Annotated in this window: 61 protein-coding genes and 2 pseudogenes; 23 read left to right on the forward strand and 40 right to left on the reverse strand. The window is 71.2% G+C overall.

Going from position 1 to position 56,748, the window contains the following annotated elements; genetic code table 11:
• Positions 1-54: 54 nt before the first annotated feature.
• From AB0K51_RS20770 to AB0K51_RS20895, 26 genes and pseudogenes are all read right to left on the reverse strand, one after another.
• Positions 55-420 (reverse strand): hypothetical protein, encoded by a 366-nt coding sequence (locus AB0K51_RS20770; protein ID WP_363457427.1) that lies wholly within the window; start codon positions 418-420, stop codon positions 55-57.
• Positions 421-425: 5 nt separating this feature from the next.
• Positions 426-953, reverse strand: a complete 528-nt coding sequence (locus AB0K51_RS20775) for a hypothetical protein (protein ID WP_363457430.1) — start codon at positions 951-953, stop codon at positions 426-428.
• Entirely contained in the window at positions 916-1,095 is a 180-nt protein-coding gene (locus tag AB0K51_RS20780) for a hypothetical protein (RefSeq protein WP_363457433.1), read from the reverse strand. The genes AB0K51_RS20775 and AB0K51_RS20780 overlap by 38 nt, the downstream gene beginning before the upstream one ends.
• A gap of 118 nt (positions 1,096-1,213) precedes the next feature.
• The gene (locus AB0K51_RS20785; RefSeq protein WP_363457436.1) at positions 1,214-1,570 is read right to left on the reverse strand and encodes a DUF317 domain-containing protein; all 357 of its coding nucleotides are present in this window, start codon (positions 1,568-1,570) and stop codon (positions 1,214-1,216) included.
• Between the two features lie 239 nt (positions 1,571-1,809).
• Positions 1,810-3,609, reverse strand: coding sequence for a hypothetical protein (locus tag AB0K51_RS20790; protein ID WP_363457439.1), 1,800 nt, complete (start codon positions 3,607-3,609; stop codon positions 1,810-1,812).
• Entirely contained in the window at positions 3,606-4,754 is a 1,149-nt protein-coding gene (locus AB0K51_RS20795; protein WP_363457629.1) for an AAA family ATPase, read from the reverse strand. The genes AB0K51_RS20790 and AB0K51_RS20795 overlap by 4 nt, the downstream gene beginning before the upstream one ends.
• A 169-nt stretch (positions 4,755-4,923) precedes the next feature.
• Positions 4,924-5,145: a hypothetical protein gene (locus tag AB0K51_RS20800; RefSeq protein ID WP_363457631.1), complete on the reverse strand. Its 222-nt coding sequence runs from the start codon at positions 5,143-5,145 to the stop codon at positions 4,924-4,926.
• Positions 5,146-5,336: 191 nt separating this feature from the next.
• The gene (locus AB0K51_RS20805; protein WP_363457442.1) at positions 5,337-6,119 is read right to left on the reverse strand and encodes a hypothetical protein; all 783 of its coding nucleotides are present in this window, start codon (positions 6,117-6,119) and stop codon (positions 5,337-5,339) included.
• A gap of 16 nt (positions 6,120-6,135) precedes the next feature.
• On the reverse strand, positions 6,136-6,753 hold the full coding sequence (locus AB0K51_RS20810; RefSeq protein WP_363457445.1) for a hypothetical protein: 618 nt from the start codon (positions 6,751-6,753) through the stop codon (positions 6,136-6,138).
• A 26-nt stretch (positions 6,754-6,779) separates the two neighbouring features.
• Positions 6,780-7,640 carry a hypothetical protein gene (locus AB0K51_RS20815; RefSeq protein ID WP_363457448.1) on the reverse strand — a complete coding sequence of 287 codons (861 nt, stop codon included), beginning with the start codon at positions 7,638-7,640 and terminating at the stop codon, positions 6,780-6,782.
• Positions 7,637-8,014 (reverse strand): hypothetical protein, encoded by a 378-nt coding sequence (locus AB0K51_RS20820; RefSeq protein ID WP_363457451.1) that lies wholly within the window; start codon positions 8,012-8,014, stop codon positions 7,637-7,639. Before AB0K51_RS20820 ends, AB0K51_RS20815 begins: the two co-directional genes overlap by 4 nt.
• Positions 8,015-8,031: 17 nt before the next feature.
• Complete coding sequence (locus tag AB0K51_RS20825; RefSeq protein WP_363457454.1) at positions 8,032-8,763, reverse strand: hypothetical protein; 732 nt, start codon at positions 8,761-8,763, stop codon at positions 8,032-8,034.
• Positions 8,764-8,860: 97 nt separating this feature from the next.
• Positions 8,861-9,316 (reverse strand): hypothetical protein, encoded by a 456-nt coding sequence (locus tag AB0K51_RS20830; protein ID WP_363457457.1) that lies wholly within the window; start codon positions 9,314-9,316, stop codon positions 8,861-8,863.
• Between the two features lie 103 nt (positions 9,317-9,419).
• Positions 9,420-9,965 carry a hypothetical protein gene (locus tag AB0K51_RS20835; protein WP_363457459.1) on the reverse strand — a complete coding sequence of 182 codons (546 nt, stop codon included), beginning with the start codon at positions 9,963-9,965 and terminating at the stop codon, positions 9,420-9,422.
• A complete protein-coding gene (locus AB0K51_RS20840) occupies positions 9,962-10,744 on the reverse strand; it encodes an HAD family hydrolase (protein ID WP_363457462.1) in 783 nt (260 codons plus the stop codon). The genes AB0K51_RS20835 and AB0K51_RS20840 overlap by 4 nt, the downstream gene beginning before the upstream one ends.
• Position 10,745: 1 nt before the next feature.
• On the reverse strand, positions 10,746-11,855 hold the full coding sequence (locus AB0K51_RS20845) for an MFS transporter (protein ID WP_363457465.1): 1,110 nt from the start codon (positions 11,853-11,855) through the stop codon (positions 10,746-10,748).
• A 113-nt stretch (positions 11,856-11,968) separates the two neighbouring features.
• Positions 11,969-12,799: a winged helix-turn-helix transcriptional regulator gene (locus AB0K51_RS20850; protein WP_363457468.1), complete on the reverse strand. Its 831-nt coding sequence runs from the start codon at positions 12,797-12,799 to the stop codon at positions 11,969-11,971.
• Between the two features lie 37 nt (positions 12,800-12,836).
• Positions 12,837-13,340, reverse strand: a complete 504-nt coding sequence (locus AB0K51_RS20855; RefSeq protein WP_363457471.1) for a hypothetical protein — start codon at positions 13,338-13,340, stop codon at positions 12,837-12,839.
• 26 nt (positions 13,341-13,366) lie between these two features.
• Positions 13,367-14,107 (reverse strand): hypothetical protein, encoded by a 741-nt coding sequence (locus AB0K51_RS20860; RefSeq protein ID WP_363457473.1) that lies wholly within the window; start codon positions 14,105-14,107, stop codon positions 13,367-13,369.
• A 12-nt stretch (positions 14,108-14,119) separates the two neighbouring features.
• A complete protein-coding gene (locus tag AB0K51_RS20865; RefSeq protein WP_363457475.1) occupies positions 14,120-14,455 on the reverse strand; it encodes a DUF4913 domain-containing protein in 336 nt (111 codons plus the stop codon).
• The gene (locus tag AB0K51_RS20870; RefSeq protein WP_363457477.1) at positions 14,370-14,687 is read right to left on the reverse strand and encodes a hypothetical protein; all 318 of its coding nucleotides are present in this window, start codon (positions 14,685-14,687) and stop codon (positions 14,370-14,372) included. Before AB0K51_RS20870 ends, AB0K51_RS20865 begins: the two co-directional genes overlap by 86 nt.
• A gap of 103 nt (positions 14,688-14,790) precedes the next feature.
• Positions 14,791-15,072: a hypothetical protein gene (locus AB0K51_RS20875; RefSeq protein ID WP_363457480.1), complete on the reverse strand. Its 282-nt coding sequence runs from the start codon at positions 15,070-15,072 to the stop codon at positions 14,791-14,793.
• A complete protein-coding gene (locus tag AB0K51_RS20880; protein WP_363457483.1) occupies positions 15,069-15,401 on the reverse strand; it encodes a hypothetical protein in 333 nt (110 codons plus the stop codon). Before AB0K51_RS20880 ends, AB0K51_RS20875 begins: the two co-directional genes overlap by 4 nt.
• A 142-nt stretch (positions 15,402-15,543) precedes the next feature.
• Positions 15,544-15,888, reverse strand: a pseudogene (locus AB0K51_RS20885) (DNA cytosine methyltransferase); the annotation flags it as partial.
• A gap of 174 nt (positions 15,889-16,062) precedes the next feature.
• Positions 16,063-16,701 carry a hypothetical protein gene (locus AB0K51_RS20890; protein ID WP_363457486.1) on the reverse strand — a complete coding sequence of 213 codons (639 nt, stop codon included), beginning with the start codon at positions 16,699-16,701 and terminating at the stop codon, positions 16,063-16,065.
• Positions 16,702-16,717: 16 nt separating this feature from the next.
• On the reverse strand, positions 16,718-16,972 hold the full coding sequence (locus AB0K51_RS20895; protein ID WP_363457489.1) for a hypothetical protein: 255 nt from the start codon (positions 16,970-16,972) through the stop codon (positions 16,718-16,720).
• 24 nt (positions 16,973-16,996) lie between these two features.
• Here AB0K51_RS20895 and AB0K51_RS20900 point away from each other — a divergent pair, with 24 nt between their 5' ends.
• Positions 16,997-17,338, forward strand: coding sequence for a hypothetical protein (locus AB0K51_RS20900; protein ID WP_363457492.1), 342 nt, complete (start codon positions 16,997-16,999; stop codon positions 17,336-17,338).
• 28 nt (positions 17,339-17,366) lie between these two features.
• Here AB0K51_RS20900 and AB0K51_RS20905 read toward each other — a convergent pair whose 3' ends face one another.
• From AB0K51_RS20905 to AB0K51_RS20955, 11 genes and pseudogenes are all read right to left on the reverse strand, one after another.
• On the reverse strand, positions 17,367-18,023 hold the full coding sequence (locus tag AB0K51_RS20905) for a hypothetical protein (protein WP_363457495.1): 657 nt from the start codon (positions 18,021-18,023) through the stop codon (positions 17,367-17,369).
• Entirely contained in the window at positions 18,020-18,493 is a 474-nt protein-coding gene (locus AB0K51_RS20910) for a hypothetical protein (protein ID WP_363457498.1), read from the reverse strand. Before AB0K51_RS20910 ends, AB0K51_RS20905 begins: the two co-directional genes overlap by 4 nt.
• 64 nt (positions 18,494-18,557) lie before the next feature.
• Positions 18,558-19,145, reverse strand: a complete 588-nt coding sequence (locus AB0K51_RS20915; protein WP_363457501.1) for a hypothetical protein — start codon at positions 19,143-19,145, stop codon at positions 18,558-18,560.
• A gap of 15 nt (positions 19,146-19,160) precedes the next feature.
• Positions 19,161-20,294, reverse strand: coding sequence for a DnaB-like helicase N-terminal domain-containing protein (locus AB0K51_RS20920; protein WP_363457503.1), 1,134 nt, complete (start codon positions 20,292-20,294; stop codon positions 19,161-19,163).
• Entirely contained in the window at positions 20,291-20,512 is a 222-nt protein-coding gene (locus AB0K51_RS20925) for a hypothetical protein (RefSeq protein WP_363457506.1), read from the reverse strand. Before AB0K51_RS20925 ends, AB0K51_RS20920 begins: the two co-directional genes overlap by 4 nt.
• A 338-nt stretch (positions 20,513-20,850) precedes the next feature.
• Positions 20,851-22,209, reverse strand: a complete 1,359-nt coding sequence (locus AB0K51_RS20930) for a DNA cytosine methyltransferase (RefSeq protein ID WP_363457508.1) — start codon at positions 22,207-22,209, stop codon at positions 20,851-20,853.
• A gap of 89 nt (positions 22,210-22,298) precedes the next feature.
• Entirely contained in the window at positions 22,299-23,198 is a 900-nt protein-coding gene (locus AB0K51_RS20935) for a hypothetical protein (protein WP_363457511.1), read from the reverse strand.
• A 36-nt stretch (positions 23,199-23,234) separates the two neighbouring features.
• Positions 23,235-23,600 (reverse strand): hypothetical protein, encoded by a 366-nt coding sequence (locus AB0K51_RS20940; protein WP_363457513.1) that lies wholly within the window; start codon positions 23,598-23,600, stop codon positions 23,235-23,237.
• Positions 23,597-24,502 (reverse strand): hypothetical protein, encoded by a 906-nt coding sequence (locus AB0K51_RS20945; RefSeq protein ID WP_363457516.1) that lies wholly within the window; start codon positions 24,500-24,502, stop codon positions 23,597-23,599. Before AB0K51_RS20945 ends, AB0K51_RS20940 begins: the two co-directional genes overlap by 4 nt.
• Positions 24,499-26,218: pseudogene (locus AB0K51_RS20950) on the reverse strand (TraM recognition domain-containing protein). Before AB0K51_RS20950 ends, AB0K51_RS20945 begins: the two are co-directional and overlap by 4 nt.
• A 195-nt stretch (positions 26,219-26,413) precedes the next feature.
• Positions 26,414-27,172, reverse strand: a complete 759-nt coding sequence (locus AB0K51_RS20955) for a site-specific DNA-methyltransferase (RefSeq protein ID WP_363457634.1) — start codon at positions 27,170-27,172, stop codon at positions 26,414-26,416.
• 755 nt (positions 27,173-27,927) lie between these two features.
• Here AB0K51_RS20955 and AB0K51_RS20960 point away from each other — a divergent pair.
• From AB0K51_RS20960 to AB0K51_RS21040, 17 genes are all read left to right on the forward strand, one after another.
• Positions 27,928-28,983, forward strand: coding sequence for a C40 family peptidase (locus AB0K51_RS20960; protein WP_363457637.1), 1,056 nt, complete (start codon positions 27,928-27,930; stop codon positions 28,981-28,983).
• A gap of 102 nt (positions 28,984-29,085) precedes the next feature.
• On the forward strand, positions 29,086-29,409 hold the full coding sequence (locus AB0K51_RS20965; RefSeq protein ID WP_363457518.1) for a DUF6112 family protein: 324 nt from the start codon (positions 29,086-29,088) through the stop codon (positions 29,407-29,409).
• Complete coding sequence (locus AB0K51_RS20970) at positions 29,409-30,122, forward strand: hypothetical protein (protein WP_363457521.1); 714 nt, start codon at positions 29,409-29,411, stop codon at positions 30,120-30,122. The genes AB0K51_RS20965 and AB0K51_RS20970 overlap by 1 nt, the downstream gene beginning before the upstream one ends.
• A gap of 182 nt (positions 30,123-30,304) precedes the next feature.
• Positions 30,305-31,588 carry an ATP-binding protein gene (locus tag AB0K51_RS20975; protein WP_363457524.1) on the forward strand — a complete coding sequence of 428 codons (1,284 nt, stop codon included), beginning with the start codon at positions 30,305-30,307 and terminating at the stop codon, positions 31,586-31,588.
• A 60-nt stretch (positions 31,589-31,648) separates the two neighbouring features.
• On the forward strand, positions 31,649-33,103 hold the full coding sequence (locus AB0K51_RS20980) for an SCO6880 family protein (RefSeq protein ID WP_363457640.1): 1,455 nt from the start codon (positions 31,649-31,651) through the stop codon (positions 33,101-33,103).
• Between the two features lie 11 nt (positions 33,104-33,114).
• Positions 33,115-33,558, forward strand: coding sequence for a DUF6238 family protein (locus AB0K51_RS20985; protein ID WP_363457526.1), 444 nt, complete (start codon positions 33,115-33,117; stop codon positions 33,556-33,558).
• Positions 33,555-35,081, forward strand: a complete 1,527-nt coding sequence (locus tag AB0K51_RS20990) for an ATP-binding protein (protein ID WP_363457643.1) — start codon at positions 33,555-33,557, stop codon at positions 35,079-35,081. Before AB0K51_RS20985 ends, AB0K51_RS20990 begins: the two co-directional genes overlap by 4 nt.
• On the forward strand, positions 35,078-35,764 hold the full coding sequence (locus AB0K51_RS20995) for a hypothetical protein (RefSeq protein WP_363457529.1): 687 nt from the start codon (positions 35,078-35,080) through the stop codon (positions 35,762-35,764). Before AB0K51_RS20990 ends, AB0K51_RS20995 begins: the two co-directional genes overlap by 4 nt.
• Before the next feature lie 40 nt (positions 35,765-35,804).
• Positions 35,805-36,215: a hypothetical protein gene (locus tag AB0K51_RS21000; RefSeq protein ID WP_363457531.1), complete on the forward strand. Its 411-nt coding sequence runs from the start codon at positions 35,805-35,807 to the stop codon at positions 36,213-36,215.
• Positions 36,212-36,970: a hypothetical protein gene (locus AB0K51_RS21005; RefSeq protein WP_363457533.1), complete on the forward strand. Its 759-nt coding sequence runs from the start codon at positions 36,212-36,214 to the stop codon at positions 36,968-36,970. The genes AB0K51_RS21000 and AB0K51_RS21005 overlap by 4 nt, the downstream gene beginning before the upstream one ends.
• A gap of 24 nt (positions 36,971-36,994) precedes the next feature.
• The gene (locus tag AB0K51_RS21010; RefSeq protein WP_363457536.1) at positions 36,995-37,372 is read left to right on the forward strand and encodes a hypothetical protein; all 378 of its coding nucleotides are present in this window, start codon (positions 36,995-36,997) and stop codon (positions 37,370-37,372) included.
• A gap of 476 nt (positions 37,373-37,848) precedes the next feature.
• Positions 37,849-38,583 carry a hypothetical protein gene (locus AB0K51_RS21015; protein ID WP_363457539.1) on the forward strand — a complete coding sequence of 245 codons (735 nt, stop codon included), beginning with the start codon at positions 37,849-37,851 and terminating at the stop codon, positions 38,581-38,583.
• 11 nt (positions 38,584-38,594) lie between these two features.
• Positions 38,595-39,086 (forward strand): hypothetical protein, encoded by a 492-nt coding sequence (locus AB0K51_RS21020; RefSeq protein ID WP_363457542.1) that lies wholly within the window; start codon positions 38,595-38,597, stop codon positions 39,084-39,086.
• A gap of 8 nt (positions 39,087-39,094) precedes the next feature.
• Positions 39,095-39,694, forward strand: coding sequence for a hypothetical protein (locus AB0K51_RS21025; RefSeq protein ID WP_363457545.1), 600 nt, complete (start codon positions 39,095-39,097; stop codon positions 39,692-39,694).
• Between the two features lie 7 nt (positions 39,695-39,701).
• Positions 39,702-40,133, forward strand: coding sequence for a hypothetical protein (locus tag AB0K51_RS21030; RefSeq protein WP_363457548.1), 432 nt, complete (start codon positions 39,702-39,704; stop codon positions 40,131-40,133).
• Between the two features lie 71 nt (positions 40,134-40,204).
• Positions 40,205-40,987, forward strand: a complete 783-nt coding sequence (locus AB0K51_RS21035) for a DUF317 domain-containing protein (protein WP_363457551.1) — start codon at positions 40,205-40,207, stop codon at positions 40,985-40,987.
• Entirely contained in the window at positions 40,971-41,726 is a 756-nt protein-coding gene (locus AB0K51_RS21040) for a hypothetical protein (protein ID WP_363457553.1), read from the forward strand. The genes AB0K51_RS21035 and AB0K51_RS21040 overlap by 17 nt, the downstream gene beginning before the upstream one ends.
• 178 nt (positions 41,727-41,904) lie before the next feature.
• Here the strand turns inward: AB0K51_RS21040 and AB0K51_RS21045 are convergent, their stop codons facing one another.
• Positions 41,905-42,801 (reverse strand): DUF5655 domain-containing protein, encoded by an 897-nt coding sequence (locus AB0K51_RS21045; RefSeq protein ID WP_363457646.1) that lies wholly within the window; start codon positions 42,799-42,801, stop codon positions 41,905-41,907.
• A gap of 812 nt (positions 42,802-43,613) precedes the next feature.
• Positions 43,614-45,305, reverse strand: coding sequence for a DUF6119 family protein (locus AB0K51_RS21050; RefSeq protein ID WP_363457556.1), 1,692 nt, complete (start codon positions 45,303-45,305; stop codon positions 43,614-43,616).
• Positions 45,306-45,521: 216 nt separating this feature from the next.
• Here AB0K51_RS21050 and AB0K51_RS21055 point away from each other — a divergent pair, with 216 nt between their 5' ends.
• The 5 genes from AB0K51_RS21055 (at position 45,522) to AB0K51_RS21075 (ending at position 55,453) form a co-directional block, all read left to right on the forward strand.
• Entirely contained in the window at positions 45,522-47,252 is a 1,731-nt protein-coding gene (locus tag AB0K51_RS21055) for an N-6 DNA methylase (protein WP_363457559.1), read from the forward strand.
• On the forward strand, positions 47,249-49,279 hold the full coding sequence (locus tag AB0K51_RS21060; RefSeq protein ID WP_363457561.1) for a class I SAM-dependent DNA methyltransferase: 2,031 nt from the start codon (positions 47,249-47,251) through the stop codon (positions 49,277-49,279). The genes AB0K51_RS21055 and AB0K51_RS21060 overlap by 4 nt, the downstream gene beginning before the upstream one ends.
• Positions 49,276-50,496, forward strand: a complete 1,221-nt coding sequence (locus AB0K51_RS21065; protein WP_363457564.1) for a restriction endonuclease subunit S — start codon at positions 49,276-49,278, stop codon at positions 50,494-50,496. The genes AB0K51_RS21060 and AB0K51_RS21065 overlap by 4 nt, the downstream gene beginning before the upstream one ends.
• A 26-nt stretch (positions 50,497-50,522) precedes the next feature.
• Complete coding sequence (locus AB0K51_RS21070) at positions 50,523-53,729, forward strand: DEAD/DEAH box helicase family protein (protein ID WP_363457566.1); 3,207 nt, start codon at positions 50,523-50,525, stop codon at positions 53,727-53,729.
• A 71-nt stretch (positions 53,730-53,800) separates the two neighbouring features.
• Positions 53,801-55,453 (forward strand): serine/threonine-protein kinase, encoded by a 1,653-nt coding sequence (locus tag AB0K51_RS21075; protein ID WP_363457569.1) that lies wholly within the window; start codon positions 53,801-53,803, stop codon positions 55,451-55,453.
• Between the two features lie 144 nt (positions 55,454-55,597).
• Here the strand turns inward: AB0K51_RS21075 and AB0K51_RS21080 are convergent, their stop codons facing one another.
• Positions 55,598-56,737, reverse strand: a complete 1,140-nt coding sequence (locus tag AB0K51_RS21080; protein WP_363457571.1) for a Fic family protein — start codon at positions 56,735-56,737, stop codon at positions 55,598-55,600.
• Positions 56,738-56,748 lie beyond the last annotated feature (11 nt).

Here is a 56,748-nt window from a genome sequence, read left to right on the forward strand (position 1 = left end):
GGGGCACAAGGAAGTTCCTTGTGCCCCACCGCCCTTCGGCATGTCGCAGGAGCGTCAGTCCGCGAGCCGGTACACCGGACACCGCCGATCACCGGAGACGGTCACCGCAGCGGAGCGGGCCAGTCGGAGCAGGGAGAGTCTCGCCGTCGCCGGACGCAAGCCCGTCCCGGCAGCGACGTCGTCGAGTCGGCCTTCGCGATACTGGTCGAGCCAGCCGCGCACGGCGCGGTCCGCGTCGGCATCCAGACTCCGAGAGATCCAGTACAAGGTCAGCACACCGGCGGCGAGGGTAACCAGCGCGACGGTGGTCGCCCCGCTGGGACCGGAGAGCGCGAAGACGGCGGACTCCGCTCCGGCCGCAGCGGTGAGCACGGCCGTGGCGAGGGCTGCGCGGCGCAGCTGGCGGCGGGTAGCAGGCACGAAGTTCAGGATCCCTCCTCGGGGATGGGGGCGTAGCGGGAGGTGCGGAAGAAGCCGCAGTCCGGACGCGGTGGCCGGATACTGCAGGTGCGGCACGATCCGGGGGCTGCGGGCCGGATGTGGTGGTGGCATACGGACCGGGCGCCGCCTTGGGTGCGGATGGGGTGGGCGACCACCAGCTCGTCCAGAGCGGCGGGCTCCGCCCAGCCGCAGCGTTGCGACGATGGTGCGGTGCCGCCGGGGCGGGCTCCAAGGGGCGCGATCAGGTAGCGGTCGACAGGGGCGAGGTAAGCCAGCACGGCGAAGGCTGCGCGGTGGCCGTCGGGATCAGGCGGGCCGTAGGCCGTGCCGAAGGCGCGGCGGACGGCAGCGGGATCGAGGACGGCCCCGGACAGCTCGATCGGGAGGGACAAGGTGCCTCCGAGGGCGGTGGACTGGCGCGGCACGGGTGTGCCGTGACTGGCCGCCGGGCCGTTGGGCCCGGCGCCGGTCGGTTCACCGGTTCGGTCGGCGAAGACGCGGCGGTCGGTCACCGAGGGCATCAGCAACCAGCGGGGGCATCGACCACAGCATCAGGAAGATGACCGCCAACTGCAGGGCGGCCAGCAGGGCGCTGGCGGACATCAGCGGTCGGCCGGGCCACAGCAGCAGCGCGTGCAGGAAGCTGGTGTACATGGCACAGCCGGTCAGCCACTCGGCCGCCTCGACGCGGTGGAGCAGGCGGGCCTTGGCGCGGGCAGAGCGCAGGGTGGAGATGGGCGTTCCCTTCGTGCGGGGGCAGGTGCCGGTGGGCTCAGCGGCCCGGGTGTTCGACGAGGGTGCGCAGCACGGCGAGGACGACCTCGACCGGGGTGTGGCGGTCGAATCGGGCTCGCCAGCCGGGCTGGCGGGCGGTGCCGTCCAAGGAGATGGTCCAGGTGTCGGCGCGCGGGTTGTCCGGCTGGTAGCCCAGGTAGACGCGGGTGCACGGGGATGCGGCGTGCAGACCGCCGTCGGCGTCGATCACGTACGTCCAACGGTGCTCGTACAGGAAGCAGTTCAGGTCGTTCGGGTTCCCCTCGCCGAGGAGCCACTTGCGGCTCGGCACGGCGTCGCCGGGGCGGAGGCTGGGGGCGGAGGGTGCAGACAGGACGACGGTCAGCGGGTTCACCTTCCTGGGCGGGGCACGGACGGAGGTCCATGTTTGCTTGGGAAGGCCCGGATCACATAGTCCCGTCAAGGGTTTCGTGCAGGTTGTCTGCCGCAGGCGAACGCGCCGCCGCCCGGACCGAATTGGTCCGGGCGGCGGCGCGTGATTGTCCTGCTTCGATGAGTCCGGCGGAGCCTCGGCGAGTCTGGCCGGTGGTGGACCACTCGACCCGGCGAAGCTGGCGGACAGGCTTCCGCGTCTCAGCGTGTCTTGCGGATGGCGTCGGTGGCGGCCTTGGCGATGGCGGCGGGGGCACTGGAGGGCCGGGGCAGGTGGAGCAGGGTGGTTCCCGGCAGGTGGAGGGACTCCTTGGTGAGGGTGAGCTGGAGTACAGCGCAGCCGGCGTTGGTGAGGCGCTTGATGCGGGTGACGGCGCTGGCGGTTTCGTAGGGGGTGTACTGGGCATCGGTGACGATCACGAGGAGGCGGCCGGTGCCGGGGCGGCCGAGTTCGAGGCCGTGGTCGAGGGCGTCGAGGGCGTCACCGAGGTTGTGGCTGCCGCCGCGGGCGTCGAACGTCGTCACGTGCTCCGGCGCCCTGTTGGTGGGCCGGGTCAGCGCGGTCAGACTCATGTCGTAGGCGATGGTGGCGGTGCGGGAGTCGGGGTCGGTCAGGGCCGCTGCTCGGGCCACGATCCAGGCAGCGGACGCGACGGGCCCGCAGGCGGCACGCATGGAACCGGAGACGTCAACGGCGATGCCCACGCGCAACGGTGGGGTGGGAGAGTGGCGGCGGCGGGTCTGGGTAAACGGCTCCGCGGTGGGCGTCGACCCGGCGGCGCGCTGCGCGTCGCGAGCGAGGGCCTGACGCATGTTGAGGCGGCCAGGAGGGGTGGGGCTGGTGGTTCGCTCCTCGGTCCTCTCCCGGTAGGCGGCGGCACGGAGTGCGCGGCTGAGCTGCGCGGCGGCGGTCTTCTCGGCGGCGGTCGGCCGGCGGGTGCCGGTGACGGGGTTGTCGTAGGGCGCCGGTGTGCCGTCGGGGCTGACGGTGGCGCCGCGGGAGTTGAAGACCGACTTGGCGGTGGCGGCGGCCTTGCGTCGTTGGCCTGCCTGCTGGGCGCGGTCCTGAGCTCGTGCCTTGGCCTGTGAGGCCATGGCGCTGGCTGCGGCGGCCTGTGCCGCGAGGTCGGCACGGTCGTTGGCGTCCATGCTGTCCATGACGTCCGCTGCGGCGGCGGACAGCAGGTCGGTGAGGTCGTCTGGCACGGGCCCGGCAGGGGCAGCGGTGGCCAGAGCGTCGCACCAGTCCTGGCCGAGAGCGAGCATGGTGGCGTCGTCGTGGTCAGCGCACTGGTGGGCTGCGGTCCAGATGCCGGTGAGGGTGGCCAGCAGATCAGCGCCCAACACCTTCTCGGACAGATCGGCGACGGCCCGGCTCTCGCCAGCATCCAGGATGCCGGCGTCCCGGCGGCCGAGGATCAGGGCCGCCACGCTGGCGGCGTGCTCGATGCCCTGGAAGGTGGGGTTGGCGATGTCGGGCAGGACCAGGGTCCGGGCGCTGGTGCGCAGGTACTTGCGGTCGGTGGGGCGCCTGATCAGGTGGGCGCCCTCGACACGGCTCTCCTCCAGCAGAAGCGCGGCCTGGACGACACGGGGGTCCGCTCCGGGCAGCCTCGTCCATGCGGTGTGGGCCGCATGGGCGGCTTCGTGGACGAACACGCCCCAGGCCGCGGGATAGCGGTCCTCGTCGCCCACGATCCGCGGATTGACCTCGTGCGGCTGGAGGGGGGCGAACAGGCCGGCGTCGAACTCGACCTCCCCCAGCCCGGGGAAGAAGGCGGCCGGTGCACCGCTGCGGGTGCCGGGACGACAGGTGACGAGCAGGTCTTGGCGGCCGGACAGGGCGACCAGCCGATCGCCGAGCTCTGCTCCCACACGCAGCCACGCGGCCGGGGAAGAACGGGGCTGTGCGGGCGGGGCACCGTCGTCGTCCCAGCGTGCGAGGTCGGCGTCGTCGTCGGGCGCGGTGGCGGAGGACTGGACGTGCTGATGTGAACTCATCGTTGGCGGCCCCGGGGCGTGGAGCTGGTGCTTCCCGGGGGCTGCCGGGCGGCCGAAGCGGTCGCGGCGGGGAGCTGCTTGCCGAGGGTGAGGGGAGCGACGTCCTTGACGCCGATGACCTTGCTGACGGCGGCGACGACGGCGTCGCGGTCCTCGACGGGCGCGATGCCGATCAAGTTCGCGAGTGCCGCCTTGGTGCCGAGGACCTTCTCGGTCTTCTGGTAGCTGAGCAGCTCTCGCAGCTGCGGTGCCCAGCCAAGTTCACCGAGTTCGACCTGGCGGGCGAGGTTGCGGGCGACCCTGACCACCCGGGCGTCGATCCGCAGCGCCATGGCGAGGTCGTAATCCGTCCCGACCTGGATCTGCACGCTGAATCGGGACGACAGCGCCTCCGTCAGCACGGCACCGTGCACGCCCGGATTGTGGCCCGCCACCACGTAGAAGCCCTTCTCGGCCTTGATGGTCTCGCCCTTGTGGGCCTTGACCTGGATCTGGCGGCGGCCGTCCATCGCCGGGTACAGCGCTGCCAAGACCTTCGGCGAGATCAACGTGGCGTCGTCGATCAGCAGGGCGCGGCCCTCGGTCATCGCGGTGACCAGCGGGCCGTACTGGAAAACATAGGCTCCCGCGTCGTCCTGCGTGTACTCGCCGATCAGGTCGCCGACGGTGGTGTCGCCGTCGCCGGCGACGGTGAGCAGGTCCGGGAACGCGGCCTCCACCAACGAGGTCTTGCCAGTGCCCGGGGGACCGTAGAGCAGCACCGGCACATCGGCGTCGCGCAAGCGATTCAGCGCCTCGACGTCAGGCAGGTCGGCCAGCTCCCGGGGGTGGTAGAGCTGGCCACCCGCGCGGCGGATCGGGCCGACCTGCTTGGGCGTGGTCGGTGCGGGAGCGGTCGTGCGGGCTGTGGCCGCGGCGGCGCGGGGAGAGTGGGTTCCCGGTGGACTGATCACCGTGACCTGCGCGGCTGCAGCGGTCTTCCCATTCGCGCGGAACCGATTTCCGGTGCCGAGTTGATCAGCCTCGCCGCGTTTCGCCAGAGTCTGGGCGGCTTGGCTGACGGCGCCGTGGGAGTGGCCCAGCTGCTTGGCTATCTCCGTGGTGCTGAGCGTGTCGGTCGGCCGGTCTGCCAGTAGTTTGGCCACCTTGGCTCGCAGTTCGCCGGGCCTGGCGTGTGCCGGAGTGGTGGGCGGTCCGGGTGTGGTCAAAGCGAAGATCCTTCAACGGGTGCGCGGGCGAGCAGGGTTGACAACGTGCTGGAAGGCGGGCCGCTGATCTGTACGGGCGTGCCTGGCAGGGGCGCGCCGTCGGCGCTCACTGGCTGGCCGAGGGCCCGGCCCAGGTGCACGGAGCGGTCGACGGCGGGCAGCTCGCTGGCTGCCGAGCGGGCGCGTGCGTCCGGTCCGTGCCGGCCTCCGTCGCTGGGCAGGCGCAGCTGGGAGCCTCCTCGAAGCCGGCCTGGAGCAGGATCCGAAGGGCGTTGGCGTTGTACCTGGTGGTGGTGATCTCGCCCGTGCGGGGGTGCCGGATCGCCACGAAGGGCTGGGCGGTGAGCTCTGCTGGTGTTGCCGCCTCGGTGTCGACCGTGGCGGGGTGGTCGGCGAGTGCCGGCGGTGTCGCGGCGCTGGCCGTGACGTTGGCGACGGAGTCGGGAGGATGCGAGGTCACGATTTCTCCGTGATGTTCGGTTCGGGGGCCTGGGGGTGCCACTGATCCGCCGGTGCCCGTCAGCGCGGATCCGGGCGCAGACGGGTTGGTCCCGCTGGGCCGTAGTGCACGGTGGAAGGCGGAGAGGTGGGCGGAGGAAGGTGTCGCAGGGCCGGGTGCGAGGCGATGCCGTGTGCCCGGGCCGCGGCCGTTCGCCCCACGGGGCCGTCACCGCTGCTGTGGGCGAGTGGGGCGGCGCGGACGAGGTGCCGGAACTGCTCCGGGATCTGCTCGGGCCGCCGCGGCACGGGGCGCAGCAGTGCTGCGGCGGCTGCGGTGAGCAGGTAGTCCGGTGCGCTTCGACTGAACTCGACGGTCCACACGCCGGTACGCGCGGCGGCAGTGAGCACCGGGCTCGGGTCGGGGGCCGTGTCGGGCCAGGAGAGGGCGGCGCGGCGGTCGGGCGCGGCGACCAGCCGGTACCCATCGCGGTTGAACCCGGACCAGCCGGACTTCATCAGCAGCACGGTGGCCGTGTGGCCGGTGGCCGGTCCGGCGTTGGTGGTGGGCGCGGTCTCGGCTTCCTGAGCTGCTGAGATGAGGGCGTAGGGCACTTCGGCAGGAGCGCGGTCGCAGAAGCGGACCGTCCAGCCGCCGGGGCCAGCCACCGTCCACTGCCGGTCCTGCCGGGTGAGGGTGAGCCCTTCTTGAGGGCTGGTGAGGACCAGGTCGGCAGGGGCGTTGAACGGGCGGAACCAGCCGTGCTCGGAGGCGAGGAGATAGACGAGGTCGGTTTCCCCTGGCCCGGCGAGGTGGGCGGGGCGGACGAGGAGGTCGGGACGGGGCGGTGCGGCGGTGGACAAGAAGCGGGCAGCTCCATCAGGTGCGGACGCGGCGCGCGCTGGCGCCGGACGGGGCGGATACGGGGGCCTGCGGGGAGGCGACGACCGTGACGTCACGGGAACTGCGGCCGGTGGCGGCGACCGACCGGCTGGCCGGGAACCCGGTGAGGGTGCTCCAGCCCGCGCTGTGGCCGACGGTGCGCAGCGCCTGCTGGTAGGCGGGCAGCAGGCGCCGGGCGACGGAGGCTGCGGCACGGGCGGGGTCATCGGCGACCGCGATCCCGAACGGGACAGCGTAGTCCTGGAGTTGGTGGGCGAGCCCGTGGCCGACGGGGACGAGGGCAGCGACGAGGTACTGGTGGGAGCGAACCGGCCGTCGGACGACCACCAGGTCCAGTCCCGCCTGGTGGTTGACCTGGCCGACGCGGTCGTTGGCGAAGTCGAGCAGCGCCCAGTGGGCGGTGCCCAGGTCCCACAGCCGGTCCATCAGAGCGTTGCGCTGACCGGCGGTGGTGTTGCTGCGCAGCGAGGGGCTCCACAGGCCGGGCAGGCGCAGGGCCAGCGCTCGGGTGAAGTCGTCGAGTGGGGCGGGCGTCAGCGGGTTCGCCTCCTCAGCGAGGTCGGCTCGGGAGCGCCCGAGCAGGCAGGGCGACATGGAGAAGGGGATGCGGCGGGCACAGGTCAGGACGGCTGCGAGACGGCGTCGCCGGCAAGCAACCGGGACAGCCGCGGCAGGGTGAGAGCGGAGTCGAGGCGGCCGGCGGCGAAGTACACCGGCATGCCGCTGGTCCCGGTGTCACCGGGGCGGGCGAGGCTGTAGCCGATCCGGGCACCGGATTCGTCGACGCGCCAGCGGAGCAGGACGCCGTCGCTCGCCAGGGCAGCGGCGTACTCCGCGACGCTTCGGGCCCCGGCCACAGCCTCGTGCATCCGCTGCTGGAGCCAGACCCGGGACGGTTCGGCCCAGCCCTGCTGCTCGGCCTTGATGATCTCGGCGGTGGTCGGGAAGCTGGTCGTTGCGCGCTCGCCCTGGCCGATGAGGCGCAGTCCCCACTCGGCCTCGATCGCCCGGCACTCGGCCTGGGCCCGGGTCGAGTCGCGGTGCATCGCCGGCCGCGAGCCGTCCGGCAGCACGCTGACCCCGGCGATGTGGATGTGGTGGACAGCGTGGCGCACAGCGACCCACCGGCATCCCGGGCCGCGGGCGGGGGCGAGCCCGGTGGCGGCGACGATCCGGCGCGCGACCTGGGCCCACTGGTCGTCGGTGAGCAGCGGGTCCTCGGGGGCGGTGCGCACCGAGCAGTGCCAGACCCTGCTGGGTGGCATCGCCCCGAGTTCGGCGGCGCGCAGCCGGGCGTGCTGGTCCAGCCGGGAGGCCAGCTGGCCGACGGTGGCACCCGGGTCGCGGCCCGGGTCGGGCGCCCCGTACATGTCCCAGGCCGCGACCAGGTGCGGATCCTCGTGCTCCTCGCGCCGACCGGGGCCGTAGAGATAACTGAGCAGTGGGCGGGGCGTGTTGCCGGTGGAGATATCAGGGATCACGCGGCCTCCAGCACGGCGTCGAGCGCGGCATAGGTCCGCTCGGCCAGGCCGGGCAGCAGAGCCAGCGCTTCCTGCGCCCGTTCGGGCTCGGGGACGGTATCCGTGAGGGCACGCAGCTCGCCGGCCAGGCGATCGAGCGCTTCGGCCAGCGGTCGGCGGGGGTCGGCGTCGGGGCGGCCGACCGGTCCGTCGGCCAGCGCGGCGGCCAGCGCGGCGTTGGCGATGAACCCGGAGGTCGTAAGACGCTCGTGTGCCGCGCGCTCCCGGATGGCCGCGAGGGCGGTCGGGGTCAGACGGACGGACTTCTGCGCGGTCCGGGGCTCGGTGGTGCGCGGGCGGCGGCGCACCCGCTGAACTTCGGTGGAGATGGGCACTCCTGGGGGTTGGGCCGTCACCGGGTGCGGGGGCGGGTGACGGTTGAGTCGGTGGCGGTGGGCAGGGCAGCGACCTCGGCCGGGGCGGCACTCGCTGAGGCGGCTGGGCTGGTGGCGCGGGCAGCAGCGGTGCGCGGGCTGGAGACGGGCGCGACCTCGACGGGCGGCAGGGGGTTGTCCGGCTCGCCGGCGCGCCTGGTCCACTCGTAGGCGGCGTCCCGGTCGGGGAAGCCGCCCTCCCGCAGGGTGTACGTGCGGGCGAGGTAGTCGACGTCCTCGAAGAACACCCGGACGGGGTGCAGTCCGGGCTCCGGCCGCTCGTCCACGGCGGTGATCCAGGTGTTGAAGTCGTAGACCAGGTCCTCGGCGGCGCTGGGCGGCCCGCCCGCGGCGTGGGCGGGGTCCAGGACCATGTCGGAGGTGTACGAGTTCGCGAACCAGAACCGGTCGCCGACCTGGGCGAGGCGCCGTTCCAGGTCGCGGCTGGCCTGGTCGGTGGTCGGCAGCCACTCGGCGTGCGGCGTCAGCTGGTCGAGGTCGGCGCCGCGGGAGACGAGCCAGTTCTGCGCGAGCGCCACGATCGGTGCCCGCTCGTAATCCAGCCGGTACGTCCCGGCTCCCAGGTCGCGCTGGACGTGGATCCCCGCGAGCTGCGGCGACCCGGGGATATCCCAGGTCATGGTGGCGTCGTGGACGACGAGGTACGACTCGGTCAGCAGCGGCGAGTGCGGGTTGGCCGAGTGCTGCACGGCTAGGACGCTGACCTGCTTCTCGTAGGCGAACGCCCACCACCTGCTCTTGTCCTCCTCGGTGTGGGCTTCGAGGCCCTCGACCTGGAGGGCTTCGTCAATGGCGTGGAGCGGCTCGGTCCCGTCGGTGATGGGGGTCTCCGGTGCTGGGGGCGGATGCGAGGGCGGGTGTGGGGGACGGGCTGGAGTGGACAGCGCCACGGGCGTTGGCCGCGGTGGCGCGATTGGGCGGCGGGGCTGGGGCGGCGCGCTGGTAGGCCAGGACGGCGTGCTCCAGCGTTTCGAGGCTCTGGGCGTACCGGATGCCGAGGACCTCCAGGTCCATGGCACCCAGCCGCAGCACGCCGTTGGTGTCCACGCCGCGGTGGTTGCCGCAGGAGAGCGGGAGCAGGCGGTCGCGGATGGAGGCGGCCTTCGAGCGGATCTGGTCGTCCAGGAGGTCGAGCTGGCGGGCCAGGAGGTCGACGTGGTCGGCCAGTTCGCGGTGTGCGCCTTCGTCCTCGCGGTGGCGCCGCCGCAGGTCCGAGGAGGAGACGTCCAGGTGGTGCCGCACCAGGCGCTGGCCGGCGAGGAGCGGGGTTCCCTCGGCGTCGTAGTACGGACCGGTGTCCCAGGGGCTGGTCAGGTCGTGGTCCCTTCGTCGGGCAGGCGGACGTTCATCGGCTCCGTGGCCGCGCGGCGGTCGCCGGGACCGCGGTCGCCGAAGCCGCTGCTTCGCCCGGCGAGCGCCGTGCGCCGGTGGAGGCGGCGCGTTGCCGGGTCGTCTTCGCCGCAGCGGCGGGCGCCGGAGCTGGTGCGGCGAAGGGTGGCAGGGTCTCGTAGACCTCGACGAGGGAGACCAGCGATCGGTGCAGTTCGGTGCGGCGGGCGGCGAGCAGGTCGATGGACGGGGCGGTATTGAAGAGGATGCCGTTGATGGAGGGCTCGTCGGCGTCGCGGCCTTCGACGACGCGCTGCAGGTCGCGCCGCAGGGCTGTGGCCAGCTGCACGATGCGGGTCTGGATGTCGTCCAGGCGGCGTGCCTCGGAGGCGAGTTGGTCGGCCACGGCGCCGTGGAGGGTGGCGGTGCCGTAGCCGGGCAGCAGGCGCGGGTGCTCGACCTGAAGGCGGGTGCACACCAGGCGGGTGCCGAGGTCGACGTTCCCGGCCTGGCGGGGCCTCCACTCCTGGATGGGCCGCCCGGCTCGCGGCTCCGGGCTCACCGCCGCTCCCACTGTGCCGAGTTGATGATGGACAGGCCGGTCTCGACGGCGGCCTCCAGGTTGTCGGCGACCGGGACGCCGGCGGTGGCCAGGCGTTGCGGCGAGTGGAGGCCGCTGGCGTGCAGGACCGGCACCGCGCCGACGGACAGGGCGGCGACGGCATCGTCGACCGTGTCGCCGATCACGAGGGTGCGCGCCGGATCGACGATGTGGCCGAGGGCGGCGATGTGCCGGGCCATGGCGGGCGCCTTGCTGCCGACGACCGGCTCGTGGCGGCCGTCGATCCGGTCGAGGAGACCGCTGATGCCGGTCTTGCCGACCTCGGCCAGCAGTCGGTCGTGGAGGGACAGGGACAGCAGGCTCTGCCGGACACCCTGAGCCCGTAGCCGCAGCAGCAGGCCCCGGGCGCCGGACTGCAACCGCACCGGGTGCCGGGCGAGTTCATCCTGGAAGGCCGCGTCGGCGTCGTGCCACTGCTGGTCGTCGAGGGTGCGGCCGAGGAGGGCGTCGTAGAAGGCGCGGATCGGGGTGCGGTGCGCGGCGCGGTAGCGCTCCAGCGTGATCGGGGTGCTGCCCAGGTCGGGCAGAGTCGCGTTGAGGGCGTCGAGGTGGTCCTGGACATCGTCGCGCAAGGTCCCGTTCCAGTCCCAGATGATGGTGACGGGCGCTGGGGCGGACGTGGTGGCGTGGGGCAAGAAGGCTACTCCGAGCGGAAGTTGATGGTGGAGCTGGCGTCGCTGATCCGCTGCCGGGCCGGGGCTCCGACGGATCCGGGGCACATCAGCGGCGCAGGGACAGGGCCAGTGAGGCTGCGGCGGCGCTCGTCAGGGTGAGTCCGGCGACGGCGACGGGTCCGACCGTCGAGAGCTGCCCGGCCAGGGCTGTTCCGGCGGCGCCGCCCAGGCCGATGACGGCGACCAGCCAGGCCGCGGCCTCGGTGGCTGTTCCCTGGGGCGCGAGCCGGTCTCCCAGACGGAACGCCTCGGCGAGCCATGGGGCGAGGAAGAAGCCCGGCAGGGCGGCGGCGGCCACCGCCAGGGTCGGCTCGGGCGTGAGCAGGAACAGCACGAACGGCACGGCGAAGCGAACGCTGACCGCGCGCAGCAGGCGGTCGCCGGGAACGAGGTGCGAGACCCTCGCCCACGCGATGCCGCCCAGCAGGCTGCCCAGCGAGAGCGCGGCCGGCAGCGCTCCGGCGAGCCAGCTCGTGTGGTGGCGGTCGGCCGCGCTCAGGGCGTACACGTTGAACGACCCCAGGCTCGCGCCCAGCAGGGCGGCGGCGCCCAGAAGGACCAGCAGGCCGTGCGAGCGAAGTGGCCCCAGCCAGTGGACCGACCGACGCTCCGGGCTGAGGGCGCGGGCCGGGCGGCGGGAGGCGACCACCGTCGTGCCGGCCAGCCCGAGGACCGCGCAGCCGATCAGCGCCACAGCCGGTGAGGCGAGTTGGCACGTGACCGTGACCAGGGCGGGCCCGGCCACGTAGACCAGCTCTTGGGCGGTGGCGTCCAGGGCGAACGCGGCCTGCTGGTCGCTTGGGGCGACCAGGCGCGGCCACATCGCGCGCAGCCCGGCCTCCAGCGGCGGGGTGGCCAGACCGGCGAGGGCGACCAGGGCGCACGAGAGCAGCAGGTTGCGGCCGGTACCGAGGACGGCGAGTGCGGCGAACGCGCTGCCCGCGACGCCCGCCGCGGCCAGCGCGACGCCCGCCAGACGGCGGCGGTCGACGGCCCGGCCGAGCAGCGGCTGGCCGACGGCTCCGCACAGGGCGTAGAGCGCTGCCAGTAGCGCTCCCCTCGCTGTCCCGGCGTGGTCGGCGCGCGCGGCGAGCAGCAGGGCGAGCGGGGCCATCGCGGTGGGCAGCCGTCCCACCAGGGTGGCGGTGAGCAGCACGGTGACGTGCGGGGTGCGAAGGACGTTGCGGATCGGGCGGTCCGCGCCAGGCCGGGTGGTGGCGGTGGGTGTGGTGGTCAGAGCAGAGCTTCCGGTCGAGGGATGGGCGTTGGTCAGCGGCGGAGGCCAGCGGCGGCGCTGTGCAGGAGGGCCGGGGGCTGGGGGCTGGGCGCGTGGGAGAAGTGGATCCGCAGCGTGTCGCGGTGCAGGTTGGCGGCGGCGGTCCGCGCGGTGGCGGGACGGGGGGCCGCGACGACCCTGACGTGGCTGCCGGAGGCCGCCGCGAGGGAGGAGACGCCGCGCGGGCCGGACGCCGGGCGGGCGGAATCGGGCAGGTGCCGCTCCGCCCACCCGGACAGCTCGCGGACCATCGCGCCGGTGTGCATGCCGGCCTCGCTGATCGCCCACCGGTAGGACCGCGGGGTGCCGCTGCGCGCGATCAGGCCGTGCTCGGCCAGCACCGACAGGCGGTGGTGCAGCACACCGGTACCGCCGACGGGCAGGCGCTCGGCAAGCTCGGGGACCGTCAGCGGCTCGCTCGCCACCAGCTCGAAGAGCACCGCCCCGGTGTGGGGGCTGGCGAACAGGCTTATCGCGTCGTCGATGGCCTCGGTTGCCGCCAGGCCCGCGCGTCCGACCAGGTGCCGGTCGGCCCAGGCCAAGGCGGCACCGTGGACCGGGTCCAGGGCCTGACCGGCGTCGGTCAGCGTCAGCTCGTACCACCGGCTGCCCGGGACGGGCAGCCGGGTGATCGCACCCGCACGCTCCAGCAGGCCGGTCACCTTGTGCAGGCTCCCCGCGGGGATCTGGCTGGCGTCCACGATTTCCGCCGGGCGCAGTGGGCCGGAGGAGCGCAGCGTGCGCACAACCCGGGTGGACCAGCGGGTGGAGATGCCCTCGGCGGCGAGCTGGGCTCGGTCCAGGACGGTGGCGGTGGCGGGCATGGCGAACTCCATTGCAGCAGTGGGGCTGTGGCGGGTCTCAGCGTCGGACGGCGACGGTGGGGTTGGCGGGAGGGGCGGCGACCACGGTGGGCGGGGCCCCGTCGGCGGTGGCCGCGACGGCGTGCGCCGGTGAGGGCCGGGAGGCGGAGGCGGCGAGCGCGGCCTGGAACCGTGCCGGCATGCCGGGGCGCGGGGTCTCCTGGACGGCGGCCTGCTTGAGCCGCTCGGCCTGCAGCCGCTCGGCTGCCGTCTTGTAGACCTGGATGTTGTAGCGCCGTCCGACAGCGACGAGGTGAATGCCGAGCAGGCGGCGAGGGTTGTTCGGTGCGCGCTGCTCGGTGTAGACGAGCCGGTAGGCGTTGCGGTCGTCGAGGTAGAGCTTGCGGGCGTCGCGCAGGTCGCGGTCGCCCTGCTGGTCGAGCAGCGGCCCGCGGACCTCGGCGCGCAGCAGCCGGTCCAGGTACTCCAGCGCCAGGTCCCGCACGTCCGCCGGTGCGTCCAGCAGGTCGGCGAGCGCCTCCGGGTGGGCGGAGAAGCCCACCGGAGGACTGCTCGGCCGCTGCTCGCTCACCGCACGGCCCGCCGCCCGGCCGGAACCGGGACGGTGACCGGGACAGCCTCGGCGGCCGTGCTCTTCGCGGTCGAGGAGGCGGTGCGGGTGCGCGCCGCAAGCGCCTGCGGGCTGTACACGACGGTGGCCTCCCCGTTGGCGACCGGCGGCAGGGCGGCGCGCCGGTGCTCCAGCCACTGCTGGACCTCCTGCGGGCTGGCGAAGCTCCCCATGCGCAGGGTGTAGCCGCGTTCCGGGTCGCCGGCCTCCAGCTGGAGGAGGAACGGGGCCGCCGCACCGGCCGAGGTGGTGTCGCGCAGCATGACCCACGTCTCGCCGGGCTCGATGCCGTGCTCGACCTGCTCGTACCGGGCATGGTCGGCGATGAAGTGGGCGGCGACCGCGGCGCTGCGCTCGTCAGCAGGCGCGCCGGAGTGCCCGGCGCGGTGGAGGAAGGCGCCGGCATCGGCGCCCCGGGCGACCAGCCACGCCGTCGCGATGGCGAACGTGGGGGCGGCGTGGGTGCTCAGGGTGAAGGTGCCGTCGGCGCCGTAGCGCAGGTGCGCGGCCAGCGCGGGCTGGTCGGTCCCCTCGTAGGCGGTGAGGTCCTCGAACAGCTGGAAGTTCTCACTGCCGGGCTCGGGGTCGTCGGGGTCGGTCTCGGTGAGGAGGTCGTAGACCCCTTCGGCGTTCAGGAAGTGCTGCTGGGCGCGGGCGGAGGCGGGGTCCGCGGGCTGCCAGTCGCTGAGGTCGGGCATGTCGGCCTCCGATCAGGTCGAGGTGGGGAGGGTGAGGGAGTCGGGGTCGGTCAGCGCCGGGTGTTCCAGCAGGCGGTGGCTGACGTGACCGCCGGAGCTGGTGCACGCCCCGAAGGGGCCGTCGGCGCTGCGCAGCTTCATCAGCGCCGGTTCCAGGTGGTCGCGCTGCCAGGAGCTGGGGCCGTTCGCCCCGGCCTCGGGGTCGATCGCGGCCTGCCAGGCAAGCCACAGGGCGTGCAGCCGGGCCACGGCCTCGGGGTGCTCAGGCCAGCGCACGCACCACGGGCGATTCGCCGTGGTTTCGGGTCCGTAGATCTTCGTGAAGATCTCGTCGACCCACGGGACCATGAGTTCGACCTCTTTTGTAGTAGGCCGGGTCCTCGAAGGCGACGATGAACATGGGCTCGGCGCCGGGGGCGTCGTCCTCGGGGTCCAGCGCGGACGACATGGTGGCCAGCTGCTCGGCCTGGGCGTCGAAGCCCGCCGCCAGGGCGGTGAGCTTCGCGGACAGGGCCTCGATCTGGGCGTCGCCGTAGCCGGAGTTCGGCTCGGCGCCCTCGTCGGGCTCGGATGCGGTCAAGGGAGGCGGAGACCTTTCGGTGCGGTCGCGGGGTCGTGAGACAAGATTCCGCCGCGATCGGCCGGACGCATCCGGCCGATCTTGCGGTATAAGCGCGCCCGGCTCACTGCCGACCGCCGCAGCACGCGGCGGCGAGCAGGCCGGGGGCGTCGAGCAGCCGCATCGCCGCAGCCGCCTGCTGGCGGACGACCCCGTTGCCGAGGGCCGTCAACTGCGCCGAGCGGGACAGGCCGGGAACGCCGGTGACGTGGCCGGCGTCAAGGCCCATGATCCATTCGACGAACGCGGGAGCCAGGCGCCCGTTGCCGTCGACCGGCTCGGGAGCGGGCCGGGTCACCCGCTCCCACCGGGCGACGGCCGAGGCGTAGGGGCCCCACCGGCTCACTCCTCCGGCGCCCGCTCCCACAGCGGCAGCAGGACCGCCGACAGCGGCGGCCGGAACCCCTGCCCGGCCCGCCTGCCGGGCGTCCCGGTGTCCGAGGCCCGCGGGGTGGGCAGCAGCTGGGCCGCTGCCGAGGAGAGCGTCAGGTCCCCTTTGCTCCCACGGGAGTTCGGCCCCCCGTGCGTCCCGTCCGACGCCTTCGGGGTGGGCAGCAGCAGGTGCTCCACCTCGTCCGACAGGTTCGGACCGTGGCCGCCCGACCGGCGCTTGTCCGGGTGCTGCGAGCCGCCGATCTGCCCCAAGTTCGAGGTCGGGGTCTTGAGCAGTGCCACGGTGTGGCCCAGGTCGGCCCGCCAGGCATCCGGGCCCTTCGCATCGCGCGCCCGCGGTGTCGGCAGACTCGGCGCCGCCTGGCCAGGCCACGAGGAAGAGCCGCTCCCGGCGGTGAGGGGCACCGACGGCTGCCGCGGATAGCACCGTCCAGCGCGCATCCATCCCGAGGTTGGCCAGACTTCCGAGTACCGCGCCAAGTGCCCGCAGAGCAGGCTCACCTCCGCTGTCTCCCAGATCGCACCAACCGCATTCCAAGTCGCCATCGGCTGCCGAGGCAGCGCTTGCGCTGAGGATTCCGCGTACGTTTTCGATCACCACCAACTTGGGCTTGAGGACGTCGATCGCGCTGGCGATGGTCAGCCACAGTCCGGAGCGGGTGCCCTCCATCAGGCCGGCGCGCTTGCCGGCGACCGACAGGTCCTGACAGGGGAAGCCTGCCGTCAGGACGTCGATCGGGGGGACACTCGACCAGTCAACTGCGGTGATATCGCCGAGATTTAGCGTCTCTAGGCCAGTGGTGGGCGAGGATCTGAGCGGCGGACGGGTTCATCTCGGCGTGCCAGACCACCTCTCCGCCGAGCACCGCCTGTACTCCCATGTCCAGGCCGCCGAACCCCGAGCACATCGACCCGATCCGCGGCCCGTGTGGGTTCGGTGCGCTCATCGGCGCGCCCCGGTGCGGGCGCTGGCGGCGCGGCTGGGCGGCGCGGCGACGACCACCGCGCCGGGCCCGGCCGCCGTGCGGGCGGTGTCCGGTTCGGCGGGCTTCGCGCTCACGGCGGCCGAGCGGATCATGCGGAATGCGGCGTCGCCGGTGAACGCCGTGAGCAGCTCGGGCTCTGGGCCGGTCAGGTGCTCCGCGGCCTCCCGCAGCTTCCAGACGGCCTCGTCGAGGACTTCCTGGGCGGCGGACAGCGACTTGAAGTAGGCCAGGCGGTGCGGCGAGGCGTAGGCGGGGCCGGGGGCGAGGCGGATGAGCGTGGCGGAGACGACCGCGGGCTGGAGGCGCAGGATCGCCTTGGCGTTCAGCAACGCGGCGTAGGCGTACGCCACCGTGCACCGCCGCCAGGCGATGTCCTCGGGCTCGGTGGAGCCGGGCGTGACGGTGTCGTACTCGTCGGTGGTGTTGGCCAGCAGCGTCTGCTGCACCTGGGTCATCCCCGAAAGGACCGCGTCGAGGCGGACGGTCTGGGGATCGCGGTAGGTGTAGAGGCGCCACAGTTCCTCGCGGAAGGCGTGCAGGTTGCCGGCGGTGCCGAGCAGCCACTGGGACTGCTCGTCGATGGTGCTGGAGGTCATGGTGGGGTCCTGGTATTCAGCGGCGCGGCTTGGCGGCGCTGCGGGGAAGGGCGGCGATGGGGGTGGGCTCGGCGGAGCGGCCGGTGAAGGCGCGGCGCAGCCGCTGCGGCAGGGTGAGCGCGGCGCGCTGGCGGGCCTGGTCGGGCAGGTGGGAGACGCCGGCCGACGGGAGGCGGTCGGCCTCGATCCGCAGCTCCTTTGCTGCAGCGCCGAGTTGGTGCCGTGCGGCGGCGTAGACCTGGCGGGTGTCGACCGGCTGCGCGTCGGGCACGGCCCAGACGTCTGCGGTGACGGAGTGCTGGAAGAGGTGCGCGAGGTGCCGTGTCGCCTCCGTGACCCGGGTGTGCGCTCCGGCGAGGGCGATGGCGGTCCGCCGGGCGGCGCTGGTGGCGGAGGGGTCGAGCGGGATGCTGTTCGCGAAATCGGCGGCGCCGAGCGTGCTGCTCTGGACGAACTGGAGGGCGCCGAGCTGCTGGGCGACGAGGCGGGCATCGGGGACGCCGGGGTCGGCGGCGAAGGGGCCGGGCAGCTTCTCGGCCAGGGCCTCGGCTTGGTCGGCGACCAGGCGAAGGCGCTCCTGGTAGTCACCCAGGGTCGGCGCGGGTTCGGGGGTGGGCGTGGCGGGCTCCGTACGTGAGGGCGGTGACTCGGCGGTTGGCGCCGGGTCAGGGACGGCGGAACGGCAGGACGGTCGCGGTCGGCGGCGGTGCGCCGGGGGGTGCGGCGGGCGGCGACGTGACGACGAGCAGGTGCCGTGTGCGCTGACGCGCTGCGCCGGTGCGCGGCTCGTGCTCGCCGGCAGCGGGCGGCATCGGCGCCGATGCGGCGGGTGCTGGGTCGGCGAAGGCGACGGACGCGGCGGGCAGGGGCGCCCGTGGCCAGGGCGGACCCGCGGTGACGGCCGCGCTGGCGCTGAGGAGATCGGCCGCCAGGGCTTGCAGGCCCAGGCGCGTGCTCTCCAGCCCTTGGGCGACGACGTCCTCAAGGACGTCGAGCTGCCGGGCGTTGAGGGACGCGACGTCGGCGTCGAAGAGGTGGGCCGCGGCCTCCAGGGTCTCGCCGAGGACCGCGCCGACCAGGCCCAGCCGGGCCGCCGCCCAGGCGAAGAAGAGCGCGCCGGTGCGGGCGGCTGGCTGCTCGGGTGAAGCCTGGTTGAAGCGGGCGGCGCCGGCGGCAGCGCGCCGCTGTAGCGCGATCACGTCCTGGAGCTGGTCGGCGACATCGATCGGCTCGGTGGGCCCTGGCCGCGCCAGCGCCGCCCGTTCGGCGTCGGAGGCTATGCCCCGAAGCAGCCGCCCCACCTCGTGAGGGTCGCTGGTCATCGGCGCCCCCGGGCTGCGGGCTCAGCGACGGGCTGGGTGGTCGGGGGGCCGGCGGTGCCGGTGGCGATCCGGGCGGCGAAGCCGAGGACTTCCTGCTGACCGCGGTCGGCCTCCTTCTCGGCTTCGGCCAGGGCCTGTACCGCGGCCCTGTGGCGCCGCTGGTGCAGTGACTCGGCCGCCCGGCGCGGTGCCTCGGGCGCGGTCAGGGAGCACTTGACGGACAGGTCGAAGGCGACGCCGAGGTGCCGGGTGATGGTGGCGGCGCGGATGGCCGCCGCGGCATAGGCTCCGGCCAGCGCCTGGTCGGCAGCGTTGTCGGCGCTCAGCTTCCGGTGGCGCCGGGCGTTGTCGGCGCACTCGCGCTGGACGGCCAGGGCCTGGCGCATCCGCTCCGCGACGGCGGCGGGGTCGGGCGCTGGTTGGCCTGGCCCCGGTGGCGCTGCGGTGACGCGGCCGAGCAGGCGCAGCATCCCGGCGACGGTGGCCAGGTCGCGCGTGGAGGCGTGGGGTGTGCTGGTCAGGGTGGCTCCGGGGTCAGCGGCGTCGGCCGGCCGCGCGCTGGGGCAGGTCGGCCGGGAGTGGGGGAGGGGCGGCGATGATGCGGGCTCCGCGCGAGGCTGACTGCGCCAGGGCCGCGGGTCCTCGGCCGGCCGACGCGGTGAGCGACAACCGTGTCGCCTCGGTGCGCAGTTGCTCCATGGCATCGCGCAAGGCGATGCGGGTGTGGGAGAGGGAGTGGTTGACGTGCCGGGTCGCGCGCTCACGGGTCTCGTCGGCGGTCGGCCCGCCAACGCCCTCGACTTCGTGCAGCCGGGCGGCCATCGCAGCGGCGCGGCCGATCGACGCGCTCGCCCGTGCCAGTTGCTCGCCTGCGGCAGCGAGCGCTCGCACCTCGGCCCGCTCGGCCGTGGCCGGGTGCGGGCCCGCGCTCAGGACGACGGCGGTGTCCAGTACGGCGCGGCGGTGAGCGTCGATCGCGTCGGCGTGACCGGCCAGTTCGGCCAGGCCCGGCACGCCCTCCTCGCGGTAGGCGCGGGGCAGTGCGTTCTCCAGCGCTCCGGTGTGGTCGGCCGCGGCGCGCAGCCGCCGGGCGGCGCTCGAGTTGGGAACAGGTAGGGGCATGGGGTCTCGCTGGGGTTAGCGGCGGGGAGGGGAGGGCTCGGCAGCCGGGCGGGCGGAGCGGTCCGGCCCGGCGGTGGTACGGGTGGCGGCCTGGCGGCGGGCGCCCAGGACTACGGGGCCGCGCCGCTCGGGCCCGGCGGACCCGATGGCCGCACGGTGGCGCTGCTGGAGTTGGTCGGCGGGTTCCAGCGCGCGCAGCGAGTCGCCGAGGAGGGTGCCGGCGGAGACGGAGGCGTCGAGCGCCAGGACGCGCACGATCCCCGCGGAGGTGGCTGAGGCGCGCAAGAGCGAGGCACGAAGGACGCGCTCGGCCCAGTAGTCGGGATCTCCGGGCATACCCGGTGCGACCAGGCGGCGGACCTCCTCGACCGTGGTGGTCCCGGTGGCCAGGGCTCCGCGTCGCTGCACCTCCCACAGAGCGGTGAGCTCGTCGACGGGCTCGCCGCGGTGCGCGAGGGCGGTCAGGGCCTGGTAGACCGCACGGTGCTCCGGGGCCAGGAAGTCGCCGTCGGTCAGCCAGGCGGCGATTTCGCCGATCCGCTCGGGCGACTCGATCAGCGTGGCCAGCAGCATGCGCTCGTTGTCGCGGGCGGCCTCGGCCGCACGGCCGGATCGCAGGCCGGTCTCGGCGTCAGGCGAGGGAAGCGGCTTCGTCGACCGGACGTCGATCGTCCCCCACGCCGTCGTGAGCTGGCCGATCACCGTGTGCAGGGCGGCCGTCAGGTCCACCGTGGAACGGACGGACCCGCCCTCGGCGGCGGCCAGCAGCCGGTGGGCGTGCTGTTCCAGAGCGCGGCGCACGGCTGTCTCCAGCACCATCCGCCCGTACGCGGCGGCGTGTGCGGCCGTCGGGCACGCGGAGATCAGCGACTGGCCGTAGCTGGCGCTGAAGCCGGGGATGCTTCCCGTGCCGGACGCCATCGCCCGCAGAGCCCAGTCGCGGCGCTGGTCGTCGGTGGTCGGCAGCGGTGACTCGTCGAACTGGGCGAGCAGGACCGCGAAGAACTGTCCGTGGGCCGGGCGCAGGAAGTGCCGGGGTTCCAGCCACTCGCGCAACGCGGCCAACTGGGCCGGGGCGAGTAGGCAGGCGCCGAGTACGGCCTGCTCGGCCTCCAGCTGAGGACTCAGGCCGGGGCTGTCGACGCTCACGGGCGCCGGCCGGACGAGGCGGTGGGCGAGGCGAGGAGCGTGGTGAGTGCCTCCAGGTCGCGGGTGAGGGCGTCGTCCTCGATCGGGACGTGGCCCAGGCCGACGGTCAGATGCCAGCGTCCGTCGACCCGCCGGATCGGCAGAGAGCCCGGCGCGTCGGTGTCCGTCCCGGGAAGGGGGATCGGCGGGGCACCGGAGGGCAGCAGTGGGGAGTGCATGGTGAACGAATCCGTTGCCAGTAGGGGAGATTGACGGGTCAGTTGCGGCGGGGCGGGCTCAGCGCCCGGAGCGCCGGCGGCAGTGCCCGGGGTGGGGGTGTGCAGCCTCGGCGGGCGTCTGCCTGCTCATGCGGAGCGCTTGGCGGACGGCGGCCTGGCGGGCGGCGTAGCGGGAGAGCGCGGACTGGTAGGCGGACCAGGCACCGGGGCTGGAGAGCCGGTCCGGCGCGACGGGCGGGCGGTCGGGTAGGCGGTCGATGGTGGGGCTCCCGAAGTAGTGGAGTGGCAGTGGTCCTCCCCGGCTCCGGCGCGCGGCCGGTGCCGGAGCCGGGGAGGGGTCACCGAGGGCGGGCCGCCCGGCTGCGCGCGGTGGGGGCGGCGGCGACGAAGAGGTCGTCGAAGCCGGGAAGCATCTGCACCTGGGCGGTGCCGCTGGAGGTGGCCGCGGTCACCCGGGGCGAGGTGGGCTCGGCGGCGGCAGGGGCGGCCAGGGCCAGGCTCTGCGGGCTGTAGATCGTCTCCAGGTACTGGGAGACCGGCCGCTCCCACTCCTTGCGCAGGATCGCGCCGCCGACCACCCGGGCGGCCTCGGTGGGGATCACAATGTCGGCGAGCTGCTGGCAGGCGGAGGAGCGGGAGCCGGTCCACGGGTAGTCGGCCGGCATCGCGACGGTGAGGGCCGCCTCCGGCACCGTGTACTTCCGGCCCTTGTCCTCCGACCAGTACCAGCCGCGGATCTTGCTGGTGGTGCCGGGCGCGGTGCGGTCGGCCGAGAACTCGTTGCCGCCGGAAGTCCGGCGGGTGCCACGGGTGTTGATGCGCACGCCCTCGGGCCAGCCGAGGGCCCCGGCGAGAGTGCGGCCCGGTACTGGCGCAGCAGGCTGCATGGCCTGCAGGTTGACGTAGTGGTGGCGACCGGCCACCAGGTAGACGCGCCGCCGGTGAGCGGCAACGCCGACGTCGGCGGCGTCAAGGACCTGGTAGTCGGCCGAGCACCAGTCGGCGATCTGCAGTTCCTCGGTGATGGCGTCCAGCACCACCTCCGGCAGCGCGCTGCTCTGCTCCATCGCCATCCAGCGGAGGTTGTCGTAGCGGGCGGTGAGCGCCAGGGACCAGATGAGCGATTCGGCGATCAGCCCGATGCGCTCGTCGCTCATCTGCGGCACCAGGGAGCGGGCCTCGTCGAAGGTCAGCAACGGTCCGGTGAACCCGTTGTAGCCGTCCCACTCGGGGTCCGAGCAGATACCGCAGATGTCCGCGGCCTCGCACTCCCCGGTGTCGTGGTAGTGACCGAAGGTCGCCTCGCACGCCATGGTGAGCGTGTCCAGCAGCAGCTCGATGTTGCGCTCCTGGTGGCCCTCGCGCTTGCCGGCCGGTGACCAGACCTGGCACGGGGCGCTGACCGTCAGACCCTCGACGTACCGCAGCGCGGGGTGCACCGGGTCGAGGCTCCGCACGTCCGCGACGATGCGCCGGTGACCGGCCGCGACGGCGGTCGCCGAGGCGTCCCAGCCGATCTCGACGCCGACCACGTCGAACCCGGAAGGGTCCAGAACCCGCAGCCCCTGCTCCCAGCCGCCGGGCCCCGCAAACAAGTTGATCACTCGCTGGGGATCGCCGGGCCGGGGCGGGAACAGCCAGGCGACCGGCCAGGGGTGGGCGAGGGCGACGAGCCGGTCGTGGGTCCACGGGCCCATCTGCGGGCCCTCGTCCGGCCAGCGCAGGTCGCCGGCCGTGGACAGCCGCGGCCGGAAGTCCCGCGGCGGGATCTCGGGGTACCGGTAGCTCAGCGTGGCCCCCGACCGGTCGTCTGGCCCGAGGCCGCGACGGATCGCGGAGCATCGGTGGCCGCCCGCTCCGCCTCCACCGTCGAAGCGGCCGTCGGAGAGGCGCGTCGCGCTGCGCCGACGCGCGTGCCGTTGGCGGCGGGAGGGCTCGCAGTGAAGTCGGCGGTGATCGCTTCGTCGATCGCCGAGAGCTCGGCGGCGTGCTTCCTGAACACCTCGCCGTAGGGGTGTTCTGCCTCATCGGCGCTGTGGGCTAGCGAGGTCAGCACCGAGCGGAGCTTGCGCAGTGCGGCCAGCCCGTCGGGCAGCCCGAGCGGCGCGCTGTCGGCAGCCTGCGATTCCCCGGCCAGCGGAAGGAGAGAGGTGTGGATCTCGCTCGCCACCTCCCGGAGCACCTCCGCGTGCGCGAAGGCGTTCCCGGCCAGCGTCTGGGGGTAGGCGGAGCCGAGGTGGTCCAACCGCCTCGCGAATCCGTGCAGCGCCCCCAGCCGGGCGAGGGCGACGAACTCCGGGTCGGCCGGCGGGGCGAAGGCCCCGGTGTAGACCTCCACGGCGTCGCGGAGCCGGTCCGGCCGCAGGCGGTGCGGCTGCAGCAGGTCCCGCTGATTCAGCCGGTCGAGTTCGCCGCTGCGCGCGTCGCGGGGATAGAGGGTCTCGTCGAAGAGGCGGTGGTCGGTGAAGCTGAACCAGTTCGAGTCCACCTGGCCGGCGGCCGGGGAGACGATCCCGACCCGGATGCCGGACCAGGTGTCCTGCCGGATGGTCTGGGTCAGCGTGGCGACGACGACCATGTCGCCGCGGCGGGCCTGCTGCTGGACGCCGACGACGGTGCCGTCAGGGAACGGGCTGATCAGGCGAAGCGCCTTGGCCCGGTCGACGGGCGTGCGCCAGGGATCCAAGTGGGGGTCCTCCTGGGGGGTGGGGGTGGGGCGCGGTCAGCGTGAGCGGGTAGGCGGCGAGGGCGCTGCCGCGGCGCACAGCGGCTCCGCAGCCGCTGCAACGGCACCGAACCTGCCGGCGTTCGCTGCAGCGGCGCGTGCCGCACCCGCAGCGGACGCCAAGTCCGCTGCCAGGTGGTGGAGTTCATTGCCGATGCCCTCGATGTCGGCCGCGTGGGTGTCGAGGGCAGCAGCGGACCGAAGGTCGCCTCGCTGCCGGAAGACCTCTGCCGCCTGCTCCAGGAACTGGTGCAGCGGGGCAAGGAGGCCCTCCTCCGCGGACTCCAGGACGGCCGAGAGATCGGCGTCGCCGTCAGCACGGTGCAGGCGGGCGAGGTGATCGGGCGTGGCCGGGGCGTTCATGCAACGGCCTCACCGGAGCGGCAGCTGAACGGTGAGCAGCCGTCCTCGGGCCCGTTCTCCAGCTCCTCCTCCGCCAGCGGGAGCTGCTCCTGCAGAGCGGCGAGTTCGGCGCGGCCGAGGCGGTCGATCGGAGCCTCCGCCAGCGGGCGACGAGAGCGGTGCAGGTAAGCCTGGCCGAGCAGCGGACGCCCCTCTGAATTGGCCCGAGCATTTCCCGCGCGGATCGCGGCATCGAACTCGACGACATCGGCCCACTCTTCGGGCGAGTCATCGCGGATCTGCCGCCACTGGGCATTTCCGTGAAATGGGCACCCGAGGCACGCAGACTTCGGGGTAGATTCCCAGCCGTGCTCGGCAAGGAGCTTGAGGCAGTCCTGTCGGGACAGGCCGAGGTCGATCAGAGGGAAGCTGTGACGGGTGTACTTGACGTCGGAGTCCTTGGCGCGGTGAAATTCGTCGGTCGAGATACCGATCCACTGCTCTACGTAAACCCCGCGCGGTACCCGAGCCGGGTACGGGTAGCCGAGAATGCGGCGCACTTCCCGCTTAATCGGCTTTATCTTATATTCGCCCGTGCATTGGCGCCGGGTCATTCCCGGGCTCCCATCCTTGTTCAGGATGTACAGGGGCATGGAGGCGAAGCGGTGGCTCGGGTCGAGGGCATCGGATCGGATGTTTCCCGATGACACCCGGAGAATGGGGATGTTGGCGGGGCGGGCGACGCGGCGCTCCACCTCGTCCAAATGCCGGTAAACGGCCGATGGCTCCCATCCAGTGTCCGCGAAAATGGCGTAGTCGAGCTTCGGCAATTCGCCGATCGCGGACAGTAGGAGAAGTGTCGTGGATTGCACGCCGGCACCTAGCGACAAAATGCGGTGGGCGGGCTCGGGGGTGTAACTCATGCGGCCTCACCCGCCGCAGCGAGCGCACGCTCGGTGATGAGGTCGGTCTGCCGCGAGGACGCCTTGCCGATCGCCCCGGCACCCGGCTCCTTGTACCAGGGCCGCAGGTCAAGCATGGCGGGGCGCATGCCAGTGGCGAACAGCAGGGCGGTGCCCTTGCGCAGCGCGCGGATCTGGTCCGGCGGCAGGATGCGCTCCTGGCGCATGCTCGTGGAGGTGGACCGCCCGGATTCCGAGGTGGAGTGCGAAACGGTTTCGACGTCGTGCTCGCCTACCAGGCGGGAGAGCTTGTCCGCGAAATCGGCGTCATCGATTCCCGAGCCCACCACCTTGACCGTGGCGGCGGACCACATTGCGTCCATGCCCGCCTCGCCCCAGACCTTCTGGCCCTGGCGGTAGGACTGCAGAATGGTGATCGGGATGACCCCTCGTGACCCGAGGTGGGAATACAGGTCGGGGAGATCCGAGATCTTGCACACATTTGCGGCCTCGTCGAGAATCGCGAGCAGCGGAGGGTCGAGCCGTCCGCCGGCGCGCTCGGCCTGGATGACCGCCGTACGCATCACGGAGTCCGCTGCCGCAGCGATCAAAGCCCCCGCAGATCCACCGCCGTCCTTGGACAGCAGGTACAGGGTGTCCCTGTCGGTGACGAATTCCTCGGGCTTGAACTGCGGCAGGTCAGGATTCGGGGTGACCCACCGGGAGATCTTCGGGTCGAGCAGGCAGGCCGCGTACTGGCGGGCCGTCTCGTAGATGCCGTCGCGGGTTTCAACCGCGCCGGAAACGGTGCCCTGGAGCTGGTCCGCGATGGCGAGCAGCTTGTGGTCGCGGAGGATATCGATCGGCGTGCGGTTGGACGGCACCGCAAGCCACTTCAGAACATCCGTGATCGGACGGCGGTCGCATCCGGCGGCCAGGAAAAGCGCACACAACGTGTTCTGGGCGGCGGTGCTCCAGAAATCTCCTTGGGAGCTTTCGTCGACCGCGGCGGCGACGAAGTGCCCGGCGAGACGGCGGGCGCCGGGGAGGTCCTTGGCATCGGCCAGGATGTCCCACCACATGCCCTGCGGGGTGTGCGCGATGCCCTGCGGGTCCATCGTCCACGCCCGGCCGGCCTCCGACCGCGCCTCCAGCGTCGCGGTGTAGGCATCCCTGGCCGCCTTGTTACTGGTCAGCAGGACGGGGCCGGGGGCCCGCAGGATCGCCGGGACGGCCAGGCTGGTGGTCTTGCCGCTTCGCGGCGCCATGATGGCGACGCAGACGTCCTCCCAGGAGGCGCGGACCTCCGGGCCGGACGGGGCGAGGTTGCCGAGCAGCAACCCGCTGTCGTCGGGGCGGATTGCCCGGTCTTTTACAGTCCGCGAGACTCGGACGCAGGTCGCGGGCCTTGGTGGTGATCTCGGCGGGCAGCAGCGGCGCGAGGTCGCGGGAGGTGGCGAGGCCGCTGGGCTTGCTGCGGTGTCGGGACCACAGCCACAGGCCGGTGGCGGCCAGGGCGAGCGCGGCGATGCCGGGGACGACGCGGGTGGCGATCAGCAGCGCCAGCGACGACAGGTGCGGGTAGAGCTGGCCGGGGTGCAGTGCGGCGGTGACCGGCTCGAAAGGCGTGTGCCAGGGGCCGCTTCCGGTCAGGGAGTTGGCGGTGTTGCCGCCGATCCAGGCGAGCGAGCCGAAGACGGCGAGGGCGGCGCCTGCACCTATGAGGGCATAGAGCAGGGCGTCGGTGCCCGGACTCTGCGATGGGCTTTTCGGGGTGGCGGGCAGGGGTGGGTCCTTACAGGGGACGGGAGTTGGCGCGCCGGGGTGGACGGCACGAGAAGCAGGGGCCGCGGGGCGATGTGCGGCCCTCCAGCGGATCGCCGACTCGGGCCGGGCCGCCGAGGTCGGCGGCCCGGCACACGGCGATGGCGGTCAGGGGGAGGGCTCCGTGTCGGCCGTGCCCTCGCGGACCTGCCGGGCGGCCTCCGCGAGGCGCTTCTCGGCAACGCCGGCGTAGTGGTCGGTGACCTCGATGCCCACGAAGCCTCGGCCTTCCAGCAGCGCGGCCACCCCGGTGGAGCCGCTGCCCATGCAGAAGTCCAGGACGGTGCCGCCCGGCTTGGCGATCTTGACCAGCTCGCGCATCACGCTGACCGGCTTCTGGGTGATGTGCACCCGGCCCGCGCCCTTGGGCTGCGACGCGGTGTAAAGCCCCGGCAGGTAGACGGGGTTCGCGTCGGCGTCCATCGCGCCCTTGGAGCCCCACAGCACGAACTCGCAGTGCTGGGTGAACCTTCCGCGCTGCGGTCGGGCTGCCGGCTTGTACCAGGCCAGCGCGCCGCGCCAGATCCAGCCGCCGGCCTGCAGGGCGTCGGCAGTGGCGCCGAGCTGGCGCCAGTCGGTGAAGACCAGCGCGGTGCCGCCGTCGCGGGTGGCGCGGTAGGACTCGGCGAGCAGCTGGGACAACCAGTACGTGTAACTGCGCTGGTCCTTGTTCTCGCCGGGGAAGGACTCCAGGGTGTGGGCGCTGCCCGCGGTGGTGTACTTCTCGCGGGCGGTGCGGGCGGTGCGCTCCTTGGCGGTGCGCCCGCCGCTGTTGTAGGGCGGGTCCGTGATGACGCAGTCGACGGACTGCGAGGGGACCTCGGCGAGCCGGAGCAGGGCGTCGCCGCGGTGGATCTTGTAGCTCAGGGGTGCTCCTGCGGTTCGGGGACGGGTGTCCCGCCCACGGCCGCCCGGGTGGTCAGGGCGGCGGTGCGAAGCGCGGACCGTGCGGGTCGAGGGCTTTCGCGGGGCGGAAGACGCACGGTAGGCGCTGTCCGGCCGGAAACCTAAAAAGGGCCGCAATTCCACCTGTCCATGATCTTTTTAGGTTTCCGGCCGCATGCCGCCTAACGTCCTCCACGTCGCACGGCGAACCCGGCCGGAAGCCGCCGGAAGCCTTTTTAGGTTTCCGGCCGACGGGCTCCTAGCGTGTGACACCCCGGCAGGACCGGGCCCCTCCGCGCCGCGTAACGGCACCCATGGCCAAGGCCGGAGAGGACCTGAGCCAGCCGCCCCGCCTGCTCTCCGGAGCTGCCGGTTCCCTGCTTTTTAGGAAAACGGCCGCGCCGGGCCTACGGTCGAAAAACCTCGCCCACCGAATTCCGTCACGCCACGGGAAGGGCACCGCCATGCCTTTTCGCAGATTACGAGGGCGGCTTGCTGCCGCCCCGAAACCGTCCCGGCCGCGCCTTTGCGGCCGGGACGGCGTCCCCGCCCCCGCCTGAATTGGAGACCCACATCAGCTCCCTGAACACGTGCCTGCCCCGGCCTCCGACCAGCCTTCCGGCCAGTGTCGAAGGCGGCCGGCCGACGGCTCGATGAGCTGGCAGAAGGTGGCGTGCGGCTGTGCCGCGTTCATCCTGGGCGTTCCCATCGCGATCGGCTTCCCGGCCGTGGCGGTGATGGCGAACAACGCCGCCACCCAGGCCAACTGCAACACCGGCGCCCAGCAGGTGGACGCCGCAGCCGTCGCCGCTCAGGTCCAGCAGATCCTGTCCGGCAAGGCCGGGCCCACCGCCCCGGTGTCCGGCCTGGACGAGCCGACGACCCAGATCCCGAACGCCAAGGTCATCGTTGCCACCGGCATCGCGATGCAGGTCCCGGCCCGCGGGCAGGTGATCGCCCTGGCGACCGCGCTGCAGGAGTCCGGGCTCCAGAACCTCGGGTACGGCGACCGGGATTCGCTGGGTCTTTTCCAGCAGCGCCCGAGCCAGGGCTGGGGTACCCCGGCCCAGTTGCAGGATCCCGTCTACGCCAGCACCGCCTTCTACAAGGCGCTGTTGCAGGTGGACGGGTGGCAGCAGCTGCCGCTCACCCAGGCGGCGCAGGCCGTGCAGAAGTCTGGTTTCCCCGACGCCTACGCCAAGTGGGAGGGTCTGGCCAGCGCACTGCAGCAGGCCATCTCGCAGGCGCTGGGCGGCAGTTCCGCCACCCCGGCGCCGTCGCCCTCGCCAGGGTCGTCCTCGCCAACCCCGACCGGGTGCGGGACCGGCGGCTCGGGCATCGACTGGGGGACGATCCCGCCGGGCACCCTGCCCGCCGGGTACGTGATTCCGACCGACGCACCGCCCGCCGTGCAGTCCGCGATCCGGTACGCGCTCGGGCAGTTGGGCACCCCGTACCAGTGGGGCGGCTCGTGCACCGCGCCGCACGGGCCCGACCCGATGGGCCGGTGCGACTGCAGCTCGCTGATGCAGCAGTCGTACCACGCCGGCGGCATCACGCTGACCCGCACCACGTACACGCAGGTCACCGAGGGCACCGCCGCCTCGGTCGACTCGCTCAAGCCGGGTGACCTGCTCTTCACCGAGCCCGGCCCGGAGGGCCCCGGACACGTCGGCATGTACATCGGGCAGGGCCTGATCGTGCAGGCGCCGCACACCGGCGACGTGGTCAAAATTTCGACCCTCGAATCCTGGCGTTCCGAGATCATCGCCGCCCGCCGCATCGTCCCCTGACGCCAACTGCGGCCCCCTTCAGCGCACTTCGCGCGCCTCTCCCCCCTTTGCTCCGCCGCGGCCCGGCCGCGTCTACCCCGCCCCCTAGCTCGTGGAGTGTGATTGACCACCTACCTCGCCAACGCCGCCGCAAAGGTCCAGCAGCTGGCGTTCGACCCCGGCATCAAGCCCTCCGAGGGCGGCCTCCCCGGCCTCGACGTGCTCAAGAGCACCGTCGGCTCGATCAACCTCTTCGCGATCATCGCGGTCGTCGGCGCGCTGTGCGTCTCCGGCATCGTGTGGGCGTGGGGCCACCACACCGGCTCGCACGGCAGTGAGCAGAAGGGGAAGCAGGGCGCGCTGGTCGCGGCCGGCTGCGCGCTTCTCCTCGGTGCCGCGAACGGCATCGTCGCGTTCTTCTCCAACGTGGGGACGAGCGTCCACTGATGCCCTCCTCGCCCCAGCCGTTCAAGCCCGGCGGCCAGTCCCTCATGGTCCGCCGCGTGCTCGCCGGCCTGGTGGCCGTGGTGGCCGTCGCCCTGGTGGCCGGGCTCATCGCCCGGTTCACCGGCGGCGGCCACCGCAGCCAGGCCGCCCCGTCCGCCACCAGCACCGCAACCCCCGGCTCCACGCCCAGCAGCGGGGCGACCGCCGCCCCGAGCACCTTGCCGACCGCGCCGAGCGGGACCTCGACCACCAACCCGGTCGCCCCGCCGCCGCACACCGGCGACCCGATCGTCTTCGCGAAGGCGTTCGCGCAGGCCCTGTGGACCTACGACACCCGCACCGCTTCCCAGTCCCAGCAGCTCGCCGGGCTGCGCGCCTGGCTGACCAGCGAGAGCACGTACGCCGACCCGGCCGCCCTCGCCAGCCAGGTCCCCGACCCCACCCTGTGGGACCGGATGCGCGACAACGGCCAGTTCGCCACCGGGAAGGTCACCGAAGCGCACCTGCCGACCGCGTTCAACCAGGCCGTGGCCGCCGACCCCACCAAGCTCACCGTCGCCTACATGTACGCGGTCACCGTCACCGGCTCCCAGTCCATCACCTGGACCGGCGGCGGCCGGGGCGACGAACAGCGGGCGATCACCCTCGCCGTCCAGTGCCGCCCCGGCCACGACTGCGCGCTCGCGTCGATCGCCCCGACCGTCTACCCCTGACCCGCCCCCTATAAGAAAGGAGGGGGTGCCCCATCGGCTTCTGTGACCTCCCCCTCGCAGGCGCCCTGTGCGACGTCACCCCCGGCGGCATCGCCGACTCGATCACCGGCTCCATCGGCAACTGGATCGCCCGCTCCTGCGGCGACCTCGCCCAGAGTGCGGCCAACCTCGCCTCCCAGGCCGTGGACTCCACCACGTCGGTCGACCTCGGAGCCTCATGGTTCCGCGAGAACTACGCGATCATCCTGCCCATCGGCCTGGTCGCGATCGTCGCCACCTTCTGCCTGCAACTCCTGCGCGCCGCCTGGAAGCGAGACGGTCAAGCCCTATCCCAGGCCGTCACCGGGACGGTCAGCGGCATCCTGTTCTCGTTCGTCGCCGTCGCCGGCACCGGCGTCGCCTTGACCGTGGTGGACGCGCTGTCGAACGGCCTGTTCAAGGTCGCCAACACCAGTACCTCCGACGCCGTCACCCGCGTCATCAAGGTCGGCATGATCGCCAGCACCTCCCAGCTCGGCTGGGCCGTTCCCGCCCTTGTCGCCCTCGGCTGTGTGGTCGGTGCCGTCATGTACTGGGGCACGATGGTGCTGCGCAAGGTCGCCATCCTGGTCCTGGTCACCCTGGCGGTGTTCGCGGGAGCGGGCGGCGGCTGGGAGCCAGCGGCACGCTGGCGGCGCGCCTGGATCGAGGCGACCGCGGCCCTGGTCTTCTCCAAGCTGATCATGACCGTCGTCTTCCTCATCGGCGTCTCCGCGATCGGCAACTCCAACAGCAAGGACGGCCTCGCAGCGCTGTCGGACATCCTCGCGGGCATCGTCGTGATGGTCCTGGTCCTGCTCTGCCCGATGATGTGCTACAAGTTCATCCACTGGGCGAGCGACGGCACCAGCGCTGACCTGCACCGCACCGTCAACGCCGGAATGCAGACCGCTGCGGGCGCCGCCCGCAAGGCCGGCACCATGGCCATGAGTGCGGGCACCGGCGGTGCCGGAGCTGTCGCAACCGCCGCGCCGCAAGGCCCCTCGAAGGTCCCCGGCCAGGGCAGCGCCATCGGCAGCACCCCCTCCCCGTCGAGCACCCCCTCCGACTCCCCGTCGCAGACCAGCTTCGCCTTCCCCGGCACCAGCACCGGTGGTGGCAGTGCGGGCGCGGTCTCCAAGCCGCTGATCACCCGCCGCGCCTCCGGCACCGGGCAGCCGCTGATCACCCGCTCCGCCGACAGCCCCTCGGGCGGCGGGTCCGCCCCCACCTCGGGCTCGGAGAGCTCCGGCGGAGCGTCTCCCTCGGCGGCGGTCGCCGCAGCTCCCGGCGGCTCTGGTGCACCGGTCCCCGTCGTGCGCGGCGTCCGTCCGGCCGCCCCGCGTGCTTCCTCGCCCGCGCCCGCAGGTCCGGCGACCTCCGCCGCGCCGGTCGCAGGCCCCGCTCCGGCTCCGGCGGCAGGTCCGCCGTCCACGCCGCCCGCCTGATCCCGCCCCGGCCGGGGCGCCGCCCCGCCGCCCCGGCCGGACCCCCACCAGGAGTCGCCCCTGTCCACCGAGTTCCTCTCCACCGTGCGGTTCCCGACCCGCTCCCGCCGCGGCGTCCTGCTCGGCCTGAGCCCCGCCCAGCTGACCGTGGTCGGCCTCGCCGGCGCGCTGCTGCTGGTGACCATGGTCGCCAGCGGCCTGGTCGGCGCCGTCCTCCTCACGCCCGTCTGGGCTCTGGCAGCCGCACTCGTCCTCATCCGCTTCCACAGCCGCTCCGTGGCAGATTGGGCCCCCATCGTCATCCGCTACTACCTGCGCCGCGCCAAGGGACAGCTGATCTGGCTCGCCCGCCCCAGCTCCCGCCCCCGCCGCGACGGCCTGCTCCAGCTGCCCGGAACCACAGCGAGCCTGCGCGCGGTCACCGCCCCCAGCGGGACCATGGGCGCGGTCCACGACCCCCAGCGCGGCACCCTGATCGCCGCCGTCCGCGTCACCAGCCGAGCCTTCGCCCTCCTCGACGCTCCCGCCCAGTCCGCCAACGTCTCCGGCTGGGGCCGCGCCCTGGCCGCCCTCGCCCGCACCGGCTACATCAGCGCGGTCCAGGTCATCGAGCGCACCGTGCCGGACTCGGGTGACGCGCTGCAGCGCTACTGGGCCGAGCACGGCGATCCGGACGCACCGATCGCCGGGACGGTCTACCAGGAACTGCTCGCCGCCGCCGGACCGACCGCGGCCCCGCACGAGGCGTACATCGCCATCGCCCTCGATCTCAAGGGAGCCCGCCGGCTGATCGGCGAGGCCGGCGGCGGGCTCACCGGAGCCTTCACCGTCCTGTCGCAGCTCACCCCCGGCTTCGAGCAGTCGCTGCGCAACGCGGGCCTCACCCCGTCCGGCTGGCTCACCGGCCGGGAGTTCGCCGCCGTGATCCGCAGCGCCTACGACCCCAAGTCCCTCGCCGCGATGGACCAGTGGTCCGAGACCGGCCGCGCCGAGGCCGACCCTGCCGCCGCCGGGCCGGTGGTCCTGGTCGAGGAGAGCGACCGGATCACCAGCGACACCGCCTGCCACGCCGTCTACTGGATCGAGCAGTGGCCGCGCAGCGAGGTCTCCCACGGCTTCCTCCACAGCCTCGTCTTCTCCGCCGGGGTGCGCCGCACCCTGTCCCTGCACTACGGACCCGAGGACCTCGACGCCGCCCTCAAGGCCGTGCAGCGGCGCAAGGCGTCGATCATCGCCGACGCGGCCGAGCGCGTCCGCAAGGGCCAGGTGGACAGTGAGGCGGACTCCATGGAGTACGCCGACGCCAAGGAGCACGAGCGCGAGCTGATCAGCGGGCACGCCGACGTGGACTTCACCGGCCTCGTGGTCGTCAGCGCCGACTCTCCCGAGGACCTGCGCCGCCAGTGCGCCACCATCGAGACCGCCGCCGCCAGCACCAGCCTGGACCTGCGCCTCCTGAAGTTCGAGCAGGCCGAGGCGTTCTCCCGCGCCGCCCTCCCGCTCGCCCGGCTGTGACGGGAGACCCGGTGCACCACCCTTCCTCCGACGGTCCCCGACTGCTGCGGTTCGCCTCCGCCGCCGTCGACGTCCACCACCACACCAGCGTTCCGGACCAACTCCCCGCCTCGCGATCTGAGTTGGACGCCCTTCATGCCCACTGCACGGCCCTGTTCCGGCTCGTCGACACCCACACCGCGACCACCCGGCCGCACCAGCCCGCCGAGGCCGACCAGCTCCACGCCGCCCGGGTCCGCCTGTGGCAGACCGCGGACGCCCTCCACTCCGCCTACCACCGCGCACCGCGCGCCGACGGCCGCGTGCCCACCCGCGAGGCGTGCGCACTGCGACTGCCCGAAGGCGCACCCGACCTGGTCATCTGCCAGCGCCACACCCTCGCCTCCGTCCGGATGCGGCGCATCTCCACCCCCGCCGAGCTGCGCGGTACCCCGACCCCCTCCTCCCGCGCCTGACAGGAGAAACGTTCCTGCGCACCTCCTCCGCCTCCCCCCTGTTCACCCCCAGCCGCTCCGACCGGGCCTCCCGACGCCAGGCCCGCCGCGACCTCGCCGCAGCCCGGCGCACCGCCCGCGACAACGCCCGCCCGCGCCGCACCCGCACCCGGCGCGAGGAGAACGAGGAGTTGCGCCCGTTCTACCCGGCCGGCGGACGCCCGGGGCCGGCCTCCCTGCGCGGCGGCAAGCTCAAGCTCCCCGCCCACCGGATGACCACCGCGACCGCCTCGGGCGCCTACCCGTTCCTCGCCGAAGGCGGCCTCGGAAGCTCCGGAGTCCTGATCGGCCGCGATGTCCACGCCGAGGCGAGCTTCGTCTTCGATCCGTTCGCGCTCTACGGCAAGGTCGAGAACTTCACGAACCCCAACTGCCTGATCGCCGGCGTCATCGGCCAGGGCAAGTCCGCGCTGGCCAAGTCCATCGCGCTGCGCTCCACCGCCTTCGGCTACAGGGTCTACGTGGCGTCCGACCCGAAGGGCGAGTGGACGAGCGTCGCGCAGGCTGTCGGCGGAACCACCATCGCACTGGGCCCCGGTCTGCCCGGCCGCCTCAACCCGCTGGATGCGACCGCCGCGCCGGAGGGCATCGACGAGGAGGCGTGGGCCAGCGAGGTCCGCAAGCGCCGCCTGCTTCTCCTGGGCAGCCTCGCCCGCACCGTTCTGCGCCGCGACCTGCGCCCGATGGAGTACACCGGCCTCGACGTCGCACTGGACACCGCCGTCCAGCAGGCCGCCGCCGCCGGCCGGGTACCGCTGCTCGGCGACGTCGCCACCGTCCTCGGCCAGCCGGACCTCCTGGACGCGGCCCTCGGAGACCCGTCCCGCCGCGTCGGCGAAGCCTCCCAGGACCTCTCCCACGCCTTCCGACGGCTGATCACCGGCGACCTGGCCGGCATGTTCGACGCCCCGTCCACCGCCGTCTTCGATCCGCGCAGTCCGATGCTTACCATCGACCTGTCCCGGCTCGGCTCCACCGGCGACGACACGGCGCTGACCCTGGCCATGACGTGCGCGTCCGCGTGGATGGAGGCCGCGCTCAGCGACCCCAACGGCGGCCGGCGCTGGGTGATCTACGACGAGGCATGGCGCATCATGCGCCACGCCGCGCTGCTGGAGCGCATGCAGAGCCAGTGGAAGCTGAGCCGCGGCCTCGGCATCGCGAACATGCTGATCATCCACCGCCTGTCCGACCTCTTGTCGGCCGGCGACCAGGGCTCCCGCGCCCGCGCGCTGGCCGAGGGCCTGATGACCGACTGCGCGACCCGCGTCATCTACCGGCAGGAGGCGGACCAGCTGGCAGCCACCGCCGGGCTGCTCGGCCTGACCGGCGTGGAGACCGCCGCGATCTCCCAGCTCGGCCGAGGACGCGGCCTGTGGAAGGTAGCCGGACGGTCGTTCATTGTTCAACATCTTCTCCACCGGGCCGAGCTGGAGCTGTTCGACACCGATGCCCGCATGCATGATCCGGGGCAGCCGGCGTGACCCTCGCCGTCGTCACCGTCGGGCACCGCCCGGACCTGGGCTTCCTCGTCGCCGCAGCGGCAGACCGCCGGAGCGCCCAGTGGCTGGAGCAGGCCGGGTTCGTCCGCGACGACCAGCTGGACCTGCACCGGCCGCGCCGGGACACCTCCGCCTCCGTCGCCGAGCGGCAGCTGCGGGAGGCGATCGGGATGCTCATCGCCGACGAGTACGGCGTCACCAGGGTATACAGCGAGGCCGAGCAGCGGGCGCGGATCGAGAACCGGCCGACGTGGGTCGAGGACGGTCCGGCGCAGACCACGGGCAGGACCGCGCGACCGGAGCTGATCACCTCCGACGTCTGCAACGGGCACCTGGTCCTGCTGGCCTCGCACGACTCACCGTACGAGAGCCGGGAGCTGCTCGGCCGCTACACGGCCACCGGCGAAGGAGTCGTCTTCTACACGGAGGCGGCGGGCGGGATGCCCTTCTACGGCATCGGCCGGTACCCCGACCTGGACTCTGCGAGCGCGGCGTGGACGTCGAGCGGGTACGCCGCGCAGCTTCCCGCCCTCGGCCGTCGCCGGATCGCGGCCCTCAGCTCGTCGCCCTCGCGACCGGCTCACACGCCCTCCCCGCCGGCGACGGGCTCCGCTCCGGCGCGCCCGATGCAGCCGTGCGTCGAGTACATCCCGCGCCCCTTCTGACCGGGCCACCCACCAACTGACCACCTCTGCTTGGAGATCCATGCCGAATACGCTGACCCGACTGGACGAGCGCCTGGAGGCTGCCGCAGGCGACTCGCTCTCCTCCCTGGCCGCCAACGAGGCCCGCGCCGACGCCGCCACCGCCCGGCTCGTCGAGGCCCACCGCGCCTTGGTCGCGGCCGAGACCCGCGTCTCCTTTCTGCGGGTGAAGCTGATCAACGTCGCGGCGGCGCGCCGTCGGGTGGACGACGCCGTCCTCGACCAGCTCGACGCCCAGCTGGAGGCCCTGGAGACCGCTGCCGACCAGCGTGACCAGCTGGAGGCGGAGCTGCTGCTCCTGATCCAGGCCCGCGAGGCGGAAGCCGAGCAGGCGGCCGAGCGCGAGAAGGCTGCTGCGAGCGCACCGGTCCGATCGGTCCTGGTCATCCAGGGCGCTCCCCGGCGCCGATGAACAAGCCCCACGTGGCCTTCGGCTGGGACTTCGACGCGGGCGAGTTTGCCGTCATCCGAGGTCAGCCCCCGCAGGTCGCCGGGGAGATCCTCTACCAGGCCGGCTTCTGGTACCGCGCGCCCGAGGTTGAGGAGAACGGCTGGTGCCAGCGGCCCAGCGTCGAGGCGCACGACCAGATCCAGCATGCTGCCGACGCCCTGCGCGCCTTGATGAAGGCTGGCGTGCCGGTGGCGAACTGGCACCGGCCGGAGCAGTCCCCGCTGCAGGTCCTGGCCTACTACGAGTGGCTCCAGTCGGCCGCCCCGTTCCCCGACGCCGACCTGGCCGCAGTGACCGCCCGCAGTGTCGCGGAACTCGAGTTGCGCGCCGGGCTCGCCGATCCGCTCAGCCGGGAGATCGCGGCCGACGTCCAGGACGGCCGGATCGTCGTCGAGGCGATCCAGAGGTTCGACGACGACCACTGGTGGCTTGCCCGGCTCAGCGAACAGCTCGACCAGGAACGGCCGTTCGTGATGATCCGCTACAACTCCCGCGACCGGTACCTGTCCGGGACCGACCGCTGGAACCCCTCCTACGGGGACCTGCCGCGCAGGGACTTCCGTGCCCTCTACCAGCGCGACACCACCCTTCCCGACCCGGCCAGCCTGCGCGCCGCCGCTGCACTCCGGGCTCCGCATGCGCGGATGAGCGCAGCTCCGTCCATCCCGCCGCCGCGTGTGCCTCCCGAGCCGCCCGGGGCGCCGCGCAGCCGCTGAACCCCAAGCCCACGGAGCCAACTCGTGCCCCAGGATGCCGAATCCACCTACCCCTCCCGTGTCACCTTCCGGCGGTTCCGGGAGGCCGGCGTCACCGCCACCACAGCCAGCCGGGACCAGGCGGTGCACCAGGCGCTCAAGGACGCCGGGTTCGCACTCGGCCTCCCCGCCGCCCCCGAGCGCTACTCGCTCGCCACGCGGGACGCCGAGCAGCAGAACCGTGCCACCGACCGAGCCATCGCCGCGCTGGGCCTGCTCGGCGTCGAGATCGCCGTCCGCAACACCCCACCCGGCCGCGCGAACGCCGCGCGCACTGGGACCGGCCCCACCCGCGTCGTCGCAGGGCCCGCAGCCACGGCCGCTACCGACCACGCGCCGGTCCGGACGTCGGCCCGCCGCTGAACCTCTCCCTGCCCAGCCTCCAACAGGAGTAGCGCATCAATCCCCACCACATCGCCATCGCCCGCGATCCGCAGTACGGCATCGCCGCCTCCCTCGGCGCCGACGCCAACCCGGCCGCCCGCGAGGTCCTGCTCCGCGCAGGGTTCCGGCCACTCGCCGACGGCCGCCTGACCATCGACGCCGCCCCCGACGAGCAGAACCTCTTCCTCCACGTACGGCAGACCGTCGCCTTCCTGCGCCACAGCGGAGTCCAGGTCGAGGCCGCCGAGGAGTTCGACTACACCCACGCCAGCAAGCCCTCCCTGCCGAGCCCTGCCCAAGCCGCCGCCGGTGCGGACGCTGTCGTCCACGTCGGGCCGCCAGCACCGGCCCTGGCTCACGAGGTCGCCATCGGTCGCCACCCGCAACTGGGCATCGTCGCCCGTATCCCCTTCGTCCAGCCGCACATGAGGCCAGCGCTCGCCGAGGCAGGGTTCGTGCGCACCTCCCCGACCTCCGACCTGTTCGCCCTCGACGAGCCGGAGCACGAAGGCGACCACCGTGCCACCCGCGCGGTCGCCCAACTGCGCAACCAGGGCGTGCGCGTAGCGACCGACCTCGCCTTCGAGCCGCTCGGTGGCCCGTACGTGCCGACCGATCCCTTCGCCACTCGGCTCATCGCCGCCATGGACCGCACCCCGCCCTCCCCGGTGCCGAGCCCGGGCCCCGAGCTCACCGACCCGTTCGCCACCCGCCTCATCGCTCCCGAGGACCGGACGCCTCCCTCGCCCGCGCACTCTGCCGACCGGTCCGACCCGTTCGGAACGGTGGTGCACGCCGCGCCCAGCGCCCAGGACCGCGGTGCCGACGCGCTGCTGCACGACCGCGTGGCGATGAACAACGAGGTCGCCGCGAGCCTGCGCTCCATCGACGCCCAACTGCGCTCCGACCCCGCTAGCGTCGACCTGTCCCGTGTGGCGACCGTGATCGCCCAGGCGGACACCGTCCTGGCCGGCAACAGCCGGGACCTCGCTTCCGTCGCCGCCCGGCCCACCACCACCGCCGCTCGGCCCAGTCCGGCCAGCCCTCGCGCCCGCGCCGCGCTCGCCGCCGGCGGCCGGGTCCGCTCCACCGCCGCCCTCCACTCACAGAGCGCCGCTTCCGCTGCAGCTGCCGTCCCCGCCGTCGACCCCCGCATCCAGTGGGCCGCCGGACACTCGAACTCCCGTTAAGGAACGCCAACTTGGCCGTAAAGAAGATCTGGTCCGTAGAGCACTCCTGCGGCCACAACGTCGACCACGACCTGTCGGAACGTCCCGCCGACAAGCGGGCTGGCTTCGCCCGCTGGCTCGCGGAACGCGCCTGCAAGGAGTGCTGGCTGGCCGAGCGCCAGTCGGACACCGCCTCCCGCGAAGCCTGGCTGGCCGAGCGGCGCGCCGCCGAGCAGCAGGCCGCCACCGAATGGGCTGAGCAGTTCCGCATGCCCGCCCTGGACGGCCCGCCGAAGGCTGTGCCGTGGGGCGAGCGCTCCCGCCACCAGCTGGTCACCGGCGCCTACCGGGTGCTCGTCGAGGAAGGCGGTATGGACGAGGCCGACTGGCAGGAGACCGAGGACCAGGTGCGCCTGCTCGACAAGGCCACCTGGTGGATCGACCAGCGCGACGCAGCCCCCGGTGACCTGCCCGAGCTGCTGGCCGCCGCCCACGACGCCCGCACCACCGAGAACCCGTACTGAGCCCGAAGGTGACCGTGTACCCGGTGATCTCCCGCTACTCCTCGGCTCAGGACCTGATCGCCGGCCTGGTCACGGCGGCAGCCAACCGGGGGCAGCCGCTGCGGCTGCTGGACGCCTGGCGGCCGGTTCCCGAACTCGCCACGCTCAACCAGCAGGATCTCGTCGCCGAGCTGACCGCCCACCTCCCCCCGGCAGCAAGTCCGGCCCATACGGTGAGGTCCCGGGCGGTGTGGCAGTGCACGCTGCGCACCGACCCCGATCGGGCCCCGGTCCCCGACCACCGGGTCGCCGAGGTCGCCCGGAGGATCCTGGCCGCCACCGGCATCGCCGCTCCGGGCGACCCCGCCGCCTGCCGCTGGGTCCTCATCCGCACCGACCCGCACGAGGCCCGCATCGTGGCCCCGCTGGCGCGCGCCGACCAGAGCCTCGCCGAAACCTCGCGCGACCGCTCCCTGGCCCTGGCCGTGTGCCAGCTGGCCGAGCACGAGGACCGCAACCCCCGCTTCACAGCCGCCCGTTCGGCTCCCGGCCCGCGCGGAAGTGTCGTCGCCGCACCGCCGGCCGCAGTCCCGCAGGTGGCGGCCCGCCCCCTCCACCGTTCCCTGTAGGAGCCCCGTGCCCATCGACCCCACCCTCGCCCTCGTCGAGGCCGCGGTCGCCCGCGCCAGCGAAGCGCTGCGGCAGATCGAGAAGCTCGCCCCCGAGCTGACCGCGGAGGACGCCGCCCACGTCGTTCAATGGATCGGGCTTCGGCCCGGACCCGCACACCGGCTCGCGGGCGCCATGACCGCTCTCGGCAACCAGCTCGGCGCCGAGTTGGGCGACCAGCCCGAGGTCTGGGAGCCAGTCCTGGACGCGGGCGCCCGGTTCGCCGCCACCGGGTACCGTGCCGCAGCCCCCGTCGCTGACCTCCTCGACGGAGGCGCCCGTCACCGGGCGGCCACCGCCGCCTCCCCGGCCATCCGGGTCGCGGGCCCCGGGCCGCAGGTCCAGGCCGCGCCCGCCGCCGTCCCGCACTCCCGCATCGTCGAACCTCACCAGCGATGACCCGCCAGCCGTCGGGAACTCCGGCCACTCCTATTCTCGTCCGGCCCCGCTACCTGGCCGGAGCCGGCGACGTGAGCACCATCTTCGGCCTCCTCGTCAACCGCCACGCCTGGCCGCACCAGCGCGACCCCCGCACCGGAGCGCTGACAGCCACCAGCTGGTGCGGACGGATCGAAGTCGCCGCCGAGCCCGCGGTCTGGCACCTGTGGCGCGTCAGCGTCCGGCGTCACCCGACCGACCGCTCGCCGCTGTGGCAGGCCACGTTCTCCAAGGAGACGCCCGCCGAGATCGTGAGCGCCTTCGTCGGGGCTCTGGCCGACGACCGCCGCACCGCGCCCGAGGAGATCGTCGCCGAGCACACCGCGAGCCCGACGACCGCCTGGCGGCCACTGCTCAAGGCCGGGTGGACCTCCTCAGACCTGACAGCCGTGGTCCTCGGCGACGGGAGCGGCGCCCCCGTCGCCGTGCACGCACCCGCGGCGGGCGGCACCGCCGTTGACGGCATCCGAGTCACCTCACCCGACGAGTTCTGCTCCCTCAGCCACCACCCGCGCCCGGACGAAGCCTTTGACCAAGGCGTCGGCCCCTGGATGGTCGAGGCGGCTTTCGGACCGGACTGGGACGACCAGTGGACCGCGATCCTCTCGGCCGAGACCCCGGTGCGCTACCTCACCAGGCTCACCCGCGCGGTGGTCGACCCCGCCCCGGTCCTACGCGCTCCCGACCAGGTCAGCGCCGCGACACGGGCCGTGGCCACTGTCCGCACCGCACCGGCCCCCGCCCGGCAAGCCGACCCGCCCGCCTTCGACCCCGCCGCCGCCAGCTGGCGTGCCCTGGGTGGCCGCTGCCGCTGAACCCGAAGGACACCACCTGAGCACCCCGCCCCCGATCGTGATCGCCCGATTCCCGAACGCCGACGGCACCACCGCCAGCGCCTGGGCCCAAGCCCCCGACATGGCCAGCCGCACCCTCCTGACGCGAGCAGGCTTCTCTACCGAGTCCGCCGGGCAGAGCAACCCGATCTTCACCGTCGAAGGCCACAGCCCCAGCGACACCAACCAGCGGATCCGCCTCGCCGAACGCATGCTCACCGACGCCGGCTACGCGCCCCGAGTCGTTCCGCCGCTACCCCGGCAGCGCATCGAGCGGCAGCCCTTCCAGCCTCACGACTGGTCCTACCTGGAGTCGCGCCTGGTCGCCGCGACCGCGCAGGCGTACACGGCGGACACCACGGACGACGTCCATGAGGTCGTCCGCCCGCTGATGGACCCGGAGTACGGCCTCATCGGACGGATGGCCGCCCTGCTGGACACCGCCTCCCAGCGGCTCAGCGAGATCTCCGCCGCCGACCCGATCGCCGAAGGGCGGGCTCACCTCCTGGCCGAGGCCATGGAGAAGGTCAGCACCCAACTGACCACCTTCGGCTACACCGTCGCTGACGCCGACCTCGCCCCGGTCGAGGAGGAACCGGTCAGCTCTCCACGGGTCGCTGCCGCCCTCACCCGCACCACCGCCCCCGGCCAGGACCGCGAACCCGTCCCGGCGGCCGTCCCCGCAGTCCCAGGCCGCCTCGCCAGCGCGCCTTCGCGCTGAGCAGTCCCGACCGAGGTGCGCCGGCCGCAGTCACCTGCAGCCCCGGCCCTGCCGACCGACTGGGAGACGGTCACCGCGACCACTCTGGCACGCCGAGGCTGACCCGGGCACCGCACGAGCCAACCTGCCTACACGAGGGCGGGCCGGACAACCGAGTTGTCCGGCCCGCCTTTGTCGATCAGGCTGCCGCGGCGAAGCTCGCCGCAAAGAGCGGCTCGGCTCTGTCCAGCTCGGCCGCCGAGGCGATCCGCACTTCCAGGTCGCCGGTGCCGAGGTGACCAACGCCGCGCAAATCCCGAGTGAATCCCGGGGCCAGACGGATGGTCGAGGGGTCGACGTTCAGTACCGCGACCAGGGCCTCGCGGGTTACGCGAACGCACGCGAAGTTCCGTCGGCGACGGAACGCCAGGTAGTGCTGAAGCTCGACGCAGGTGCCCTCGCCAAGGTCCAGCAGTCGCTCCTCCAGCTCGGAGAACAGCTCCCGAAGCTCGGGCGACGCCGAGTCCAGCGACTGGCGGACACCCTTTCGGCCGGTACCTTCCGGGCGGCTCGATGAGCCCCGGGCCGCCCGCGTGCCGCAGCCCCCTGCGACCGAGGCCGCCAACTCCAACGTCACCAGGTCCTGCGCGTACTGCCGATACACCAGAAGGTCGACCCGGTGGTGCGACATGCTGGCCGCCACAGTGTCGTAGCGAGTGAACTCGGTCGCCACGCAGACGATCCGCGGGTTGCTCCAGTCGACAGTGCGGCCGGCGTCCTCACCCAGCCGCTGCGCCACGAGCGCCTCGAACTCGTCTCGGTGCTCGACCAGCCAGGCCAGGTAGAAAAGCCCCTGTGACAGCACGCTGGAGCTGCCGGTCCGCTTGTACTCCACGATCACGGGCGAGCCGTCCTCGTCCAGAGCCAGGGTGTCGATCCGCCCCCGATGAACGGGCCCGGTCGAGTACTCGTGCGCCAGGAACCGCATCCCGAGCATCTCCGGCATGTTGGCCTCGATCAGCACTTGCAGGTGGCGCTCCAGCTCCGCCGCCCCGCCCTCGATCCTACGAACTGCCCCATCCGTCACCCGGAACACCTGCAGCAACAATCCCCCTCACGCAGCGGTCCATGATCCGCGAGCGGGTCAACATACATGCACAGATGCTCCACCGTCTAGTGAATGTTGCACACATCACATGGGTGCCGTTTGCTGGATGCGGGGGAGGGATCGGCGGCAAGATCACGCTCAGTCGCGAGGGTGGGGGGCTCCGGCTAAGCTAGAGGTCACGGGATTCAGCCCGGAGCAACTTGCCCGCAACTTGCCCGGGAGTATCGGTAGCCGATTGGGACTGACTGGATCGCATGGGACGGACCGTCACGCGCAGACGTGCTCTGACCAGGCAAAACTGGGACGCGAGCCCGCCGGTTGGGACTCGACGGCCCATGATCACGTGTACTCGTAATGCGTAGGTCATGGGTTCGAATCCCATAGGCGGCTCCATGGTGAACCCCAGGTCAGGCCTCTGACCTGGGGTTTTCTCGTTGCTTTGACCATGGAAGCCTGCCGATTCGAGGGTTGCGAGCCCACATGCGGAGTGCGCAGGTCACAGGTTGTCGACTCTGAGTGGTATCGGCTTGCCCAATCCGCTGACCTGCACCTTTGTGATGGTGGCGGCCATTTCTGGCATTCCGTCAGCGAACAAGTGCGGCCGAAGTGCGGCCATGGCTGCAACGGTCCTGTTCGGGCGGTCATGGCGGGGGTGCCGACGGGATCGGTCGTTGGCTGGTTCGTTGTGCGAATCCGACAGGGGGGTCAGACCTCACACGTGGTCCCGGCCAGGGGCATCGTCGTGATCAATCCCATTGCCGGCACTGGCGTTGTGGCTCTGGGAGAGTGCTGTGGTGAGCTCAGCGACGGATTGCGACGACCTCGACCTCCGCGTTCATCGCTCGCAAGCGACGTGCCGCCTGGAGGAGGGAGACCTGGGCGAAGGCGAAGAGCGAGTCGACGGTGATTTCCTTGCCGTCCTTGAGAAGGATCGCGAGGACGACCTTCAGCGTTCCGAAGTCGCTCAGGAGGCGGTGGTCGGGAGTGCGGTCGGCCACCTGGCCGAGGAAGCTGCTGCGGATGGCTTCGTCGCTGCGCAGGGTTTCGACGGCGGTGACGGCCTGGGCGAAGAGGTGGTTCAGTGGCGCGGTGCCGTCACTGGTGGTGGCCTTCTTGACGCAGATCAGCTGGTTGTCCGGGCCGAGGACATCGCAGATCTCCAGCCCGCCACCGTTGAACTTGTCCGTGACGATGTTCTTCTTGTCGAAGAGGAGGTAGCCCGGCTGGCTCGCCGCCCGCTTGTTGTACCAGTCCTCATCATGAGAGTCCCGCCTCCTGGCGTCCGGCACTCCCCTCGGCCAGGAAGGCAGCTGGACGCTGGGCTGCTTGCCCAGTAGTTCCCGGAGCTCTTCCTCCAGCGTCTTGAGGAATCCGGTTCCCACCTCGTACCACTTGCCGTGGCCGTAGAAGTATCGGTTGGTGCCCACGGGGACGTCAGCGACGAGCCATTCCTTGCCCGTGGTCGCGGCGCTGGCAGGTGTCTTCAGGTCGTCGTCGCTGAACATGACGACCCGTACCTGGCCGAGCGCCTTGCCCCGCTCCCCCTTGGGCTTCTCCGAGACGAACTCAAGGAGGGTGGGAAGGTCCAGCTCGGTGACGTCGATGCTGCGGCTGCCCGAGCTGATCCGGAACGCCTGGGCGGACCCGAAGCCCTCCTGGCAGCTCTCCGGAACTCCCAGCGTGAGCCGCGGGTGATTCGGGTCGGCGAGCATGCCCTCAAGGACTGCCTGGGCGTCCACTGCCTTGCGGCTGCGGTTGTCCAGCGTGCGGAGCCGATCGACAAAGCGCAGCTCGGGCAGCGGGTCCGGCCGCGAGCAGACCTCTTCTATGGCGCGCAGATCGTTGAGGAATTCCTCCGGGGTGGTGGCCAGCGGCAGCTTGATGGTCGACTCGGAGCACTCGACTCGAACATGTTTGGAGGTACCGGAAGGCAGGGACGTCAACGGGATGCCGCTGACCGTTCCACAGATGCGGCGGACGACGCTGCCGAACCGGTCGAGTCCGAAGCCGTCGATCCGCTCTCCCTGGGCGACGGAGTACTCGTCGACACGCCCCCGCCCGTCCATGATCTGGTTGCGTACCTTGATGATGCCGTCCTCGTCGAGGCAGCGAGTGGCGAACTCCAGGCCGAACTCGTCATCACGGTAGTACGGTTCCAGCATGTGCTGACCGACCCCATAGCTCAGGGCGTACAGGCCCCGCTCAGTGCGCATGAGCACCAGACCCGCAGCGGAGTGATTCCGTTCGCTGACCGCCAGGCCGGTGATCCGCTCGACGGCCGTGCACCAGTCCGCACGGTCCCGGGGGATGCCGCCGTTCACCAGCAGCCCCGTGACACCCTCCCGGGCGAACTCGCGGACCTGGTATCCGGGGCGGTCGAGATAGCGAGGACGCACGAGGGCGCGGAGCTCCACCTCACCTCCGTCGGGAACGGTCAGCCGGTGCAACGTGGACTTCCGGGTGCCGGTGCTGCTTTTCTCCTTGGCGGTCACGGTCGCTCCTTCGAGTCGAGGCGTCAGGGTCAGAGGACGACGCCCTTGGGGCCGGCCTCCTGGGTACGTTTCGCGCTCATGACCCGGTCTTCCGGGCACGGTGGCCCCAGTGGGCTGGACGGCGTGCGGCGCGTGCCCTCCAGTGAACCTGAGTCTGTTAGCGCCGTCAACCGAATGTAACTTGGTGAAGATGTCGCCGTGGTATACGGTTGCATCATGGCTGGAGGAAACGAGGTATCCGATACCAAGGTGACCGCTGCGGAGATCGCACGGTTGGCAGGCGTGACGCGCGCTGCGGTGTCCAACTGGCGCCGGCGCCGCCCGGACTTTCCCGAACCCGTCGGCGGCACCTCGGCGAGTCCGCTGTACTCGCTCGCCGAGATGCGGCAGTGGTTGGAAAAGCAGCGAGATGGGCGAGAGCTCACAGGGGAGGTCCGGCTCTGGCAGGCCCTGCGTGGCACCTACGGTGAGATGATGGTCAAGGCGCTGGCTGCTGTCGGGGACTACCTCCGGGGCGTTCCAGGAGAGTTGACCGACCAGACGGCCCGCGAAGCGGTGGACGGGCTGGTTGCCGACCGCAAGCCCACCGATGTGATGGACGCCTTGGTCGCCCGACTGCTGGAATCCACCGCACGCGCCGAGTTGGACGGGGCCTCGACATTGCGACTCGCTCGCGCTGTCCGGGAATTCGCTGGTGAGACCTCTGGCACCGTCTTCGATCCGGCGTGTGGCATCGGCTCGCTTCTTGTCGCGGCGGGTGGCGGTGCGGTGGGGAGCAGGCAAGGGCAGGACATGCAGGTGGATGCGACACGCGTTGCCCGAGTGCGTGCGACCCTGGCGGCCACCGGGGTGTCGTCGGTGCAGATCGTTGAGGGCGACTCGTTGCGGGAAGATGCTTTTCCCGACCTCCGCGCAGACCTCGTCGTCTGCGAGCCGCCGACCGCCGTGGCCGATTGGGGCCGCGAGCAGTTGCTCATCGATCCGCGGTGGGAGGCAGGTGTGCCCTCGCGCGGGGAGAGTGAACTCGCTTGGCTTCAGCACTGCTACCACCACACTGCCCCAGGGGGTCGAGCCGTGATAGCCCTGCCGGCGTCGGTCGCCCATCGCCGCTCCGGCCGCCGAATCCGGGCTGAGTTGGTTCGCCGTGGCTGCGTTGCCGCACTGGTGGCTCTGCCGCCGGGCCTCGCTGCCAGTCACGCACTTCCGTTGCATCTGTGGCTGCTGAGCCGCCCCTCGGGCCCTGGGCGGGGGACCGGGACCGTACGCATGGTGGATCTCAGTGCCAACAGCCTGGACGGGCCGTGGAAGCCGCAGCCGTACCAAGAGGCAGAGGTGCCGTTGATCGATCTGCTGGACAGTGAGGTAGACCTCACGCCCAGCCGCTACGTGCGCGAGCCGGAACCCGACTACGCGATGGAGTACGCCGCGCTACGCGAGGAACTGGACGCACGCCTGAGCCATCTGCAGGCGCTGCTCCCCGAGCTGCTACCGCGAGGTGAGGCCAACAGTCTGGACGACGGCGTCCCAGTGGCGGTGAGCGATCTGCTGGCCGCCGGCCTGGTCCGCTTGGATGGTGAAGAACTTACCTCCCTCAGCGACCAGTTGGATCCTGACTATGTGCGCGGCTTCGCCAGCAGTGCGGCGAATGCCCGCCGTAGCACGTCCTCTTCGGGTACGTTCCGAGCGGACGTCCAGGCGGCACGCCTGCCCCGCATGGACATCGAACGACAGCACCGCTACGGCGACGCCTTTCGCTCGTTGGGTGCGTTTGAGCGCGAACTTGCAGAACTCGCCATGATGGGAAGTCGGGCTGCGCGGCTGGCCCGTGACGGCCTCACCGGTGGTGCGCTCAATCCGCCGCCGACGCAGGGCAGTGGCGATGCTGAACACCAGGGCACGGCAACCGACGGAGACGCCGCAGTGGGGCGAGAGGACAGGACACGTTGAGTAAGAACCAGGAACTGGCCGACTTCATCTGGTCAGTGGCCGACCTGCTGCGCGGGGACTACAAGCGCTCGGAATACGGAAAGGTCATCCTCCCGCTGACGGTGCTGCGCCGACTGGACTGTGTCATGGCCCCGACCCGCCAGGCGGTGTGGGATCGGGCGGCCTCCTACACCGGGGAGAACAAGGACGGCCTGCTGTTGGCAGCCTCCAAGCTGAAGTTCTACAACCTCTCCGAGCAGACCTTCGACACCATCAGCAGTGATGCGGCGAACGTGGCGAAGAACCTCAAGGACTACATCCGGGGATTCTCCTCGGAGGCCACCGAGATCATCAATCGCTACGAGTTCCACCTTCAGATCGATCGCCTGGACAACGCAGACCTGCTCTATCAGGTGGTCCGGGAGTTCGCCGGTGTGGATCTGAGCTTTAAGACCGTGGACAACCACGGCATGGGGTACGTCTTCGAGGAGCTGATCCGCAAGTTTGCCGACGCCTCCAACGAGACCGCCGGTGAGCACTTCACCCCGCGCGAGGTCATCGAGCTGATGGTCGAGTTGCTGCTCGCTCCGGACGACAGCCGCCTGACAGGTGAAGGTCAGGTCGTCAAGATCCTCGACCCGGCCTGCGGTACCGGCGGCATGCTGGCGGCGGCGGAGGAGCACATTCAGAAGCTCAACCCCCGTGTGCGCGTCAACCTGTTCGGCCAAGAGCTCAACGCCGAGTCCTACGCGATCTGCCGCTCCGACATGCTGTTGAAGGGCCACACGGCCAAGAACATCCGCTTCGGCAACTCCTTCAGCCAGGACGGCCACGAGGGCGAGACCTTCGACTACATGCTTGCCAACCCGCCCTTCGGCGTGGACTGGAAGAAGGTTGAGAAGGCCGTTCGGCAGGAGCACGAGGATCGGGGGTACGACGGCCGGTTCGGAGCCGGCCTGCCTCGGATCAACGACGGCTCGTTGCTGTTCCTACAGCACATGATGAGCAAGATGCATCCGCTCAAGAAGGATGCAGCGGGCGACGAGGTCGGCGGCACTCGCCTGGCTATCGTCTTCAACGGTTCCCCGCTGTTCACCGGCGGTGCGGGGTCGGGGGAGTCGGAGATCCGTCGGTGGATCATCGAGCACGACTACCTGGAGGCGATTGTCGCCCTCCCAGACCAGCTGTTCTACAACACCGGTATCTCCACGTACTTCTGGATCGTCACCAACCGCAAGCCCACCGACCGCAAGGGCCGAGTGATCCTGCTTGACGCCCGCGATCAGTGGTCCAAGATGAGCAAGTCTCTCGGCGAGAAGCGCAAGAAGATCACGCGGGCGCAGATCGGAAAGATCTGCGGGATCTACCGCGATGCTCTGAGTATCGCCAGCGATGAGACTCATCCGGATCATGGACGGGTGAAGGTCTTTGCCAACCGGAGCTTCGGCTACCAGCGCATTACAGTGGACCGGCCGCTCAAGCTCCGCTTCGAGCTGACTGAGGACAGCCTCGCTCTGCTAGGTGCCTCGGCCGCCGTGAAGAAGGCGGTCGGGGGCGACGCAGCGGCGGAGTTGTTGCTGACCGCGCTTAAGCCCCTCCTAGGATTTCAGTGGTCCACCAAGGCTGAGGCATGGGACGCCCTGCGGACGGCGATGGTGGCCGGGGGCGTGCTGTGGCCCTCCACTGCGCCATTTCAGAAGGTACTCCGTGACGCTGTGGGTGTAACCGATCCAGAGGGCGAGGTCCAGCTTCTGAAGGGCAAACCGGAGCCCGACCCGGACCTGCGTGACAATGAGAATATCCCGCTCGATGACGATATCGACGAGTACCTTGCCCGAGAAGTCCTGCCGCATGTCCCGGACGCCTGGATTTCGGAGATCCGCAATCCGAAGACGAAGGAGATGGAGCGCTATAAACTTGGGTATGAGATTCCCTTCACCCGGCACTTCTACGTCCATACACCGCCGAGGCCGCTAGCGGAGATTGATGCGGAATTGAAGTCGCTCGAGGCCGAGATTCAGGTGCTGTTGGGGGAGGTGGCGGCGTGAGTTGGCCAATTATTCCACTTCGGCGAATTTTTCGAGTGGTAAACGGTGGGACGCCGGCGTCTGACGATGAAAACTGGGGGGGCGATGTCCCCTGGGCTACGCCGGTAGATCTCGGTGCTGCTACTTCCGGCACATGGCTGTCCATGACTCAGCGGACACTCACTGCTGCTGGTGCTGCCAATGGTTCGCGTATTGTTCCCAAACGTTCAATTTTGCTATCTACTAGGGCTCCTATCGGCTATGTAGCCCTGACGAAGGTTCCGATGGCTTTCAATCAGGGGTGCCGTGCTCTGGTTGCCACCCGTCCTGTGGAAGAACGCTTCTTCGTATACCAGCTGGAATCAATGGTGCGGCAATTGCAAGCGCGAGGTCAGGGGACTACGTTCTTGGAGCTCTCCTCTGATGCGTTGGCTGCTACAAGGGTTACTGTCCCTTCAGTCGATGAGCAGCGTCGTATCTCCGACTTCCTGGACCAAGAGACGGCTCGCATTGATAAATTGGTAGATCTTCGCTCTCGTCAGCGGGATGCCATTCGAGCTAGGCAGGGTGTGTATGTCGAGAAGGTCCTCGGGCAGTGTTTGTCGGGTAAATTGACTAGGGTAAAATATCTCCTTCGGTCTCGACCGCGCTATGGAGTACTAGTTCCCGCGTTCGAGGATGATGGAGTTCCCTTTATTAGGGTCAATGACTTGTTGGATCTTCCGGGGCGCGCGGGCGAGTTGGCGAAAATTCCAAGGCCTCTCTCGGATCAGTACGCGAGAACAATCACCAAGCCGGGCGATGTTCTGCTCAGTGTAGTTGGCACTCTGGGTAGAGCGGCTATTGTGCCGGATGAACTTTCTGGTGCCAATATTGCTCGGGCTGTTTGTTCGCTTCGTTTGCTGTCAAATGTAATTCCAAACCTTTTCGTCGCCTGGATTGGCACGAGCGAATTTGAACGCCAGGCGGTTCTTGCTACTGGGTCGGACTCTGCCCAGCCCACACTTGGAATGGAAGATCTGTCGAATTTTTCTGTCCGATGGCCCACGGATCCCAAGGAGCAAGAGAGAGTGGCCTCTCAGGTAGAGGAGGGGCGACGGAGCCACGCGGAATTGCTACGACGTACAGACCGTCAACTTGCTCTCCTCTCCGAACGCCGCCAAACGTTGATCACCGCTGCCGTCACCGGCCAGTTCGATGTCACCACCGCCCGTCCCACGCATGACCGCAACTTCTGAGGGGGATTTAGATGAACGATGCCCGCGTGTACACCGAGAAGGCTTTCGAGAACGCCGTGGAAGCGGCACTTCTGCGTAGCGGCTGGCAGCGCGGGCTGTCGAATACCTACGACCGCACCATCGGCATCGACACTTCCGAGCTAGCCGCCTTTCTCGGTGCGTCGCAGAACGACGCGTGGCTGGCACTCCAGGCTGCCTACGGCGAGGAGGAAGAGCAGGCCATCGGCAGGTTCGCCAAGCGGGTGGCGCGGGAGATTGACTCGCGCGGCCTGTTGGATGTGCTGCGCAGGGGTGTGAACGACCGCAACGTGAAGATCCAGCTTGCGTACTTCCGTCCCGCGCACACCCTTGCCGCCGACGCGTTGGCCGAGTACGACGCGAACCGGCTTGCCTTCATGCGTCAGTTCCACTACTCCGACGCCCGTCCACTGGACAGCCTCGACATGGTGTTCTTCCTCAACGGACTCCCCATCGCGTCGGTGGAGTTGAAGAACGGGCTGACCGGACAGACCGTAGAGGACGCCAAGCGCCAGTACCGGCGTAAGCGCGACCCGAATGAGCTGTTCTTCGCCAAACGCAGCCTGGTCCACTTCGCGGTCGATCCGACGCTGGCGTTCCTGACGACCCGTCTGGCCGGAGACGCGACCCGTTTCCTTCCCTTCAACACCGGCTCGGGTGGCCCTGGCCAGATCGGTGGCGCGGGCAATGTCCCGGCCTCGACCGACGGAAGGTACCCCACCTCCTACCTCTTCGACGAGGTGTGGGCCCGGGACAACTGGTTGGAGCTGCTGCAGCGGTTCCTGCACGTGGAGGACGCCGCAGCTAAGGCCGGCCGGGCGCCGTCGCACAAGCCGGGCAGCGCGCACACGCAGCCGTTGATCTTCCCCCGGTTCCACCAGTGGGACGCGGTTCGCAAGCTCATCGCGCACGCGGCGCGCCACGGGGCGGGGGAGAACTACCTGATTCAGCACTCCGCGGGTTCGGGCAAGTCCAACACCATTGCCTGGCTCGCGCACCACCTGTCCAGCCTGCATACCTCCCACGACCGTGACCAGATCGCACCGGCCGCGCTCGCCTCCGGTCTGGGGGCGAACAAGCTGGTCTTCGACAAGGTCATCGTCATCACCGACCGGCGCGTGCTCGACAAGCAGCTCCAGGACACCATCTACCAGTTCGACCACAAGGCCGGTGTGGTCGTACGGATCGATGAGAACTCCCAGCAGCTCGCGGACGCGCTGACCGGGCCGACGGCCCGGATCGTGATCACCACGGTGCAGAAGTTCCCCTTCGTCCTGGACAAGGTCGCTGGGCTGGGCGGGCAGCGCTACGCAGTGATCATCGACGAGGCGCACTCTTCGCAGGGTGGGGAGAGCGCTGCGGCGCTGAAGAAGGCCTTGGGACGTCTCGGCTCGGACGCGGTGGACGACGACGGCGATCCGCTGACGGCCGCAGCCCTGGCGCGCGGCAAGCAGCCGAACCTTTCCTTCTTCGCGTTCACGGCCACTCCGAAGGCGAAGACGATCGACCTCTTCGGCACCCCTTACGCCAATCCTGAATCGGGAGAGCAGGAGAAGGGGCCCTTCCACGTCTACTCGATGCGGCAGGCCATCGAGGAGGGCTTCATCCTCGATGTGCTCGGCAACTACATCACCTACGCCACGTACTTCAAGCTCCAGGACGCCGCTGCCGACGAGGCGGAGCAGCAGGTGGATCCGCGCAAGGCCCGCTCGAAGCTGGTACGGGCCGCGCTGATGTCGGAGGCGTCGATGGCCTCCCGCGCGAAGATCATCGTCGATCACTTCCGTTCGCACTCCAGCCCGCGCCTCGGCGGCCGGGCCAAGGCGATGGTGGTCACCTCCGGCCGTGACCACGCCGTGAGGCTGTACCAGGCCATGCGCGCCTACATCGATCAGCGTGGCTTCACTGATTGCGGCACCCTGGTCGCGTTCTCCGGCGCGTTGACCATCGACGGGATCGAGTACACCGAGCCCAAACTCAACGGCTTCCCAGAACGTGAGCTACCCACCCGCTTCGGCTACACCCGCGCAGACGACCCGAACCCGCCGTCCGTCCCCAAGCCCGAGCACCGGATCCTCGTCGTCGCCGAGAAGTACCAGACGGGCTTCGACCAGCCGCTGCTGACCACCATGTACGTGGACAAGATCCTCGTGAAACTGGCCGCGGTGCAGACGCTGTCCCGGCTCAACCGCACCCACCGGCTCAAGAGCACCGAAGACCTGTTCATTCTCGACTTCGCCAACCGGCCCGAGGACATCGAGCAGGCATTCCAGCAGTACTACGAGGCATCGGTCAGCGACCCCACCGACCCCAACCTGCTGTTCGACCGCGAACGCGAGGTGATGGCCTACCAGCTCCTGGTAGAAGCCGAGATGGACGCCTTCGTCGCTGCGTACTTCGCGGCTTTCCAGGGCGGTTCGGCCACCGACACCGCCATCATGAAGGCCCACGCCCGCCTCTACGGCTACCTTCAGCCCGCGCTGGACCGTTTCAACGCCCTCAACGCCACCGAACCGGACACCGCCACCGAGTTCCGCCGAGCGCTGGACTCCTACACCAAGGCGTACGGCTGGCTCTCCCACGTCATCGGCTTCGAGAATCTTGAACTGGAACGGCTCTACCAGTACGGACGCTTCCTGCTGCGCCGCCTGCCTCCGCCCGTCCGCAGCGCCGGCGCCGACATAGGGACCGCCGCCCCGAGCCACATGCGCATCACTCAGACGGGCACCCCGGAGCTGCGCTTGGAGGCAGCGGGCGCGCAGCTCCTGCCTGGGCTGGTGCCCGAGGCGGCTGGAGCGGTCGCCGAAGTGGAGGAGATGTCACTGGCAGAGGTGATCCAGTCCGTCAACGAGGAGTACGGGACCGGGTTGTCCACCACCGACCAGATCCTGCTCGGCCAGCTCGTGGTTGCCGTCAGCGAGGACCCCGAACTCCGGGCCATCGCCCTGCACCAGGAGCAGGACGTCTTCGCCGGAGAACTGGAGAAGGACCTCGACCGGATCGTCATTGATCAGGCCGCGTCGAACGACGCCCTGATGGTCCGGTATTTCGACGACGCCAACGTCAACCGCCTGTTCAAGCAGGTCGCAACCCAGCAGGCGTACCAGCTCATCCGGCGTCCGGTCCGGCGTGAGGCCGAGCGCCGAGCGACCGAGCAGCGGGCTACCGAGCTCAAGTCCACCGGAAGCCGCCAAGCGGAGCCGCCGACCGCATAGCCTGTGCTTTACAACACGTCAGGTAAGTTGCCGGGCGCGGCACGCTCCATTCACGCAGAGAGGGATCTCGCATGGTGCGCGGCGCACCGACCTTCGACGCCGGCGTACCGGCCCGCGTGATCGCGGGCCGGTACCGGTTGCACACACCCATCGGCGCGGGCGGTATGGGCGAGGTCTGGCAGGCGTACGACGAACGCCTGGACCGTCGGGTCGCGGTGAAGATGATGCTGGCGGAGAGCCCGGCCCCGCCCGGGTTCCACGGTGCGGCTTTCGAGGAGACCCTGCAGACCCGCCGCGCCCGGTTTCTGCGCGAGGTCCAGATCACCGCCGGCATCGAACACCTGGGTGTGCCAGCTGTCTTCGACACAGGCACCGACGAGGCCAGCGGACGGTTGTTCGTCGTCATGCAGCTCCTGCAGGGACGTGAACTGCAGACGTTCATCGACGAGACCGACTACGAATGCGAGACGGTTTCCGTCTCCTGGGCCGCGGCCGTAGGCGCCCAGATCGCTTCCGTCCTTGACACCATGCACCATCGCGATGTCGTTCACCGCGACATCAAGCCGTCCAACTTGATGCTCACCCCCGGAGGCGTGGTCAAGGTCCTCGACTTCGGCGTCGCCGCCCTGCGCGGAGTCGGCACCTTGCCCCGCCTCACTCAGGTCGGCATGACCGTGGGCACCCCGCCCTACATGTCCCCCGAGCAGAGCTTGGCCAACGCTGTCGGTCCCGCTGCCGATGTATACGCCCTGGCCTGTGTGCTCCACGAACTGCTCACCGGCAAGCCGCCGTTCACCCCCGACGACAGTCGCTCCCACATGTGGCACCACGTCCACACCCCGCCACCTCCCATCCGATCCCTGCGTCCGGATGTACCGGCCGATATCGAGAAGCTCCTGCTGGCGATGCTCACCAAGGAATCCGAGCAGCGCATGGACGCGATGGAGGTCTACGACGCACTCCTGCCCTTCGTCCACGCCTCCGTCGGCACCCCGACAGGGGCAGACGAGGGTGTCCTGGACCCGCGTCTGCCGTTCCTGCGACCCTTCGGGGGCCGGACGCCCAGCCCAAGTAGCGCCGCGTCGTACACGCCCACAGTCGTGCTTCCCACACCGTTCACGCCCCCACCAGCAGCGGTGTCGCAGGAGCCGGCGACAGGCCCTGCCGCGCTGACCGAAGAAGAGGCGGACGCGGTCTCCGCCCGGGCAGCGGGCCTGGCTGAGGATGGCCAGTTCACCCAGGCTGCCGACGCACTGGCCGAGGCCATCGCTAGGGCCGCTGATTCGGAGCTCAGGGAAGATATGCAGTTCAGCCTCGCCCAGGTGAAGTTCCTGGCCGGGAGCCACCGTGAGGCCCTCTCGCTCTTCGAGCCGCTCGCCCACCATTACACCGACCGCTATGGCGCCCACGACGAGCAGGCCCAACTGTGCTGGTACTACGCCGCACAGTGCCGGATGGAACTCGGCGAGGCCACCGCTGCCATCCGAGCCTTCGACCAGATCAGCGAGATCATGCCCGACGAGGACGACGAGGACGCCGTCAACCGCCATCTGGATGCCCTCGCGCGGTTGATGAGCCTGTACGCCGCGACGGAAAGCTTTCCCAAGGCACTGGATCTCGGAGAGCGGCTCCGATCGGAAACCTCTCGCCTTCGGGGAAGCGGCTGGCCCGGGCTTGCGCAGATCGACGCCTATCTCAGCCGCCTTCGCCAGGACCTGGGTTGACAGGCAGTGATGTCTCCCTGGTTCTTCGTCAGGGCCGTTCGGCAGGAGAGGGGAGTGTCTGACGTGACACCCCGTGGTGCACTTCCTTGAACGGCAGTTGTGGCGAAGCCCGTATGGGCTCCAGATCGCCGTGAGGGCCAAGGACTACTGGGGGTACGGCTCGCGATAGAGGTCGGCGTGGACCTCCGCATGTACCTCATTGCGCGCTTGGCTCAGGGCGGGGCCTCCGACGTAGCGCTGGGTACGGGCGTGCCCGACGGGCTCGATGAGGCTGAGACGGCGCAGGGTACGGAGGTCGGCGAGGGCTTGGTCGCGTGTCAGGGACTCTTCGGCCTGATAGGTGGTGCGGCGGAGGTGGCCGTGGGCGGCGGCGTAGAGGGCGGAGATGGTGCGCTCGTCGAGCCGGTGCTGGAGAGCGATGTTTTCGAGGCGGTACCAGAGGCGGGCGGCGGCTTCGAAGCGGCGCTGGACCTCCTGGGCTTGGAGGTGGTGGGCAGTGAGGCAGAAGCGGATCCATGGGTGGGTGTCTCGCTGCGGCTGCCAGGTGCCGGCTTGGACGGTGCGCAGAGCCGCGTAGTACTCGCGGGTGTTGAAGTCGTCGGCACCGAGCCATTCCTCGATGCTGGAGAACTCGGGCGCTAGGACGCCTTCGCGGGCGAGGACGAGGGTGTGCACGGCACGGGACATCCGGCCGTTCCCGTCGCGCCAGGGGTGGATGGAGACCAGGTTCAGGTGGGCCATCGAGGCGCGGACGATCGCTGGGGTGTCGGTGTCACTCTCGGTGAGCCATTGGACCAGTTCGTTCATCAGGGCGGGGACCTGGTCGGGGTCGGGGGCGGTGTAGACGGGTGGGCGGTTGGGCCCACCGGAGACCCAGAGGCCATTGGTGCGGTACTCGCCGGGGCGGACCTCGTCGTCGGCCTTGGTCATCATGAAGTGCAGGGCGGACAAGAGGGTGTGGTCCCAGGCGAAGATCTGGAAGCCCGATGCCCGCTGGATGTAGGAGAGGGCGTCGCGGTAGCCGGTGACGGCGTTGCGGGTGGCGTCGTCCGTGTCCGGAGAGATCTCGCCGCCGGCCATGAGGGTCTCGGCGTCCTCGGCGGTGACGGTGTAGCCCTCGATGTGTGTCGAGCCGCGGACCGCCGCCGCAGTGAGGGAACGGCGGAGTTGGCCCTCCCAGCGGCGCGGCTCGGCCAACCGGTGACGGAACTCGGTGCGGAAAGCCTCGATCTCCTCGATGACCTGATGGTCGTCGGGTGTCAGCGCGGGAGTCTCGAAGAGCATGCACCAATACT

It is taken from the genome of Kitasatospora sp. NPDC049285 (genome assembly GCF_040678815.1).
GTDB lineage: Bacteria > Actinomycetota > Actinomycetes > Streptomycetales > Streptomycetaceae > Kitasatospora.

Bases quoted from the DNA above. Each gene is read 5' to 3' on its own strand.
- AB0K51_RS20960 (WP_363457637.1), top strand. From the start codon at position 27,928: ATGGCGAACAACGCCGCCACCCAGGCCAACTGCAACACCGGCGCCCAG.
- AB0K51_RS21055 (WP_363457559.1), top strand. From the start codon at position 45,522: ATGGCTGGAGGAAACGAGGTATCCGATACCAAGGTGACCGCTGCGGAG.
- AB0K51_RS21075 (WP_363457569.1), top strand. From the start codon at position 53,801: ATGGTGCGCGGCGCACCGACCTTCGACGCCGGCGTACCGGCCCGCGTG.
- AB0K51_RS20970 (WP_363457521.1), top strand. From the start codon at position 29,409: ATGCCCTCCTCGCCCCAGCCGTTCAAGCCCGGCGGCCAGTCCCTCATG.
- AB0K51_RS20790 (WP_363457439.1), bottom strand. From the start codon at position 3,609: ATGAGTTCACATCAGCACGTCCAGTCCTCCGCCACCGCGCCCGACGAC.
- AB0K51_RS21000 (WP_363457531.1), top strand. From the start codon at position 35,805: ATGCCGAATACGCTGACCCGACTGGACGAGCGCCTGGAGGCTGCCGCA.
- AB0K51_RS20890 (WP_363457486.1), bottom strand. From the start codon at position 16,701: ATGACCTCCAGCACCATCGACGAGCAGTCCCAGTGGCTGCTCGGCACC.
- AB0K51_RS21005 (WP_363457533.1), top strand. From the start codon at position 36,212: ATGAACAAGCCCCACGTGGCCTTCGGCTGGGACTTCGACGCGGGCGAG.
- AB0K51_RS20860 (WP_363457473.1), bottom strand. From the start codon at position 14,107: ATGCCCGACCTCAGCGACTGGCAGCCCGCGGACCCCGCCTCCGCCCGC.
- AB0K51_RS20930 (WP_363457508.1), bottom strand. From the start codon at position 22,209: ATGGGCCCGTGGACCCACGACCGGCTCGTCGCCCTCGCCCACCCCTGG.
- AB0K51_RS20945 (WP_363457516.1), bottom strand. From the start codon at position 24,502: ATGAGTTACACCCCCGAGCCCGCCCACCGCATTTTGTCGCTAGGTGCC.
- AB0K51_RS21080 (WP_363457571.1), bottom strand. From the start codon at position 56,737: ATGCTCTTCGAGACTCCCGCGCTGACACCCGACGACCATCAGGTCATC.
- AB0K51_RS20915 (WP_363457501.1), bottom strand. From the start codon at position 19,145: ATGCCCCTACCTGTTCCCAACTCGAGCGCCGCCCGGCGGCTGCGCGCC.
- AB0K51_RS20905 (WP_363457495.1), bottom strand. From the start codon at position 18,023: ATGACCAGCGACCCTCACGAGGTGGGGCGGCTGCTTCGGGGCATAGCC.
- AB0K51_RS20910 (WP_363457498.1), bottom strand. From the start codon at position 18,493: ATGCTGCGCCTGCTCGGCCGCGTCACCGCAGCGCCACCGGGGCCAGGC.
- AB0K51_RS20925 (WP_363457506.1), bottom strand. From the start codon at position 20,512: ATGCACTCCCCACTGCTGCCCTCCGGTGCCCCGCCGATCCCCCTTCCC.
- AB0K51_RS20780 (WP_363457433.1), bottom strand. From the start codon at position 1,095: ATGTACACCAGCTTCCTGCACGCGCTGCTGCTGTGGCCCGGCCGACCG.
- AB0K51_RS20810 (WP_363457445.1), bottom strand. From the start codon at position 6,753: ATGTCGCCCTGCCTGCTCGGGCGCTCCCGAGCCGACCTCGCTGAGGAG.
- AB0K51_RS20850 (WP_363457468.1), bottom strand. From the start codon at position 12,799: ATGCCCGCCACCGCCACCGTCCTGGACCGAGCCCAGCTCGCCGCCGAG.
- AB0K51_RS20940 (WP_363457513.1), bottom strand. From the start codon at position 23,600: ATGAACGCCCCGGCCACGCCCGATCACCTCGCCCGCCTGCACCGTGCT.
- AB0K51_RS20865 (WP_363457475.1), bottom strand. From the start codon at position 14,455: ATGGTCCCGTGGGTCGACGAGATCTTCACGAAGATCTACGGACCCGAA.